A 57,671-nucleotide genomic window follows, 5' to 3' on the forward strand; every position below is an offset into this window, starting at 1 on the left:
GGAAGCAGGAGGGAAAACCCAGGTTGCCCCTGCACAGCTTATGGTTGATTTTGCCAATAAAAAAGTGAGTACAAGCTTACTGGATACTTCCTACCAACCTGGGCTTCACTCGGTTGATATGAACGAAGTGCTTCCTGATTTTATCGCAGAGCGCATGAGATTGGCTTTTCGTGCATTTGGTCAAAAAATGAAGGGGTATTTTACCAATGAGGCTCAGTTAATAGGAGTGGAAAGCAGAACCTCGTCCCCAGTCCGGATTCCTAGGGATCGGGAAAGTTTTGAGCATCCGCAGATCAAACGACTTTACCCCTGTGGGGAAGGAGCCGGTTATGCGGGAGGAATAGTTTCAGCGGCGATGGATGGGGAACGCTGTGCCGAGCGATTGATTGCTGCTTATGCAAAACAGCCAAGGTGATTTCTGTTTTAAGGATGTAGCAACCCTATGGGTATTGTGATCTTTTTCTGAAGGAAACTACTACCCATGACTTTCACCGGGGAAGGGATAGTGCTTAATTCCACATGTGCTAAATCCAATTCTGTTGGATAAACCAAAAAGTCCATGCAGAACCTCAAACGGCTAAGCCGTGGCCAGCTTTTTTCCAAATCCCATTATTCTTTTTATCCTTAAACCGCTTATTACAAATCGATCCACTGCAAGGTAGAAGATCATTCGCTTTTCTTTGATTCATTCGAGGATCAGGGTGGTCCTAGGTCTTTTTTGTTCTTCGTTTTTGCATATCCCATTCAAGAATAGGATCACCCACACCTAGGCTTACCCCCCGCCATGCCATCATATCTGACAATTATTGTCGACTTGCTCCAGGACTGAATTCCATTCCTTACTTTTGACTATGGAATTTGCCATTGTCGATATTGAGACTACCGGAGGAAATGCAAAGTTGGGGGGGATAACAGAAATTGCTGTGGTTATTCACGATGGTCATCAAATCGTCCATGAATTTCAGACCTTAGTCAATCCCGAGCAAGGCATTCCAACTTACATTACCGGATTGACAGGTATAGATAATCAAATGGTGCGTTATGCTCCCCGGTTTGAAGATATCGCCGATGAGCTATGGGAGTTGCTTGAATCCCGCGTATTTGTCGCCCACCAGGTTAATTTTGACTTTGGGTTTGTCTCGGAAGCTTTTTCCAGACTGGGTAAGAAATTGATAAGTCCTAAACTATGTACCGTAAGGCTTGCCCGTAAGATTTTTCCAGGAATGCGATCTTACAGCTTGGGCCGAATCTGTGAACAACGGGGAATTCCTATTTTGGCAAGGCACAGGGCTATGGGAGATGCTAAAGCCACGGCTTTACTTTTTGATCAAATGATTCAAGAAAATGCAATCTGGATTTTCGAGTCCTTAAAAAAGAATACGGGCTTTACGTTTTTGCCGCCCAATTTTCCAATTCATCGGTTCAGGGAATTACCCGAAAAAACAGGAGTGTATTATATGCTTGACCATCGAGGGAAAGTCATTTATGTGGGAAAGGCAAATAACATCAAAGAAAGATTTAAAGGCCATTTTACCGGGCAGGCACTCCCGCACATAAAGAGTCAGCTTAAATCCGAAGTTTATGATCTCCGCTGGGAATTGTCTGGTTCTGAGCTGATGGCTTTGCTTATGGAGGCGGTGGAAATTAAGCGGCTATGGCCCAAATACAATGCGGCAATGAAACTTCCCCGCAGTTTGTGGGGGATTTTTGCTTACCGGGATGGGTTGGGCTATCAGCGGTTTCAGATCGCAAAAGTTACCGCGTCCCTCCAGCCTATAGAAACCTTTTTCAATAGAGAGGAGGCACTGTCATTTTTGAAAGAAGGGCAGCAAAATTATCAACTCTGCCCCAAGCTGTCTGGGATACGAAAAGTTAATTGTTCGGTAGTAAACGATGAAACTTGCCTTGGTGCTTGTGAGCAAAAGGAGCAGGTGGAGAGCTATAATCAACGCGCTGAATTATTTATTCAAAAGATTAAGGAAAGCAAAGGCTTAATTCAACTTGAACTTCCTGGGCGAAGCCCGGGGGAAAAAGCAATTTGTATTTTTGAGCGAGGAATGTTGGTCAAGTACGGCTTTTTACCGCAAAACCAGGACGAGGAGAGTTCGCTTAAACCTGTCAAAGCCTTTGTGGAGAGCTCTTTTATTTTCAAGCAGTTTTTTCATAAGATAAACCCTGAGCAGCTTACCCTGATCCAGAATTCAAAAGCTTCTTTTGGAGATTTGGGTCTATTATTTAACTAAGCATGCGAATTGCATTTGAACAAAATGGAAAAAGCTAATTAAATCGAACTTTTCCAGCTTTTATCCTATTTTAAACAGCAAATTTTTTAAAAGTGAGTAAAAATACTCATTTCTTACTTCCTTGATTGGCGAAAATTACCCATTGTACTCCCTTCTTATTCCCTTTAAGTTTGTATCAAATACAAAAAAAAGTATTCGAAACAATTTAAAATGATAGTGAAATCGATATTTACAACGAAATACTTTTTTTTGACTAGCTATGGATTGACCTAACAATCAATAAACAAACCTTTTAATTAACGTTCAAATTTTCAAACACCATGAAAAAATCTATTTTAATCTTAGGAGCCCTCGCTTTTTCAGCAGGCGTGTCTTTCGGACAGGGGAATACTGCTTCCTCTAGCTCAACAGGTAACGGAAATAGCTCATCCGTTTTGCAAACCGGTCAAAGCAATACCGGATCCACCACCCAAGATGGTAATAACAACGAAGCCCTTCTTCAGCAGGGTGCCTTTGGAGGTGGAAATGTTCAGTCGAACTTCGCGGAGGGAACTATTTCTCAAACAGGGAATAGCAATGATGCTACTGTCAGACAGAGACAGGGATTTGCTGGAGGTACTGCCGTAAGTGTACATTCGGTAGAGCAAATCGGAAATAGTAATGATGCTTTCATTGAGGCTTTCAATGGCGGTAACCTTGGTTCTGTTTTCCAAAACGGGAATGGCAATACCGCTTTCAGCCAGCAATCTGCCTCCGGTCATTCCGTGGATATTGATCAAATCGGAAATGGAAATACTGCTCGAACTTTCCAATTAGGAGGTGGTGATAATACTGCAGCTATCCGTCAGGCTGGTGACAATAACTTTAGTGAAATTCGTCAGTCTGGAATGAACAACAACGGATCTCAGTGGATTGCAGGATCAGGAAATACCGTATATTCGGAGCAAGACGGGATGTCCAATGGTCAACGAACTGAGATTACAGGTAATGGAAATTATTTTACAGTAAATCAATTCGGTGACAATAACTTTTCTTATGTAAATGCCAGAGGAACGGGAGCTGGTGATAATACGCTTACACTCAATAATTCTGAAGTTGACATTCTTCAAGATGGAGACGATAACAAAATCAGTGGTTCTATGGGTGGCAACAATAACGAATTGTCCATCATTCAAGACGGGTCTGGAAACTTGATTTTAGGTTCTGGCGGCAACTGGGATGCACTTGGTTTTAGAATCAGCGGAAATGGCAACGTAGGTTCTGTAATGCAACTATCAAATAACAACACGGCTACCTTCTCTATGGTAGGTAATGGAAATACCACAACCATTACTCAAAACTAAATAAACTCTAACACCTCCTGATCGTTTTTATTGGGAGGTGTTCCTTTTTATTAACCCCAAAAAATGATGTTTAAACTTTCAAAATCCATTTTATTTTCTGCACTAGTATTTAGTAGTTCTTGGGCATTTGGACAGGGGCTATCAGAAGGAAATGATCTGGTAAGTATGGGTCAAATCTCTAGTATTGATCTTGGCTTTACCAATGGAGCCTTCACCAATCAGGAGGGAAACCGAAATCAAGTAAACATTGAACAGACTAAAACCGAAGGATTTAATCTGGGTGAATTTTTCAATGTTTCTTCTAATTTAATTTCAGGATTTCCGGGACGAGGGGATTTTCCTGCTCAGGGAATAGATGACTTCCCTGGGGAAGGAAATGGACTCAGTCCAGAGTTCATCCTGCCAGGATTCCTTTCCTTTTTGCCCTTCAATCTGGCCGCAGTCAATCAGATGGGCAATCGGAATCAGACCCAAATTGGTCAAGAGGGTTCAGGCCTCGTTACCCTGGTCAATCAAATGGGGAATCGGAATATGGCTTCACTTAATTCTTCAGGAATTAATGTAGTACAAGCTTCCAATCAGATGGGGAGACGAAATGAAATCTCCAGTGATATTAGTTACAATGGTTTAGGCGGTACGGTTGCCCTTTACAATCAGGTTGGCCGAGATAATTCAATCGATGTTAAGTTAAATACTTCTTTCGGTTTTGGAATTCAGCCAGTCTTAATTAACCAAGTGGGACAAGATAATGTGGCCAATGTGGATGTGAGTGGATCATTTGGTCCCGGTAATTCGATTGTCATAAATCAAACCGGTGGAATGCCGTTGAATATTACTCAGACTCCTGGTGGGGGAATCGGAGGAGTTATTCCCGGATTAAGGAGATAATCAACCATTCATCATTTCAAGTTGGTAATAATAATATCTATATTTATTTTTGGATTTAAGCTAGCAATTTGCTGAGTTATAAATGAATTCTAGGAATAAATATCGCATTGTTGATGATTTGGTTCACAAGTTGGAAAAGGAATACCTTTCTTGGGTATTTCTTTTTTCTTTGAGCTTCTTATTCATCCCTCAGTGGGCTGAAGCTCAATCTCAGACTACCAGAAAAGATTCCACAGCGCAGGTCAAGAAAACAGAAAAGGAACTCAAAGAATTACTGAATAAAATCGTAAATCAAGAAGTCAGAAAAGTTTCTTCTGATGCTGAACTGGAAATTGATGGATTGATTGTGGATGAAACCAAAACTAAGGTAGGAAGGGATTTTTATGATTATTTTTATCGGGATTGGCAGCCTCCCAAAGATGCCAGTAATTATTCCATTTTTATTATTGAGAAGCCCTTTCGACTCAATACAACCATTATTGAAATTAAAATAAATGAGATCACCGTTTTTGAATCTTTCCTTCAACCTAGAGGAGATTTAGTGGAAGGTTTAGCGGTACAATCTATTGCAAATACCCAATTTTACCTGCAGCAATACGATGAATTGGTGAGAGAATTGGGGGGGGAGGATACCCGAGGCACAGGAATTTATTAACTAACCCATAATGAAAAAAATATTTATAGTGATGTCCATGTTGATTTTTGGCTTGATGTCCTTTGAAGCCAAGAGTCAACAACTGGTTTACAGACCACAAAATCCCGCATTTGGTGGGGATACTTTTAATTATCAATGGTTACTCTCTTCGGCTGAAGCTCAGAATACCACCCGGGATCCAAATGATCTTTCCAATGATCCCTTTGGTTTTCAGCAAGATCCCTTACAAGACTTTTCGGAAACTTTAAACCGCCAGATTCTAAGTCGTTTAGCAAGAGATATCGTCGATCGTCAATTTGGAGAGGATGCAATTGGGGAAGGAAGTTACGATCTGGGTGATTTTCAAATCGAAATAGCTAATTCGGGGTCGGGTCTGAATATTACCATTACCGATGTACTCTCGGGGGCTACGACAAACATTGAAGTGCCGTTTTTCTAAACTAGTTTATGTACTACCGATTGAATCGAGTAGGTAGGATGTTGGGCATTACTTTGCTCTTGATATCATCTGCATGCTCGCCCTATTACTACCAGCCGTTTAATAACCGCGATGCCAGGCTTGGTCCTGAAACTCCCATGAAAAAAGAGCTTCAAGAATTGCCTGAGCCCAAGGAACCCATTTATGTGGCCGTCTATAAATTTCGTGATCAAACCGGGCAATATAAGGAGTCCAATGTAGGAGCAAGTTGGTCCACCGCAGTCACGCAAGGCGCTACTAATATTTTGATTCGTGCCTTGGAAGAGTCGGGTTGGTTTGTTCCCATTGAGCGGGAAAATATTTCCAATTTGTTGAATGAGCGAAAAATTATTCGATCCAGTCGCGAACAGTACGAGGGAAGTAATAATGTATTGCTCCCACCATTACTCTTTGCAGGAGTTTTGCTTGAAGGAGGCATTGTCTCCTATGAGACCAATGTCTATACCGGAGGAGCAGGACTTCGTTACTTTGGGGCAGATGCTTCTTCCCAGTACCGGGAAGACCGGATTAGCATTTACCTTCGAGCAATTTCTACCAATAATGGTAAAATCCTTAAAACGGTTTATACTACCAAATCCATTCTTTCTCAAGAGGTTTCAGCAGGCCTTTTTCGGTACGTCAAATTTAGACGGCTTCTGGAAGCTGAGACGGGTTATACGTACAATGAGCCTCGTGAAATGGCCATCATTGAAGCCATCGAAAAGGCGGTTCACAGCCTAGTGATCGAAGGAGCAATTGATAACTTATGGCAGTTCAAGGCGGAAAGTGATACTACTCGGCTCGCTATTGATTCCTACTTGGCCGAAAAGGAGGAGAATCAACAAATCGATTACATCGGAAGACTTCAAGATTTTAAAGGCCGAACCTCGACTTACCTTTCGTTAATGGGAAATACCCAGACCTATATTGGAGATTATTCCAGTAGTTCCTTTAGACCCGGATTCACCGCTAACTTAGGGATCGGTCTATCCAATTCACTTTTTCTGGAAGGCGGAATTGGAATACAGCAAATTGAAATCAAAGAACTGGTTCGGTCTGTTGATTACTTTGGAGATTTAAACCTCATGTATTTCGCAAATACCAAAGGTAAATTATCGCCCTATGCTTCGGCAGGAGTAGGTAGTTTTTTCGATCCTGAGGACCAAATCGGGCTTTCAGGAAATTCTTGGCTGCCCTATGCCAAGTACGGGGCGGGTCTGGAGTATTTGTTTTCAGACCGCGTGGCTCTGACTTCTAGGGTTTATGTAAATCATATGTTCAATGACCGGTATGATGGAGTAGAGGCTGGAACTTTCAATGATGTGATCTGGGGACTTAACCTGGGCTTTCGATTTTATTTAGGAAAATAAGAATTATGAAGTATAGAAATTTTAATCTGGGTCTTTTGGTCTTTGTGACCTTGTTTCTGAGTTCTTGTGAGGAGGAACTTCTGGATGTGGATCGATTTGGAACCATTACAGGGATTGTGGTGGACGGAACAACCTATGAGCCACTTCCGGGTGTATTGGTCACTACAACACCTGCAAGTAATGCGGTGCTGTCTGATGAAGGAGGAACTTTCCAACTGGATAAAATATCGGCAGGCGATGTGCTCATCAATGCACGAAAAAATGAATATTTAACTGGGTCAATTAGTGTGGCCGTGTATGAGGAAGAAAATACTGCTGTCACCTTCTTTTTATTGGAAGATGAAAATAATGTAGGGGATGTGGTGTTGTTTGATCCGGTTCCGGGTAATGGTGCAGTGGACCAACCCTTGAGTTTTACACTAAGTTGGAATGTGGATCAAGAAAATAGAGGGGTCGAATTGGACTATACCGTTTATCTTTTTGAAAGTGGATCCACCACGCAAACTATTGTCTCTGAAAACCTTCAAAACAGAGAAGCTGTAATTTCAAATTTGAAAACCAATACAACTTACTTCTGGTATGTGGTAGCCAAATTTGACGGTAAAAATGTCGCGAATAGCCCAACTTGGACTTTTAGAACGGGAGGGGGATAAAGCATCAACTAGTTTAAAACTTTTAAAGTGCAATTGAGTTGCAATAAGTAGTTGTTTCATGGAGTATTAAAAGAAAGTTTTTTATGGTAAGAATACTGTTGATTCAATTAGAGGATAGTAAAAGTCCATTATTGAACCTATTGATAAGTACTGGGTTTAATGTGACCAAAGTCTTTGAAGTTGGGGACGCTCTCAAAGGAATTAATTCCAAAAAATTTGATTTGGTATTTTGCGATCACGATTTGGGAAATCATGACGGGTTTTACATTTTTAATACCATTCAGGCTTTCTTGGAAGAACTTTTTATTCCCTTTTTCCTCATTTTGGACAGGTCGGTATTAAAAGAAGAATTGATGCTTGTTCATGAGCTGGGTATTGATAATGTAATTTTCACCCCATTTGATAAGGAATCCATAGTAGCTAAAATAGAACAAACACTGAAGAAAAAAACGGAGGTAAATTTGTTCAGGGTAAAGGATTTTAATTCCTTCTTTAACTATTCGCTTGCGCCAATGATTTGGGTAAGCAAGGACAAAATTCACAGGGTGAACCACGCCACTGGAAAGATTCTGGGGGATTATGCTCAGCAGCTTTTAGACAAAAAAGTGGAGCAGGTTTTCGAATTAAAGGAGGATGATTCTACCCGACTCAGTTATTTTAAATTCAAGCATCAGGTTGTCAACGAGTGCAACCTGAATTCCATTAAGCTTAAGAATGGGATTCCTCAACTATTCGATCTTTACTTCTTTCGAGGAAAATTTACTGGATCTACGGAGTTTTTGATTGAAGTATGCTACTTACCGGCAGAGCTGAAGAATAAAACCAGAAAGAAGGCACATTCCTCTCTTTCCACGGAAGCTGAGTTGAAATTGACTTCTCGGGAACAGGAAGTTTTTCGTCTATCTGCTGATGGCTTACCGCTTAAATTAATTGCAGAGAAATTGGATATATCCCGCAGAACCGTGGAGCGCCATCGCGCCAATATTATGCAGAAAACAAAGTCAAATAGTATAATTGAGGCAATTTCTAAAATCAGAAATTTTGAATATCACCATTCTTAATTTTTCAAACTTTCTCTTTCTTCAGCGGAAAATATGCGGGCAAATTTTTTAAAATATCCGCTGTCATCTGATTCAAATCGTAATCAGGACTCCAGTTCCAATCCATTCTTGCCCGAGAGTCATCTATACTATCTGGCCAAGAATCAGCGATTTGTTGCCTAAAGTCAGGCTGATAATCAATTTCAAAATCGGGATAGTGTGTTTGAATACTTTCGAAAATTTCTTTCGGTGTAAAGCTCATCCCTGCAAGATTGTAGCTTGATCTGACTTGGATCGACTCCTTAGGGGCTTCCATCAGTTCAATGGTGGCTTTAATCGCATCGGGCATATACATCATCGGAAGGCTCGTATCTTCTTTCAGGAAGCAGGTGAATTTTTCTTGGGCCAAAGCCTTATGGTAAATTTCCACTGCATAGTCGGTGGTGCCACCTCCGGGAAGGGATTTGTATCCGATTAAACCCGGATAGCGTAAGCTGCGCACATCCACCCCATACTTTTCAAAATAATATTGGCACCATTGTTCGCCTGCCTGCTTACTAATACCGTAGACAGTATTGGGCTCTTTTACCACAAATTGCGGAGTATTGGTTTTTGGCGTATTGGGTCCAAACACCGCTATAGAAGAAGGCCAGTAAACCTTATTTAAGGTAAATTCCCTTGCCAATTCAAGTACGGACAAGAGGCTATCCATATTAAGTTTCCAGGCAAATAGAGGTTTTTGTTCCCCTGTTGCCGAGAGAACAGCAGCGAGATGATAAATCTGCGTGATTTTTTCATTCTTTACCAAGCTTCTCAAAGCCTCCTGATTCATTACATCCAGTACCTCAAATCGGCAAAAATCAAATTTTGAACGTGCCTGTTCATTCAAGTCAGTAGCGATGACCTGTTCTTGGCCATGAAGTTCTGCAAGTGATTTGGTCAATTCTGACCCGAGCTGTCCGGCGGCTCCGATGATAAGGATTTTTTCCATTTTCAGGTCTTTCAAAAAAGCGCCTAAGCATGCAGGGCTTTTTGTTTATATTTGGGTTTGCTTGCGCAAAAGTAAGAAAAATCAGAGGGTCAAAGCGAATTTTTGACCAATGGATCAAACGAAAATTCAAATTTATAGATAAAATGTACGATCAATTTAAACCCAAATTAGAGCAAGAGTTAAAATCTATTGAAGAAGCGGGACTTTTTAAAAAGGAGCGTGTAATCACTTCGCCTCAATCAGCAGAAATCACCATAGCTGGTGGCCAAAAAGTCCTAAACTTCTGTGCCAATAATTATTTAGGTCTCTCTTCGCATCCCCAAGTGATCCAAGCAGCTAAACACGCGATTGATACCCATGGATTTGGGATGTCTTCGGTTCGCTTTATCTGTGGAACTCAGGATATTCATAAAGAATTGGAGCGTAAAATCTCTGAATTTCTAGGTACAGAGGATACGATTTTATATGCAGCGGCATTTGATGCCAATGGGGGTGTTTTTGAACCTTTATTGGGAGCCGAGGATGCAATAATTTCAGATGCATTGAATCATGCTTCCATTATTGATGGGGTAAGGTTGTGCAAAGCGATGCGGTTTCGTTACGAGCACAATAACATGGATGATTTGGAAAAGCAACTTCAAGAGGCTATCGCTCAAGGAGCCAAACAAAAAATAATCGTAACCGATGGGGTGTTTTCAATGGATGGTACGATTGCTCAGTTGGATAAAATCGTTCAATTGGCAGAAAAGTACGAGGCATTAGTCATGTCTGATGAGTGTCATTCGACTGGATTTATGGGCAAAACCGGGAGGGGAGTTCATGAGCATTGTGGTGTAATGGGAAAACTTGATATTATCACCGGAACCTTGGGTAAAGCCTTAGGTGGTGCATCCGGAGGGTTTACCTCAGGTAGAAAGGAAATTGTCGAATTGCTTCGTCAGCGATCAAGACCTTATTTATTTTCCAATACCTTGGCTCCATCTATCACTGGAGCTTCTATTGCGGTTTTTGATCTGTTGTCTGAGACTACCGAACTGCGGGATAAGCTGGAGGAAAATACCACCTATTTCCGGGAAAAGATGACTGCTGCAGGGTTTGATATCAAACCAGGTACCCATCCGATCGTCCCGGTAATGTTGTATGATGCAGTACTTTCCCAGCAAATGGCTGAGAAACTTTTGGCAAAAGGGATCTATGTGATTGGGTTTTATTACCCGGTGGTCCCCAAAGGTCAGGCTCGAATTCGGGTTCAGATTTCCGCTGCACATGAAAAATCCCATTTAGATCGAGCGATTCAAGCTTTTACCGAAGTAGGAAAAGAACTGGGAGTGATTTAAACTACGAGATGCCCACACCGAAAGCCCTCAAAAATGTAATTTTTCAGGGCTTTTTTCCTTTGGGACAACGATGACGTAGAAATGGCGTAGCCTATTTTTAGAGATAATAGGAAGACTGAATAGTTTTGGAAAAACAATTATTTATGGAAAATTCTATCGGAAAAAAGTTGAAAAACTATAGGGTCAAGGCAGGGTATTCCCAGGAAGAATTGGCTGGGCAGGCAGGTGTAAGTTTGCGAACGGTGCAGCGCTTTGAGAATGGGGAAACTACACCTCGCGGTGATACGATCAAACGCTTGTTTCAGATTTTTGGAAAAAGTCCGGAAGAGGTCTTGGATTGGAGCCATGAAGAAAACAAGGGTTTTTTATACACTCTGGTTCTCTCAGGTTTACTTTTTCTTTTCAGTCCTTTACTGGGTTTGGTCATTCCACTTGTACTTTGGCTTAATCGAAGAAATAAAATTGCCGGAGTAGATTACCTCGGAAAAAAGCTTATTAATTTTCAGTTGACCTTACTGATTCCCTACTATACTTTTCGCTTGATCAGCTATTTACGAATGATTCCATCATTGAACCATGGCGAGGTAAACATTGGATATTTTCAAAACTCGATCAAGGGTTTGCTTTGGGTAACGATGATCGTTTTTGGCTTGGTCATTCTGTTGACCGCAATCAATGCTTATCGACTCTACAAAAACCAACCCGCTGTCTATTTTGGAATTCCATTTATCAAGTAGGAACTAAAAATTCATTCACCCCTGACTTTTACTTGTCATGGCCATCTTCCGCTTTTTCTTCATTTCATAGTCTTCTAGATTTTCAAAGCGGCTATCCACATCGAGGTTGTTCAAATAATCGTTGAGTGTTTCACGGACATCCTGAAAAGACATATTATGCAGCACTTTGCCATTTTTTGCCATGGACAATTGACCCGTTTCTTCCGATACGATCAATACCATAGCGTCGGTGGCTTCTGACATGCCGATCCCTGCACGATGCCTTAGACCAAATTGTGCGGGTACTTCCCGCTCAGTGACCGGTAAGATACATCGAGCTGCTTTGATTCGTCCATTATGGATGATAACCGCTCCATCGTGAAGCGGGCTGTATTTATTGAATATGGAAATCAAAAGCCTTTTGGAAAGGTCCGCATCCAAAATATCCCCGCTTTCGGCGTAAAACTTCAATTCCGTACTTTTTGAAATCACCATCAATGCCCCGGTATTGCTGCCGGCCAATGTTTTGGAGGCATCAATGATCGGGGAGATGTTGAAGGAGCCGTTTTCTTTCTTTCTCCAAAAGAAAAACAAATCTTTCCAAATATTATCATCGGATAGTAGGGAGGACCTTCCGATTAATAGGAGGAATTTTCGAATTTCTGGGGCAAAAATGATAATGGCAGCAATCACACCGACCCCCATAAATTGACCTAAAATCGAGGAAAGCAATTCCATTTGCAATGCCCTGACCAGCAAGTAAATCAGGTATATGGAAAGGAAACCCAAAAATATTTTAATGGCAACACTACCTTTAAGTAACTTGTAGACCTGGTATAAAAGTGCGGCAACCAGCGCAATATCGATCATATTGACGATGGAAATATCCAGGAAGCCGATTTTAAATAAAAGGGTCAAAGGTAAAGTTGTTTATATAGGGTTAGTGTTTCAGTTGCTTCTTTTACGTCGTGTACTCTCAGGATGTTGGCCCCATTGATTAAGGCTACCATATTCAATGCCGTGGTTCCGGTTAATGCTTCACTTGGATCAATTTCCAGTAATTTGTAAATCATGGATTTGCGAGAAAGTCCCGCTAAAATTGGAAATCCTAACAGGCGAAAATAGTCCAAGTTTTTTAAGATTTGATAATTCTGCTCCAGAGTTTTCGCAAATCCAAAACCTGGATCAATAATTACATCTTTGATGCCAAACTTTCTAATAAAATCCAGTTTTTCGGCAAAATAGTTCATTATTTCAGGCATAATATCTGAATATTCCGTCTGAGCCTGCATGTTTTTGGGATTTCCTCGCATGTGCATGGCTATATACGGAACACTGAGCTTTCCTACCACAGAAAACATTTTTGGGTCCAAAGCTCCTGCTGAGATATCATTGACCAAGTGAGCCCCTGCCTCGACTCCTCTGAGGGCAACTTCGGAGCGAAACGTGTCGATTGAAATAAGAACCTCAGGAAATGCTTCACTGATCCATTGAATGGGTCCAAGAGTTCGTTTCAATTCTTCTTCCTCGCTCACCTCTGCTGCGCCAGGTCTACTGCTGTATCCTCCGATATCCAAAATGGAGGCACCTTCCCGGATCATTTGCTCGGATCGACGAAGAAGTTCGTCTTTTGAGGGGATAATCCTGCTATTTTCATAAAAGGAGTCTGGAGTGGTGTTCAAAATCCCCATAATTTGCGGTTTATCCCAAATGATTAGCCTTCCCTTCGATTGAAGTGTATATTTTTGGGGAAATAATTTATCTTCGAAGGAAGATGTAGTGCCTGTGGCCACAATCATTAAACTAAAGTCAATTGGAAACAAAAACCAGTAGCGAATATACGGAAGTTATTAGCCGTTGTAAAGAACTATTTCGCAAGAAAACCATCGATTATGGGACCGCCTGGAGGATATTGAGACTTTCCTCCATTACGGATCAGATTTTTATAAAAGCCCAGCGAATACGGTCTATTCAAGAGAAAGGAAATCAAAAAGTAGGGGATCCCATTGTAGATGAATTTGTGGGAATTGTAAACTATTGTTTGATCGCGCTATTGCAGATTTCATTCCAAAAAGATGAGCGGATGGAAATTCCATTTGAGGAATTGGAGCCCCAATATGATCGCTGGGTCAGTGAAACCAAAGGGCTGCTTGAAAACAAGAATCATGACTATGGAGAAGCTTGGCGAGACATGCGAGTCAGCTCTATGACTGATATTATTTTGATGAAATTATTAAGAGTAAAGCAAATTGAGGATAATGAAGGGCAAACCTTGGTTTCGGAAGGAATCGAGGCGAATTATCAGGATATGATTAATTATTCGGTATTTTGCCTGATCAAATTAGGATTTCATGGCTAAGCACGTAATACTTTGGGTACTTCGACTCCTCGTCGGAGGGTTATTTATTTTCTCAGGATTGATAAAAGTCAATGACCCGGTGGGAACAGCGATTAAGCTAGAGGAATATTTTGATGTATTTTCCAATGATATCGCAGGTTTCTTTTACTATTTCAAACCCTTTGCTTTATACCTTGCTGTTTTTCTGGTGGTTATCGAAGTAGTTTTAGGTGTGATGCTGATTTTGGGAGTCAAGTCAAAACTTACCCTTTGGTCACTGAGTTTGATGATTGTATTTTTTACGTTCTTAACTTTTTTCTCCGCGTATTTTAACAAAGTCACGGATTGTGGGTGCTTTGGAGACGCGATCAAACTCACTCCTTGGGAATCCTTTTACAAGGATATTATCTTACTTATCCTGATTGGAGGAATCTTCGCATTAAGAAAACAGCTTCCTAAAACAGCACCAAAATGGGCCAAAACATCAACGTGGATTGTTTTGATTTTGTGTTTTTTTTCAGCGATTTATGCGATCAGAAATCTTCCATTTATAGATTTTCGAGCGTATAAAGTTGGAGTGAACATTCCTGAAAATATGCAGCCTTCTGAAGCGCTTCGCTATTCCTATGTGATGGAAAACAGTGCCGGCGAGACGGTAACTTTTGATCAATTTCCGAGTGATGAAAGCCTGAAATTCGTAGAAATGGTCCTTCAAAACCCCGATGCCTTACCAAAGATTTCAGATTTTGCCGTTTGGAATGAAGATGGAGATTTTACAGAGGCGGTTTTTTCGGGAAATAAACTTCTAATTCTCATTAGTAGTTACGCTAAAATGTCTGATTCAAATCTGGAGGATATGGATCTTTTAATCCATTCGCTGAGTGAATCCCCCATTGAAGTTGTTTTAGTGGCAGCGGCTTCCGAGGAAGAAATTCAAGCCCTTAAAAAGGCTAGGTCTTGGGATATTTTATCTCTGCAGGCTGATGCAACGGTGGTCAAGACCATGATTCGCTCCAATCCGGGTATTATGCTCCTTAAAGAAGGAACTGTTTTAGCGAAATTTCACCACAACAATACCCCCGATCCCACGGACGTTTTAGATTTTTACCTTCCATGAACCTGCCTTTAAAAGTTGTTCTGGTAGGATTGCCAGGATCGGGAAAAAGTACATTTGGACGACAACTAGCCGTAGCCCTCAATTTCCAATTTTATGATTTGGATACCTTGATTGAAGAGCGGTTTTCGCTTAAAATACCGGAAATTTTTTCCAGGTACGGGGAGGGGAGGTTTCGTGAAATGGAGACCGAAACCTTAGAGGAAGTGCTCGCTTGGGAAAGGCCTTATGTGCTCGCTTCAGGTGGAGGGTGCCCCTGTTTCAATGAGAACATGAGTCGGATTAACGATAAGGCGGTATCGGTTTATTTGGATGTGCCTCTGGAAGATATTTCGGAACGATTGGAAGCTTCAAAAATTCAAAACCGACCACTTTTTCAGGGGATGGGTTCTGGAGAAGTGATTCTGAAGCTTAAAAGTTTACAAGCTGAACGGGAATACTATTACAATATGGCAAAAATAAAGCTCAGCGGATCAGATTTTTCCGCTGAGCTGTTGCTTTCCGAGCTAATCCATTTGCTTAAAAACTAAGCCCGAGCGTAAGTACCCCATTTACAATTGAATTTTCTAATTCAGTCACCGGCCCTACATTGTTTCCTTGGGAATCAATCACCTGATAGGAAGAGTAAAGTCCATTATATTGTTGATTTACTAAGGCAAAATCTACCGTAAAGTTTTTTAATCTGAGGCCAACTCCGCCGCTTAGTTGGGTGGTACTTCGATCAAAATTGGAATCAATATACGGGTCACCAAAATAAGCAAATCCACCTCTGAGCCTAAAGATGTCTAATTTGGCCTCTGCACCCACGCGAAAATTAACCGTGCTGGTATAAAAATTTTGGATAGCCTCATTATCGGGACCTTCATTGAAATCATTTGAATTTAATCGTGCAGCACTGTAGTCAACATAATCCACATCTGCCGAAATAAACCCATTCTTTCCGATAAAAAAGGTGGCTCCCCCTCCTAGTTTTAGCGGAGTCCGAAGACTGTAAGTGCTTAGAAACAAATCCGTAAGTGCCTCCTCTCTTCCCAGGGTCACATCTTCCTGTTCAAAGTAATAATTATTATAATTTGCAACCATTCTAGCCTCATATTCTTCATTTAGGCTGTACCACGTCGGAGATTGGAATGTCAAACCTAAGTTTACATAGTCAATGGGCTTGTATATCAATCCTAGATTAACATTCACTCCAGCGCCATTGATGAATAAGTTCTCCTCGAGACTTGAAGTTCTTAAGGGTTGGTTGATAAACTCCTCATTGTAAATTTTTCTGGACGCAAAACTGATTGATCTAATTCCGAGCGATCCCCCTATAAATAATTTGTGTTCAAAGTTTGCTCCATAACTAAATGAAATTTGACTGGAAGAACCTTCAGTAAGGATGTTTTCATCTTGAAATGGATTATCCAAGACAAAAGAGTCGTAAGTATCGGGATTACTGATGGGATTTCCTTCCTGATCAAAGAATACTGGATTGATTTGATAGGTCAGGTAGGCGAGTCCAGTTAGTCCAAAGGTTTCAATTTGGTTTTCAGGAATCCCAAAAGAGTCTTGGATGTAAAAATCAATGATGGAGTTATTCCCGAGTTCATCAGAGAAATAACCAAATTCATTGTTGAAATTGGCAATCCGCTGAATACTGATTCCAAAGGATCCTCCTTTAAAGGCACCTCTGCTTAAGGGACCTTTGGGATTGGCAAATACCGCTGAAATATTGGGTATTGAAAAGTTTTCAGTATTGTATGATCTAGTTTGACTTAAATATCGGGTGTCTACCCCCCAATCGGAGTATCCAAAAGATAGGCTGGCTTCAGAGCTTCGAAAAAAACCTAAGCCGGCGGGATTTCCTGCAATATTGGATACATCTCCTCCCAGAGACCACTGCGTACCTCCGATGGCCATAATTCTGGCCGAACCGCTAGGATTAGTTTGGCTGAAGCGATACGCGTCCTCAAAATACCCGCTTTGAGAAAAAGCTGGAAAGGAAAACAATAACAAGACAATTAAACTGCTATATCTCATGTAGTTTTTGAATTGGTAATACAGAATTATACGAAGTGGGGAGAGCAACGGCTAATTTATAGCAAAAAAAAGGGGGGAATTAATTCCCCCTTCCTCCTCTGGAACCAGTGGAAACGCCTCCGCCTCCTCTGGATCCTCCAGAACTCATTCCTCCACTCGAGCTTCTGCTGGGTACTCCCACAGATCCACTTCTGCTAGGAAAGCTTGTTCGTGTATTACTTCTATTGTAAGTAGGTGTTGTTGTTCTTCTAGTCGGACTAGTCCTGTTGTAAGACGGGCTCGAAGATCTATTGTAGGAAGGACTTCCTACAGTTCTTCTGTTATTGTAATTATTCATGGAGCGGGCCGGATTATAGGATCTAGAGTTGGTTGTCCCTATTGAAGGTCTTCCAGTGGGCATCGCACTTCGAGTTCTAACCGCTGAGGATCTGTTTAATGCGGCTGAATTTACATTTCTACTCGTGGTAGTTGATACACGTGATCTTCCAGAATTGTAATAATCGTTTTGGCTTCTTCCAAAGTCTCTTGCAGTAGATCTAGTTCTATCTGAAGATACCAAGCTTCTGTTGTTTCCCATAGCCTCTCTTCTTGCCTGAGCTCGGGATGTGCTCGGCAATACACCCGCAGAGCTTCGAGTTAGATTTGCATTGGCTAAACCTGCACCACGAGTAGGCCTTGCACCTCTGACCAATCTTCTGTCGCCAAATTCATTTCCAGGAAGAACAAAGATCGGATTTCCAAATCCATAACCTGGGAATCCTCCCCAAGCATAGGAGGGACCCCAAAACGGATCATAAAATCCTCCCATTCCAAATCGAGAACCCCAGAATGGATCATAAAATCCACCCATGCCAAAGGGTCTCATAAATGGCCTTCCCCAACCAAATCCAAATCCTATAGACATACTGAATCCAGGGCGGAATCCAAAGCCAGGGCGGAATCCAAAACCGGGTCCCCAGAAGGGGTCATAAAATCCACCCATTCCCCAAGGGCTGAATCCAGACATAAGCCCCATGTTAAATCCCATGTTGAAAGCCGAAGCAGAATTGAACGTATTATTTACCCCGCTTCCTGAATAAAAATTATTGTAGACATCAATATCAGGGTCCCCTTGGTTTTGAGAACTGGCACTTTCATCAAAATAAACAATCTCATCATTTCTTTGGGAGGTGTCAGATTGATACCTGGAAAGGTAGTCTGGATTGACATTTCTGCTGCTGAAACTTTCCTCTGGAGCAATATCTGTAGCAGTTAGCGTCTCAAAATTTTCAGGATTGTTATTCTGAACAGCGTATTCTGTAGACAATTTGGCATCAGATGCCATAAAATACATGTTGTCTGATTCACCTGAACTTGCCAATCTGCTGGTGGTACAGGAGATCAAGGTCAGAGAACCTAGAATAACTGAAGTCGATAATAAGGTAATTTTCCTCATGGTTGATTTGAATTGTTACTTTCTTATACGTGGTTAAAGGCCGAGGGTTATATTTTTAACTTATATTTGTCCCACTCAATATAGCAAAAATAAAGACATTTCATATCCAAATCAACAACGATGAGTAAAGGATTACCCAAACGAAGTGAAGATTATTCCCTTTGGTATAATGAATTAGTAAAAAAGGCGGATTTAGCGGAAAATTCAGCAGTGCGCGGATGTATGGTCATCAAACCCTACGGCTATTCGATCTGGGAAAAAATGCAAGCCGAACTGGATCGGATGTTTAAGGAAACTGGACATACCAATGCCTATTTTCCACTATTTATACCCAAATCTTTTTTGAGTAAAGAAGCCTCTCATGTAGAAGGATTTGCCAAAGAATGTGCCGTTGTCACCCACTACAGATTAAAAAATGCAGAAGATGGAAGTGGGGTGATTGTGGATCCTGAGGCAAAGTTGGAGGAGGAACTCATCGTACGACCTACTTCGGAAACCGTAATTTGGAGTACCTATAAAAATTGGATTCAATCTTATCGGGATCTTCCCCTCCTAGTCAATCAATGGGCCAATGTTGTCCGTTGGGAAATGAGAACCCGATTGTTTCTCCGGACGGCGGAGTTTTTATGGCAAGAAGGCCATACAGCACATGCTACAAAGGAAGAAGCCATGGAGGAGACGATCCAAATGATGAATATATACGCTCAGTTTGCTGAGGATTTTATGGCTTTACCCGTAGTAAAGGGTAGAAAATCAGAAAACGAACGATTTGCAGGAGCTGACGAAACCTTCTGTATCGAAGCCATGATGCAGGATGGAAAGGCGCTTCAAGCTGGAACCTCTCACTTTTTAGGTCAAAATTTCGCTAAAGCATTTGATGTGAAATTTGCCAGTAAGGAAGGTGGGTTAGAGTATGTGTGGGGAACTTCTTGGGGGGTCAGTACACGACTGATGGGGGCCTTGATCATGGCCCATTCCGATGATAATGGGTTGGTTTTGCCTCCCAAACTTGCCCCAATCCAAGTGGTAATCGTGCCTATTTACAGAGGAGAGGCCGAACTGGAAGCAATTTCTAGTAAGGCTGTAGAACTAATGGACTCCTTGAGAAAAGTGGGGGTTTCTGTCAAGTTCGATAACAGGGATACGCACAAGCCGGGTTGGAAATTCGCCGAATATGAATTAAAAGGTGTACCCTTGAGAATAGGGATAGGACCTAGGGATTTGGAAAACGGTACCATCGAGTTGGCTAGAAGAGATACCTTGACTAAAGAAACTTTTGAGTTATCCTCTCAACCCATTGAAGAAAAAATCCTGAATTTACTGGACCAAATTCAGAAAAGTATTTATCAGAAGGCCTTCAATTTTAGACAAGAAAAAACCACTGAGGTTAATTCCTGGGATGAATTTAAATCTGTTTTGGATTCCAAAGGAGGATTTGTTGCTGCACATTGGGATGGAACTTCCCAAACCGAGGAGCGGATCAAAGAATTGACCAAGGCTACTATTCGTTGTATCCCTCTGGATCAGAAAGCGGAAGAAGGGGTTTGTATTTTGACAGGAAAACCTTCTTTAGGGCGGGTCTTATTTGCAAAAGCATATTGATGTCCAGTCATCTTTAATTTGATTACAAAAGAAAATAAAAGCCCGGTTTTCCGGGTTTTTTCTTTCCATTCGTTCAGGGTTCATTTCTTTCTTGTATTTTAGAAATCTCATTGTTAATGCAGCCATGACGATTGTAATATTAACCACCCTGTTGGGCATAGGATTAATCCTTTTGCTTTTAGAAATTCTCTTTATTCCTGGGACCACGGTAGTGGGTATATTGGGATTGTTGGTGAGTTTAACAGGAATAGCCTATGCATTTTTGAGTTTTTCCTCAGAAATGGCCTGGTGGATTACCGCAGTTGTTACCTTACTTAATGTAGTCGCGGTGATTTATGGCTTTAGGTCCGGAGTGTGGAATAAGTTTTCACTTAAAACTTCTTTAAAAGGGGGGACATTCGATCAGAGGACCTCAGGAGTGGAAGTAGGAATGACTGGAAAAGCGATTTCAGATATCAAGCCAATTGGAAAAGCGCTTATTCATGATCAGGTGTACGAAGTCAAATCAGACTCCGGATTCATTCCAGTCGATTCTGATTTGACCATTATCAAAGTTGAAACCAATAAAATTATCGTAAAATAATATGGATCCTTCAAGTTCAATGTTTGTTTTGATCGCTGCCTTTGCAGGGATCGTTTTACTGTTTATTTTCCTTTATTTCGTTCCTGTCAACCTGTGGATTACCGCCCAATTTGCCAATGTCCGTGTGGGAATTGGGGAACTTATCGGGATGAGAATCCGAAAAGTACCGCCAAGTGTGATTGTCAACTCGATGATTACCGCTACCAAGGCCGGACTTGATTTGACCACCAATGATCTGGAAACACATTTTTTGGCAGGAGGTAATGTTCCTAATGTGATCCGTGCGCTAATTTCAGCGGACAAAGCCAATATCAATCTGACTTTCAAGCAGGCTACGGCCATCGACCTAGCAGGTAGAGATGTTTTTGAGGCGGTTCAGATTTCGGTTAACCCCAAAGTAATCAATACTCCCAGTGTGGCGGCAGTAGCTGCTGATGGAATTCAACTCATTGCCAAGGCTAGGGTAACTGTGAGAGCAAATATTGCTCAGTTGGTCGGTGGGGCAGGTGAAGATACGATTCTTGCCCGGGTAGGGGAAGGGATTGTAACCTCGATCGGTTCTTCTGCCAATCACAAGATTGTACTTGAAAATCCCGACAGGATTTCCAAGTTAGTCCTCCAACGTGGGCTGGACGCGGGAACTGCTTTTGAAATTCTTTCGATTGATATTGCCGATATCGATGTGGGAACAAACATCGGAGCCAAGCTTCAAATTGATCAAGCTTCTGCAGACTTAAAAGTTGCAGAGGCTAAGGCTGAAGAGCGAAGGGCCATGGCGGTTGCTTTGGAACAGGAAATGAAGGCGAAAAATGTAGAAATGCGTGCCAAAGTAGTAGAGGCAGAAGCCGAAGTGCCAAAAGCATTGGCAGAGGCATTTCGATCTGGAAAATTAGGTGTCATGGATTATTACCGAATGGAAAATATCAAATCGGATACCTCGATGAGAGAATCCATCGCAAACTCGGATACGGATAATAAAGATTCCGGAAAAGGGAAAAACGAAAAGAATTAAGCTTAGACTTCCACTTCGAAAAAGGGACTTTATCGGTTCCTTTTTCTTTTTGCGGTTTCTTCGACGACTAGGATGACCGGTTGGTAGCTTCCCTTTGCCAAAATTTGTCCTGTTGCAGGATCGAGGGATATTTCTTGGTAATCTAAGGGGAGTTTAACATCTCCGGACTCACTGATCACCCCCATTTTGTCATCTTTTTTGACAATGATCAGGTCTGATTTTTCTCGTTGTATAAAATCAAATTCAGCTTCGAGCAAAAGTTCTCCCTTCTCATTGACCAAGCCGGTTTTTCCATTTTTTGAAATGAGAAAATACCCATGATCTGTCCTGGAGATTTGATCAAACCCCTGGTCAAAAAGTGACTTGCCACTTTTATCCAATAAAAACCATTGTTGAGATTTGTTTGCTAGCGCAAAATTCTGGCTAAACCCATTGATTTCTTCCCATTGCGGCTTGGAAAGTACATTTCCTAGCGTATCCATCAAACCCCAAAAACCTCCGATTTTAAAAGCGGCAATAGACTCCGAAAAGGTCGTGACGGCTTGAAATTGGGGCTTGATTTTCCATTCTCCTTGTGGATTTACAAAACCGAATCGGCCATTGAATTTTGCTGGAAATAGGCCTTCATTTCCGGGGTAGAGTTGCTCCAAACTATCGGTAGGCTGAACTAGCCACCCTTGTTTTCCCAATAAACCTAATTTGTGATCCCGAAATCTGACTTGATAAATATCCCGGTCTAATTGACTTACCGTCGTCATGCCTACCGCATCCAACAATATTCCGTCTTCTTCCATCACTCGTCTCAATTTCCCGTGAATGTATTCCAGCAACAAACCATTTTCAAAGGTGATTTTATGAAAGGAATTGTAGCGGACATTTGCTTTTACCGGATCACCTTCGATCAGAAGGTATTGGTCCTGATCAAATCCAAAATAGAAATCTCCTCGGGTATGAACCAGCGAATCTATAATAGGCTCTAGAATTGTTTTTCCCTCCATATTGATTAGCCCAAAGCCCGATTCGGTTTGGGCCAGAAGGTAATCTCCCTCGTTATCTGATAATTGAAGAAAGGATTGATCTGGATTTGAGGCTAATGGAAGAAAGAATTTACCTGATTTTTCAGCAATGATCTGACCGTTGTGTGTGATTTTTGCCTGGTCAAACGCTCCCAAAAAGCTGCTCGTATTTTTTCCTCGGTCATACACCCAATATTCATTGCCTTTCCTGGCCAACAGCAAGTTGAGGTAGGTCTCTATCGCCTCAAATTCCAGCGGTAAGACCTTTTGGCCATATTCATGAAAAGCTCCGATCCCGCCTTCATTTTTTACCAAAATCCAAGGTGCTAAATATTGGTAAAGTTCGTTCCCTTCCAAATTGACACTGGGTTGATATTGGGCGTTAAGCAAAAATAAGCTACTATCGGTTTTTCCGATTTTCACAGTTTCACTAAGTAGAAGAATGGATTGATAACGTAATCTACTTTGGAGCTGAAATTGTTTATTGTAGAGTTCCCAGGTTTGGCTAAAAGAAGGAATGATGGAAAGACAGGATATGAGGACGACCAGACACAGTTTAAGGCGATACATGAAGGAGAAAATATTTTTGGCCTAACTATAAAAATGACCAAAAGACAGGGTGGTTCTTTTGGTCATTAGTTCAGTTTAGTAAAGTTTAACTATCTATTTTGATTTTGTCCAAGTCGAAAAGATCGGAGATGAGGTCAATCATTTCTTCTGCTTCATCTCGCTTGCAGGCAGCTCGAAGTTGTACCACAGGTACTTTTAGAATCTTTTGCATCATACTTTTGGTAATTTTATCGATGATGGCAAATTCCTCCTCTGTAGAATTTTTTAAATATCGACTCAGTTCTTCCTGACGAATCTGTTCAAGGGATTGTTTGAGTTTATTGATGGTTGGAGAAACCATCATTTCTTTTTTCCAATTGTAAAACTCAGTAATGCTTTCCTGTATAATATCTTCCACTTTCGGGACAGCAGCAAGTCTTTTTTCCAGAGCTTCAGAAGCTTTACTGCGGATATTGTCCACATTGTACAGGATCACACCGGGAACATCTTCAACAGTAGTTTCGATGGATCGGGGAACCGAGAGGTCAACCAATAATTTGTAGGATTGAATTTCAAATTGGCTGATGAGCTTTTTAGTAATAAAGGGTTCATCTCGATGGATAGAGCTCACAATTACATCGGCCTCTTTCATTGCCTCCAGGCAATTGTCAAAGGGCACTACTTCAAAACCCATTTCTGCTGCGATTGCCTCCGCTTTGGATAGGGTTCGATTCGTGATTTTAACCTTGGCGTCGGGAAGATAAATCATGTTTTTGGCAACATCTTCTCCGATTTCGCCTACCCCAATTAAGAGGATTCTGGGTTGATAGGTATTTGAGGTAAGGCTATCAATCAACTCAATTGTGGCATAGGATAGGGATGCAGCTCCATCTCGAAATGTGGTTTCTTGCACAATCCGCTTATTGGTGAAAAATATGGTATGCATCAAACGATGCAAAAACGGCCCGGACATATCCAAGTCTGCAGATGCCTGATAGGCTCGTTTTACTTGATTTGAGATTTGGATATCACCAACGACCTGAGCTTCCAAGCCCATGGCCACGCGGAATAAATGGTCAATGGCCGATTTATCCTCATTAAAAATTTCAAAATACTCTAAATAGTTAACCACATCAGCCATGCCTTTTTCTAAGCCGATCAATTTTATGATCTCTGTGCTCAGATCCAAATCATGACTGTAATATACCTCTGTCCTGTTACAAGTGGATAAGATTAATGCATCGTTCATGCTGAAGAACTCCTTGAGCTTCAACAGGATGTCATGTATAGATCGTTCATCCAGAGCAATCAGTTCTCTGATCTGGACAGGGGCGGTTTTATGGGATAAACTTAAAGCTCTAAATTTGGCTTGCATAGGTCCAATTCTTGCAGTGCAAATTTAACAGAGATTGCACTCGGTCGGGTTCATTCTCCTCTTCTATTTTCCAATTTAGAATATATCTAAATAGATTTGAAGAGGTAAATATCGCAGAAATTGAAATTCCAGTCCAATTGTATTGTTTTATTTGGTATTGAAAAATTCTATTTAAAAAAAGCTAAGTAAAGTATTTCAACTCAAGAATGTCTCTTTAGGTTTTTTAAAGCCAGAAACCCAAGCCTTTTCATTCGTGCGTGAGGTTGTTGCTTGGTTTGATTATTTTTCGATATCAAGGTACCCGAATCCATCCATTCAATGGAAAGGATCAAAAGGACTCACAAGGTTTTTAGGTTTTAACATTGAATAGGCCTTCAGCATAATTTTAAAGGTATTATTTCCTAGATTCCAAATCAACCCTTAAAACGCTGTCTAAAAACCTTATTTTATCGATTGGTAGCAGTTTGTAATATCCAATTCTAAGAAAGGGATTGAGCTGCCTGACAGATTTTTTTGGTTTAGGGTTGCTCGGTCAGGTCCGGCGAGTTTAACAACCAGAAAGCCCAATTGGATAGCTAGGTAAAGGCAAGGACTAGTTTATATTGGCGTGATGCAAAGGAAATAATGGTCAGCCTACTTTCAATGAATTCCAAAAATCACTTGTGACTCTGTTGGGAGCCGTATTCCCAGGGCTTGTCGGACGAAACCAGGTAGGGGGAGCTTTCGAAGGCAAGGCAAAAAGGTTAGGCCATTGGAAGAAGTACTGAAAATTACAGACTTTGAAGCGAAACAGGTGAATAAATTAAACGCATATTTGGAATTTTAGTTTATAAATAACCATTCTTCTCTCATATTTGCACCATGAACCCATCTGAGTTAGAAGTCCAATTGCCCAATTTGAATCTTCCTGAAATTAAACCTCAGTTGAAAATGCGAGAAGGGAAACTATTGGTTTTTGATTCACTGCGGAAAAAAGACCTCATCCTAACCCCTGAGGAATGGGTGAGACAACATTGGATTTCTTACCTACTAAATCAGCTTGACTATCCCAAGGGACTTGTTGCGTTGGAAAAGGGGTTAAAGTACAACCAACTCATGAAGCGGACGGACATTTTGGTTTTTAATCAAAAAGGAGCCCCCTATTTGTTGATTGAATGCAAGGCTCCTCAAGTGGCAATCAACCAAAAAACCTTGGAACAAGCCTGCCTCTATCATAAAGAACTTCAGCCCGACTTTCTGATCCTGAGCAATGGTCTTCAGCATATTTCATTGGCTTGGAAAGCAGAAGAGCATCGCTTCGAACAACTTAATTATTTCCCTCAATCGCCGATTTAATCTAATCTTCTATGATTTTAATCAGTCTTTTTTTAACTTTTAGGAATTGAAAAATACCAATCAATAAATCACCTGCATTATGTCAACTCAACCCAAGAACACGCCCTGTGAACTCTGTGCCAGTCGGAAATATTCCATGTTTGCTGATTTGTCGGAACAGCAAGTTTGTACGATTTCGGATCATAAAAATCTTATCTCCCATCGAAAAGGCCAGATTTTATATTACGAAGGCACCAAGCCGCTTGGAATCTTCTGCATCAATGCAGGGGTGGTAAAGGTATATAAAATTGCATCCAACGGGAAAGAGCAAATTGTTCACCTGGCTCAAAAAGGTGATTTTCTCGGATATGCCGCACTTTTAGGGGAAGAGAACTACACCAATTCGGCCATGATCGTTGAAGATGCCAAAATTTGTTTCATTCCCAAAGAAGCATTTCTCAATACACTATTGAGTAATACCCAGTTTTTTAAACGTGTAACCAAACAACTCAGCCATGAATTGGGTGTCATGGAAGAAAAACTAACCGATGCTACCCAGAAGAGTATTCGAGAGCGGTTGGCTTACGTTTTACTCCATTTGGCAAGTACCTATGGAATTGAGGGGGGAGATAACCATAAAATCGATTTGGTGCTTAGTAGGGAGGAAATAGCAAGTATTGTGGGGACAGCGACAGAATCCATAATCCGACTTTTATCGGAATTCAAAAAAGACAATTTGATTGAGCTGGACGGTAAAAAAATAATCATTAAAGATAAAAGAGGCCTGGCTAGACTTTCTGATTTTTATGCTTAATCCAAACTTTGGCAGATAAGTTGATGTTTTAGGACTATGAATCTTTACCTAAGCCATTCACCAGCTATTCACAAAGGGCTTTTTTCACTGGCCCTTTTTTTTATGACTCAAATGGTTTTTTCTCAGTCATTTGCCTATAAAGCCCTCCTGAAAACACTATATGATGCTGATTTTCCAGTAGTAGAACCAGCAGAGATTGGTGATTTAGAGCGATTTCAACTCCTAGATACTCGGGAAAAGGAAGAATACGAGGTGAGCCACATTCAAAGCGCCCGCTGGGTGGGCTTCGATTCGTTTTCTCTTGACCGAGTCAGTGACTTGGATAAAAATGAACCGGTTTTGGTTTATTGTACGGTCGGCGTCCGCTCTCAGGAAATCGGTAAAAAATTAAGGGAGGCGGGTTTTAAAAAAGTCTTCAATTTATATGGAGGGATCATTCATTGGGTAAATGAAGACAATCCAGTTTATCGGAATGAACATAGGACCAATCAAGTTCATACCTTTTCCCGAACATGGGGGATTTGGCTTCAAAAAGGAGAAAAGGTGTATTGAGTGTGATTCCGGCGAAATTAAATCCACAGGTTTTGAAAATGGAGATAGGCTTTGGCAAAGTGGCCAACAGTTATCTTAAAGACTCAAACCGGATTGGTAAATCTGTACCTTTCTGATCTTCGTAAATGATTAAAAAAATGAAAACACTAAAAATCACATTCACCATACTCATAGGGTTAATTTTCTTGGGCTGTACTTCCTCAACTTTGGGGATGGCAGGTACCAATCCCCCAAATCATCAACTCTGGGATCAATTGGTTAAAAAACATGTAAGGCCGGATGGATTGGTAGACTATCCGGGATTTATTAAAGATAAAGTTCAATTGGAAAAATACCTGCAGTTGCTCAGTGAAAATGCACCCGATCGGAAAACATGGACTCGAGAAGAGCAATTGGCCTATTGGATAAATGCCTACAATGCCTTTACTGTGAAATTGATCTCAGATAATTACCCCGTAGAGAGTATTCGGGATTTGGGTCCCAAGCTCAAAATCCCGTTGATCAAGGATGTATGGCATTACAAGTTTTTTAAAATTGGGGGAGAGGAATCCAGTCTGGATGAGATCGAACATGGAATTCTCCGAAAAGAATTTGAGGAGCCCCGGATACATTTTGCAATTAACTGTGCCTCTATTTCTTGCCCACGTCTGCACAATGAAGCGTTTGTGCCTGAAAAAATTAATGAGCAGCTGGACTTTGTTGCCCGCCAATTTATCAATGATCCCCAGCGAAATAAAATCGCAAAAGATCAGATTGAACTATCCTCTATATTTTCTTGGTTCAAAGGAGATTTTACTAAAAAAGGAAGTTTGATCGATTTTTTAAATCAATATAGCAAGGTTAAAATTTCTCCCAATGCGAGTATAAAACACCTGGATTATAACTGGAGTCTAAACGAATAAACTTAACTTGATTAGCTAAAATCAAATTCATGTCAAACTCCAAGCATGTGGTCATTATAGGGAATGGGATATCAGGTATCACCTGTGCCAGGCATCTCCGAAAGCTCAATGACAGCGTTCGAATTACTGTGATTTCAGGAGAAAGCGAGTACTTTTTTTCCCGGACGGCACTGATGTATATCTACATGGGCCACATGAAGTTTGAACATACTCAGCCCTATGAAAATTGGTTTTGGGAAAAGAATAGAATAGAATTAAAGCAAGCCTGGGTGAAGTCAGTTGATTTTTCTTCAAAGTCTTTACGTATTGAGGATGGAAGTCAACTAAGTTATGATGAGCTGGTCATCGCTACTGGATCCAAACCGAACAAGTTTGGTTGGCGGGGACAGGATTTAAAAGGTGTTCAAGGCTTGTATTCCAAGCAGGACTTGGAACTCATGGAGGAAAACACCAAGTCGGGGGTAAATCATGCCGTTATCATTGGAGGTGGGTTGATTGGCATTGAAATGGCCGAAATGCTGGCCTATCGAAATATTTCTGTGACTTTTCTGGTTAGGGAAAGTGGATTTTGGAGAAATGTTTTACCGAAAGAGGAATCTGAATTGGTCGGAAGACATATTCAGGAGCATCATTTTGACTTGAAACTGGAAACTGAACTTGATGAAATCCTAGGTGATACATCGGGGAGAGTACGGGCTGTTCGGACCAAAAGTGGTGAAGAAATCCCCTGTCAGTTTGTGGGATTAACCGCAGGCGTGAGTCCGAATGTGGATTTTTTAAAAGAGAGCGGTTTGGAAATCGGTAGAGGAATAAAAGTGGATTTATATTTCCGGACCAATATCGATCAGGTCTATGCCATCGGGGACTGTGCTGAATTTAACGAAGCTCCTGCTGAAGATAGAAAAACCGTAGAGCAGGTTTGGTACACAGGCCGAATGCATGGGGAAACCCTGGCAAACAACCTGATTCATGAACCTGTTCCATACCGACCTGGGGTATGGTTTAACTCTGCAAAATTTCTTGATATAGAATACCAAACCTATGGTCAAGTTCCCGCAGATTGGGATGGTGATCAGGTTAAAAGTTTCTATTGGGAACATGCAGGAGGAAAAATTTCTTTTCGGATGCTGATGCGCAGGGACGAGTCAATTTTGGGTGTGAATGTGTTTGGATTGAGAATGCGGCACGAATTTTTCGATCAGGCCATCCGAGAAAACTGGTCAGCAGAGCAGGTGATTCGGAAATTGGAAAAAGCGAATTTTGATCCTGAGTTTTTTGCTCCTTACTATAAAGTTATCCAGGAGAAATTTGCCGCTGATTTTGATAAAAATATTCCGAAAGTCAAGCTTTCTTGGGTTCAACAATTATTTGGAGCGAGGGTATGAAAAAATTACAAATAGTAGGTTTGGTTTTGTTTTTAGCTGGGATTAGCGCTTTTACGTTGATTCCCTTTCTGGGTACCTATGAGCTGGATTTTGAAAAGGTACAGCAGCAAACCAAAGAAATCCACCAGGGTAAAATGGGAGATATTCTTCAACCCATGTTTGGAAAAGAATTCCCCTCCAGTTTTTCATTTCTCTCCGAGTTCAACACCCACTTTAACAGCTACAATGACCAGCTTAAGTCGGAGCAAAAATGGGATGAGGTAATTTGGGAGGATTACCGATTTCCATTGGCAAAAGCAGCCTTAAGCAGCCCCGTAAAAAATTCTCCTTGGCTATACTTCGGATTATCCATAGGATTGATGGTTTTGGGTGGATTGTTGTATAATCTACCTAAATATCAAGAAGAACCTGCGGGTATCAAGCATAACGGGATTTTCCATTCGGCCATGAAAAATAGAGGATGGTTGGGTATTTTGACCGGTTCGTATTTAATCCTTTTTTACATTATTTTATATTGGTTTCCAGCCTATTTGGTCAATCTCGTTTGGATGGTTGATCCTTTGAGTCAGGTTCTCTCAGGGAATTCAGCAAGTCAATGGTTTCTTTACGGCTTGATTTATACCTTGGCGATTTTGGTCATGGGAATCCGCATGTTCCGAAAATACAAAGGCAATGCCTATCAGCAGTTGCGAACAGCCTCGGTGATGTTTTTTCAGACGGCGTTTGCCTTTTTAATTCCTGAGATTCTGGTTTTACTCAATCAGCCTTACTTTGATTTTAAAAATATTTGGCCTTTGGATTATGATTTCTTTTATGATTATCAAATTGAAACCTTTTTATCCAGTGGAGGAGTAGGGTTATTTATGCTGATCTGGGGAATTATGCTGATCCTAATTGCAGTTCCTGTATTCACTTATTTTTATGGAAAGCGCTGGTATTGTTCTTGGGTTTGCGGATGCGGGGGATTGGCAGAAACTGTCGGAGATCCCTATCGGCAGTTGTCTGATAAGTCTCTAAAATCTTGGAAAATTGAACGTTACCTTGTTCATGGAGTTTTGGCCTTGGCCGTGGTAATGACCCTGTTGACCATTGCCAATTATTTTTCAGGCTTTTCCCTTTTGGGAAATGTAACCAACCAGCTACATTCGTTTTATGGATTTGCCATCGGTTCTGCTTTTGCAGGCGTAGTGGGTACGGGATTTTATCCGTTCATGGGGAACCGGGTATGGTGTAGATTTGGTTGTCCACTTGCCGCCTACCTGGGAATCGTACAACGTTTCAAATCTCGGTTTCGGATCACCACCAACGGCGGGCAATGCATTTCATGCGGCAATTGTTCCACCTATTGTGAAATGGGCATTGACGTGCGCTGGTATGCACAGCGGGGTCAAAACATTGTAAGATCCTCTTGTGTAGGTTGTGGGGTCTGTTCGGCAGTTTGTCCGCGAGGTGTCCTCAAGCTGGAAAACGGTCCTGAGGAAGGTCGGATCAATGATCTTCCCATTAGTATTGGAAATGACTCGATTAAGTTGAATGCCTGATAGTTTACTTTATGTACTCCTAGTGATTTATTTGCTGGGAATGCTCTTTATTTTCGTTTATAGTCTGGCACAAGTTCAGCTTCTATTCAGCTTTTTGAGAGCCCGAAAATCACCTGAAAATTCGATTAAACTTTCACTTCAGGAATGGCCTTTGGTCACTGTTCAGCTGCCTATTTTTAATGAATTATACGTAGCTGAGCGATTGATTGATGCGGTTGCGAAGCTGAACTATCCGGTCGAAAAACTGGAAATTCAAATCCTGGACGACAGCACAGATCAGACCGTGGATTTAATTCGCAATAAGCTCAAAAATTATCCCGAAATTGATTTTAATTACATTCATCGTAAAGATCGAACAGGTTTTAAAGCAGGAGCCCTGCGGGAGGGTTTAGCCAAGGCCCACGGTGAATTTATAGCAATCTTTGATTCCGATTTTATTCCGGATCCTGATTTTCTACGAAAGACGCTTCCCTTTTTTCATTCCGATCAGGTCGGTATGGTCCAATCTCGCTGGACCCATCTTAATGAAAGTTATTCCCTATTGACCAAATTGCAAGCCTTTGCTTTGGATGCACATTTTCTAATTGAGCAAATTGGCCGAAATCATCAAGGAGCTTTTATCAATTTCAACGGTACCGGAGGGGTTTGGAGAAAATCCTGTATTCTTGATGCGGGAAACTGGCATGATGATACGCTGACCGAGGATTTGGACCTGAGCTATCGGGCACAGAAAAAAGGGTGGAAATTTATATATCGGCCTGAAATCGAATCTCCGGCAGAGCTTCCTCCTATTATGTCTGCCATTAAGTCTCAGCAATTTCGATGGACTAAGGGAGGGGCAGAATGTGCTGTAAAACATGCCAAATCAGTTCTTGGACAAAAGCTTCCGTTACGTGTGAAATTTCATGCCATGGCTCACTTATTCAATAGCAGTATTTTTATTGCTATTTTATTAGTTAGTTTAAGCAGTATTGGAGTTTGGGCTTTGGGCGAAAAAGGCTTTCTTTCCCCCGATTGGCTCCGGATGGCCGCTGTATTTTTGATTGGTTTTGTGTTTATTGCTATGGTGTATTTGGTTTCCTATTGCTATGGGAAGCGTAGGTTTTTGAGGAGTTTGGCCGAGTCGGTAATCTATCTCCCACTTTTTCTGTCGGTATCAATGGGAATGGCCTTGCATAATGCTCAAGCTGTATGGGAAGGGCTTTCTGGGAAAAAATCACCCTTTATTCGGACACCGAAATTTAACTTGCAAAGCGAGAAGCAAATCTTAAAATCTAATCGCTATTTGTCGTTCAAAATGCCTTTCACAACCTGGATAGAAGGTTCTTTTGCGGTGATTTTTTCTTTGATGGTCTATCTAGCGTTTCAAACTGACAATTACCTCTTTTTACCTTTTCATGCCATGTTGGCCTTTGGGTATGGACTTGTTTTTATTTCTTCCTTCAAATCTTACGCGCTTGGGAAATCCTGATTTATGATTCAAAACCCTATCATAGACGTCATCATTCCGGCTTTTAATGAGGAAAAGTCCATCGCTAAAGTAATTGCAGAAATCCCCGATGTGGTTCGGTATATTATCGTAGCCAATAATAATTCCTCTGACCAAACGCATGAGGTGGCTACTCAAGCGGGTGCTATGGTCGTTTTTGAACCGCAAAAGGGCTATGGAAAAGCTTGTCTGACAGCCATGGACTGGATTAAGCAACAAGAAATTCAGCCCGATGTAGTCGTCTTTTTGGATGGTGATTACAGTGATTTTCCAGCCGAAATGTCAGATTTGATTTCTCCGATTAGGGATCAAAAAGCAGATTTGGTTATTGGTTCAAGAGCATTGGGAAATCGAGAGTCTGGATCGATGACATTCCCGCAGGTTTTTGGAAATTGGTTGGCCACGTCCTTGATGAACGCTATCCAAGGAGCCCGATTTTCTGATTTGGGACCCTTTCGGGCAATCCGATGGGAATCTTTGCTCGGGCTAAACATGAAGGACCAAAATTTTGGTTGGACAATAGAAATGCAAATTAAAGCCCATAAGGCGGGTTTGCGTTATTTGGAGGTCCCTGTCAACTACCGAAAGCGAATTGGAGTTTCCAAAGTCAGCGGCACGGTCAAAGGAGTTATCGGAGCGGGATACAAAATAATTTTGACGATCTTTAAGTATTGGTAAGACGTAAACTGGAAAGGATATGAAGGTTAAACTAAGTAGGCGATATCATCCCAAAATCAGTTTCCTTTCGCACTTAGCTGTGTGGATTTGTTTAGTTTTGACCTTATTTTCTTGTGGTCCTCAAGGTCGGGACGGAATCAATGAAGAAGAATTTGCGGGGTATTGGTACAAAGGACTTGCAGAAATCAATGTATTTGATTTGACTCAGGTAAGGTATGGACAGGAGCGCAATGGAAATGCGGTCATGATCTTTGTGACCGAAGATTTTTCGCGTCGCAAGCAAGTTAAACTCGATAATCCAAGCCAGGCCGGATCTGATGCCCGCAAGGTAATGAAACTCAATATGACCCGTGATTTTGTCACAGGTGTTTATCCTTACCACACCATGCTTTCCGTTTTTACCCCGGTTAATGATGAGGTGAATTCCTTTAAGCTTACCGCTTCGGTAACCGAGTGGTGTGGCCAAGCTTTTACCCAGATGAATTGGCGCAACTCTGGTTATCAGGTTCAGCTATTTTCGTATTTTGAATCAGAGGGTGATCAAGAATTGAAAATTGACGCCAAACCCGAGGATGAACTTTTTAACTTGATCCGCCTAAATCCTGATTTGATTCCTACCGGGGATGTTCAATTGATTCCGAGTTTGGTTTATCAGCGGTTTTCGCATATTCCCTTGAAAGCTGAACGTGCGAAGATTTCCATTGAGCAGCGCAGCGATAATATCAGGGAATTAAGGGTTAACTATCCTTCCTTGAAAAGGATTTTGACCGTTCGTTTCAAGCAATTTTTTCCCTATGAAATTCTTTCTTGGGAAGAAGTGCAAACTAAGCCTAATGGAGACAAAGAAATCACCAAAGCGGTGAGGAAGAAACTAGAGCTTCTGGATTATTGGGAGAAAAATGATTCGGTGTTTGAGCCGCTTCGAAAGGACTTGGGCTTTTGAGAACACCGGTAAAAGCCCTTTTGATTTCCAGCGCCTTGATGATGGCGATGGGGATTTATTTTTTAGGCTTTGAAGTCAGTAGAGCTGACTTTTTATGGGTTTTGGGTCTTTATTCTGGCCTTTTTGGGCTGATGGGTTTTTGGTATTTCTACTCGGCTAAGGAAATCGTCAACTGGAAGTTGATTTTCCTGCTTGGAATAGTTCTTCGGCTACTATTACTTCCTTCAATCCCGCTTTGGTCTGAGGATTTTGCTCGGTTTTTATGGGATGGTGAGCTGCTAAATTTAGGATTCAACCCGTATACCCACAGTCCTCGGCAATGGATTCAGCTCCACTCCGAGCAATCTTCAGCTTATTTGGAGATGCTTTATGGTAAAATGAATTCTCCGGATTATTATTCAGTTTACACCCCATTGAATCAGTTCTTTTTTTGGTTTGGGGCAAAGCTGGGTGGAGGTAGTTTGATCTCAGGCCTGTTGGTGATCCGATCGATATTGATTGTTGGGGAAGTTTTGGTTTTTTTTATACTCAAATCCCTGCTGTCCCAATGGGGGATGGATCTTCGAAAATTAATTTTGTACTGGCTCAATCCTTTTCTTTTGTTTGAGGTCGTGGGGAACCTACATTTTGAAGGATTAGTTTTGCTTTTACTGCTTTGTTCCCTCTTGAACTTAGGGAAGAACTATACTGGACTTTCTGGTTTGTTTTGGGGCCTGGCTATAGGATTAAAGTTGGTGCCCTTAATTTTAACTCCGGGCTTTTTGCGACTCGGCTCTGGACAGATTCGGTTTTTTGGATCTGCAGCCATTCTGATCATTTTTTTAATTTTTCCCTTACTGAAAGATCAATCTTGGATCCATTTGTCCCAAAGCGTGGCACTTTACCAAGGTAAATTCGAATTTAATGCCTCTGTTTATTACTTGGCTCGGGAGATTGGCTATTGGATAGAAGGCTATAATACGATTGCTTACCTGACCAAAGGTTTGAGCGTGTTGACTGTTCTGTTGATCCTTACTTTAGTATTCAAAAAGAGACTCAATTCAACCTCTGATTGGGTTGAATTATGGGTAGGCTGCTATTGGATTTACCTCTTGCTGCAGCCGATAGTTCATCCCTGGTATTTAATTCCGGGAATAGGCCTAAGTATATTGACAAAGAAAGTTGGGTTTTTGGTATGGAGTTGGGCTATCATTTTTTCCTATCAAGCTTATGGAAATCAGAATTATTTGGAAGATCCGATCCTGTTGTTTGTGGAATATGGATTGGTTTGTCTGGGGTTGATCTATGATTACCGGCGGCATTATTTTACCTTACCCCTTCAATTCGTAAAAAAATGAAACGAGTTTATCTTCTTTTGATGGGAATACTTTTCGCAACTGTGATGTTGGTTTCCTGTCATCCTGCTCAAGAACGGAAGGCGATTTCACTGTTGGAAAAATCCGTGGCTGCTCATGGCGGTCAATCGGCCTGGGATAAATTAAAGGCCATCCATTTTTCAAAAAAGACAGCATTATTTGCCGCCGATGGTTCTCTTGAGGAAGAATTGGATCAGCGGATTGAGTTTCAGCTCAAGCCCAGGTTTAGCGGGAAAATGTCCTGGAATAGGGATTCGATTGCTCATGTATTGGAATATGACGGGGAAACGATGGGCTATGAGATGGCTGGAAATCCAATTGAAAATCCGGATTTTCTCAGTGCAAAAAAGAAAGAATTTGATGCCGCCTGGTATGTGGTAGGAATGCCTTGGAAACTCCTAGAGGATCCATCAGCAAAGTTAACGTACAAAGGAATTCGGGAGACGCTTCTTGGGAAAGCGGAGGTTTTGGAGGTGGATTACGGTCCAGGCGCAGATCGGTGGTGGTATTATTTTGATCCAGAAAATCATCTGATGATTGGTAATGAAGTGCAACTAAAGGATCATCGAAGTCTGATCGAAAACTTGGATTTTGAGGTGGTCGACGGAATGATTTTTTATGGGGCCCGCCAAAGCTTTCGGGTGGATTCTCTGGGACAAAAATTATATTTACGCGCAAGGTATCAATACCAAGGTTATAAACTTATTCCCTAAATGAAAAAACATCGCTTTCTATTTATTCTCTCCTTACTGGTGTTGGTTCATGCTTGTGATCGACCGTCAGAAGCTCAAAAAATTGTCGATTTGGCTATTGAAGCTCATGGAGGAGAGGCCTATGCAGAATCCAAGATTGAATTTGACTTTCGAGATATTCATTATCGAATCCAAAAGACCAAAGATTCTTTTGAGTACAGTCGGGAGTTTCAGGACTCATTGGGTCAGATCAAAGATGTGCTTAATAATTCAGGATTTGTCCGGACTCGAAATGGAGTAAAAGTGGATACCTTGACTGAAGAGCGAATAGGGGCATTTTCCAGGTCAGTCAATTCAGTGGCCTATTTCGCATTTTTGCCATACGGACTCAATGACCCTGCAGCTCGAAAACAATATCTGGGAGAAACTTCCTTAAATGGGGAAAGGTACCATTTGATTCGCGTGACTTTTGAGCAAGAAGGGGGCGGGGAGGATTTCGACGATGTATTTCTTTATTGGATCGGGGTAGCGGATTACTTTGTCGATTTTATGGCTTACAGCTATCATACCGATGGGGGAGGTGTCAGGTTGCGCGAAGTTTCAAAAGTGCAAGAAATTGGCGGGATTCGCTTCCAGAATTACCTGAATTTCAAACCTGAAAATAATGATACGCCCGTGGACCAAATGCAGGCGCTGTATGAGTCGGGGAAATTAGAATTGCTATCAGAGATAAATTTGGAAAATATCAAGGTGAGTCCTTTAAATCGCTAATTATGAATCCTTTAAAACTGAGATTTGAGAATAGGAAAGGACTGGAGCTTTCTGCGCATTTGTACCAGCCACTAGATAGGGAAGCCAAATTCTACGCCATTTTTGCCCATTGTTTTACCTGTACTAAAAACCTATCTTCAGTAACCCGTATTTGCACGGCCTTATCTCAGGAAGGAGTGGGGGTTTTGAGTTTTGATTTTACGGGGTTGGGTCTGAGCGAAGGGGAATTTCAAGAAAGCACTTTTTCTGCAAATATTTCGGATTTGGTGGACGCAGCAACTTACCTGGATGAAAATTATCAATCTCCCCAATTGATGATCGGACATTCACTTGGTGGAGCAGCCGTACTCTATGCTTCCAGTGAATTAGAATCGGTTTCGGCAATAGCCACCATAGGTGCCCCAGCAGATCCGAGTCACGTCATTCATCTCTTTGAAGGGGAGTTAGACCAGCTCGAGAAAGGCCAAAAGGTAAAAGTAACTATTGGAGGAAGGCCTTTTGAGATCGATCGGCAGTTTGTGGATGATTTGGAGCAAAAACCTTTGGAGACATTTTTAAAAAAAATGAAAAAGTCGCTCCTGATTTTGCATTCTCCCCAAGATCAAATCGTGGAAATCAATCAAGCTCAAGAAATCTATCAACGTGCTTTTCACCCCAAAAGCTTCATTTCACTGGATGGGGCTGATCACCTGCTCAAAAGGGAAAAAGATGCAATCTATGTAGGTCAGGTAATCGCTTCCTGGAGTGCAAGATATGTAAGCCATGAGGAGAAGAAAGAAAACCAAACCAAAGGAAATCCGGTGATGGTCAGGCTCAGTGAAGGGCCGGGGTACACCACAGAAATCAAAACTCCCCACCATCATTTAATAGCCGATGAACCGCTTGAGGTGGGAGGGCAGAATTTGGGTCCAAATCCCTACGATTTTTTGATGGCGTCCTTGGGTAGCTGTACGGCCATGACCTTGAAAATGTACGCAGCTCGAAAAAAATGGGAACTGAAAGAAGTGCGTGTTTATCTTAATCATGAAAAAGTACACCTGATGGACTCTGAAAACGTGGAGGAGCCGAATGCAAAAGTTTCCCAATTTACCCGGATTTTAGAGCTTGAAGGCGACTTGGATCAAGTGCAGCGAAATCGATTATTGGAAATAGCCAACCGCTGTCCTGTACATCGTACGTTGGAGGAAGATATTTTGATCCAAACCTTGCTGGCTAAGTGAAATTACTGTTCAATAAATATCTTTTTAGCAGTTTAATCCTGATCTTTTTCTTTCTTGGAGTATGGGTTCTCGCTCCTGATTCAACCCCTGATTTTCCAGTAATTTCCCAGAAGCTCAAAGGCGTATGTTGGGTTGGGAGTCGACAAGCTCTACAAGGTGGTGAATTGGAATCTTTAGCTACCACTGGGGCAAATTCCATTTCCCAAACACCCTTTGGATGGCAAGCTGATCCGGGTAAACCTGAAATTCGCTGGGCCTTGGAAAATGATCGAATGTGGTGGGGGGAATCTGCAATAGGCTTAAAAACAACGCTGGATTCAGCAAAATCACATCAGATTTCTTCCATGTTAAAACCTCATTTATGGGTACGAGGCGCATGGCCGGGAGAAGTTGAAATGAGTTCTGAGCAGGATTGGCAACAGTGGTTTGGACTTTACCGGAAATTTATTGTAGACTACGCAAGACTTGCCGAGAAATCAGAGATGCCTTTTTTCTGTATCGGGACAGAACTGGAAAAGACCAGTCATCGTACCCAAGATTGGAGAAAAATCATTTCGGCAGTCCGAGAGGTGTATTCCGGTAAAATCACCTATGCCGCAAATTTCACGGAGTATGAACAGATTCAATTTTGGTCAGAACTTGATTTTATTGGGATACAGGGATATTTTCCGTTGAGCGAGAAAAAAAAGCCAACCAAAAGGGAATTGATAAATGCTTGGAAAACCCCTATTTCCAATATAGAGGCAGTGGTGAACCAATTTCAAAAACCGGTGATTTTTACTGAAATCGGTTATTGTAACACCGAAGATGCGGCTAAGGAGCCATGGGTTTGGCCCAATGAGCGACATGCATCCAAGTTGTCCGAGTCTAGTCAAGCCCTTTGTTATGAAGCTTTCTTTGATGCTGTATGGACAAAGGAATGGTTAGCTGGGGTGTATTTTTGGAAATGGTATCCTGAGGGGAAAGGAAGGGATCCTGATTTTAGCCCTCAGGGCCTTCAAGCCGAGAAAGTAATGCGAACCTATTTTTCTCAGCCCTAAAAATCAGTTTCTTCGGTGACTTTTGTCATTTACTTTCTTTAAAAGTAGGGGTAGTTTTATTCTGTAAATCAAACAATTCTTCAACTTTAAAAAGACAGAAGCCATGAAAGCAAATATGGGAAGCACAGATCGAGGCCTGCGATTATTCGTAGCTGCAATACTTGTTGGATTGTTTTTTTCCAGTGTGCTGACTGGAGCCCTGGGTATAGTTGCCCTGGTAGTTGCTACAGTTTTGACTTTGACGACTTTGATTGGCTTCTGTCCACTTTACACCTTACTGGGAATCAATACTCGTTCGCCGCTGGCGAAGAGATAGCTAATGCGTAATAGTTTTGGGAAAAGCCGGGGGCAGTAGCTTCCGGTTTTTTTTAGGGTTTTTTGGCCTGAATAGGCAAAACTTCTTTAAAAATTTTATTTATTAGACTTTTTAAACCCAAAATTTATAAAAATGAAGAATAATGCGAGACGTGAGTTTTTGAAGTCCACCGGATTGGCAGGCTTGGGGATTTTTGGTGCAGGCTCAGTGCTTGGAAGTCAAGCGGATTTTCTCCCGCTCGAGGCCAATTTTGCCAAAAAACGCGTTCAATCGTTTAATATGAGTGGATTTGCCGCTCCTAAACTGGAAACTGTCCGGGTGGGTATTGTAGGATTGGGCATGCGTGGACCCGGAGCTGTAGATCGTCTGAGTAAAATAGAGGGAGTGGAAATCAAAGCGCTGTGTGATTTGATTCCAGAGCGGGCAGAGAAAGCTAAAAAAATGTTGGATGGAACAGTCCATAATCCAACTCTTTATTCTGGGAAAGCATATTCTTACAAAGCAATGTGTGATCGTCCCGATCTTGATTTGATTTATATCGCCAGCCCATGGGAATGGCACGTACCCATGGCGGTATATGCAATGGAGGCGGGAAAACACGCTGCAGTGGAAGTTCCCGCCGCCAGAACTCTGGACGAGTGTTGGGAATTGGTTGAAACCTCCGAGCGAACCCAAAAACACTGCATGCAGCTGGAAAATTGCTGTTATGATTTTTTTGAATTGATGACCTTGAAGATGGCCAGAGAGGGATTTTTCGGTGAAGTCCTCCATGTAGAGGGAGCTTACATTCACGATTTGCTCTGGTTGAATTTTGATAACCAGAAGGGCTATCAGGATATGTGGAGGCTCAAGGAGAATTTCAGAAATGGAAATCTCTATCCCACGCACGGATTGGGGCCGATCTGCCAAATTCTCAATATCAACCGCGGCGACCAGATGGATTATTTGACTTCACTTTCTTCAAATGATTTTCAGATGAAAGCCAAAGCCCAAGAACTCGCTGAGCAGGATTCCTTTTGGGCGTCCTATGCTACAAAAGAGTATCGGGGAAATATGAATACGACCTTGGTAAAAACCAAAAATGGAAAGTCCATTATGATTCAGCACGATGTGACTTCCCCTCGTCCCTATTCCAGACTACATGTGGTCAGTGGGACCGAGGGCTTTGCTCAAAAGTATCCTGAACAAAAAGTTTCCCGGGGACATAGCTGGCTCAAAGAGGAAGAAATGAAGGAATTGGAAAAGAAATATACCCCTGAAATTATCCTTAAAGTAGGAGAGCTGGCCAAACAAGTGGGAGGCCATGGGGGCATGGATTTTATGATGGATTGGCGTTTAATTGATTGCTTGAGAAATGGACTTCCACTCGATCAGGATGTGTATGATGCGGCCCTTTGGAGCTGTATAAGCCCCTTAAGTGAATGGTCGGTAGCCAATCGGTCCAATTCGATTGATGTGCCTGATTTTACGGGAGGAAACTGGAAAACCAATACGCCTGTGCCGATTACCTTAGCAGGAGGGGGAACGACAGCGGTCAGAGTATAATTGACTAAAGGAAGGTTTCTGCCTTCCTTTAGTTCATTTTTTTTTAGTTTTAGTCCAGAGCTTTTCGGACTAATTCCCTCATTTTTTCGGGATCATTTTTAATTGAGCTTAGATCTAAAATTGCCACTTTTGGAAAATCGATCGGATGACTTTCCCTTTGTAGGGAAGTGAACTGCTCATTTGCTAAAGACAAATGTGCTTCGTGCTTCACTGCAACTTGCTTACTGCCCCGAAGAGTTAGAAGTCTCACTGTTGCTTCACCCGTGTACTCGCAAGTCCCTTACGAGGTTTTAATGGCTTATACTGACAGTGTAGATGTACTAAATTTGTAGCTTACATCCAAACCACCAAAGATGGTTTGGTTTTACGCTCCATTCTATAAATCCCTGGCTTAATGGCTGACCATCTTGCTTCACATTATTAGCTACCGGGTTGACCATGCCTCCCCCGATTTGAGGTTTGGAATAACTGAAAACAGCATCTCGCCCAACTAAATGATGAACGGCTTCATCGCTCAATACGAGAAAATTAGCTTGGACCCATTGATCTCCGTGGTAAGTTTTCGAATTGCTGTTGAGGCAATGAGGGGTGAAAAGCCTATCAGCCAAATAGACTTTGGTTTCAGGAGTACAAAGATTGCAGGTACTCCGCTTATCGGCACCATTTCCTCCCAGAAATTAAGCTTCAATGGAGATCGGAAAATCCTGATCCTTCAGCATGGTTTCGGGGTTTTGCGAATGAAGCATGGCTCCACTATTTCTAAAAGCCCAACCTTCACCACCGGGTGCTGGCTCACCGACAAACCGGTATTCCACCTGAAGTAAATAATGGGAAAATGCCTCTTTATAAAAAAATATGACCGTATTACTGATCAAATTGGCGGTATTGATCGTATCGAACTTTCATCAGCCCATCTTCTACCCGAAAGGTGTTGGCAAAATTCTCGTAGAATTCATGCTTGGGAATCTTTATAATCCAGTCTCTCAGGTCTTTGCCGTTAAACAATTGTTTCCACGGTATTTTATTCGAACTAGTGGAAGCTTCATTTTAGCAGGAAATCATGACCAAGGCAATCAGGGAAATGGATAAATTTAGCTTAATGTTTTAAGCCTGATATTATTGGGTCTTTAACCGGATTTTGGCTAAGACGGGATAGTGGTCAGAAAATGGGACATCAATAACCTCATAGGTCAATACCTCAAAATTTGTTTGATCTGCAAAAATGTAATCGATTCGTTTCCCTTCCCCGGTACTGCGGTAAGTGGGTTGATTGGGATTAAATTTTCGGGCAGCATCAATCCAGTTTTCTGGGATAATTTGGTAGGATTCGCTTTCAGGACTAAAATTAAAATCGCCCAACAGAACATGGGGAAGTTTCGATTCTCGGCTAAAATTAATGAGTTCCAGGACCTGAGCGCTTCTGTTCTCTTCAAACTGATGGCACAGGTGGGTACCCCCGACTAGAATTTCTGATCCATTGTTGAGTTTTAATTTTGCCCAAGCTGCAGATCGTGGTTCTCCCCCCGCTGGTGTGGAAAGCAGTTGCCGCTCAAATTCTGCACTTCCTTTAACCAAGAGTGCTTCTCCATATCCGCCTTCCCCATAATCCATGGCTTTGGCAAAGTATCCCGTATACCCGGTTTGGTTTGCTAACTCAGAGACCAAATTGGTTTTTTGGCCAAAGAGCCCCATACTTCTCTGGGTCATACTGTCTATTTCCTGGAGAGCCACTACATCGGGGTTTAATTCCAGGATCAGTTGAGCCACTTCCTTAAGATTGGAGTTCCCCGGCTTGTCTGGACTTTCGCCATGGTAAATATTATAGGTCAAAACTGTGATTTCCGGGTGTTGGGTAAATGCCAAAATAGGAAATAATATACTTCCAAAGACCAGGATGAGCTTCTTCATAGTGCTGAATTTTCAAATTCCATTTAAAAATGTGTGAATTTTAAAACTAGCGAAAATCGATTCATTTTAGGTAAATGCTTATACGAAAGGCTAATTAGGTGTTGTATCACATAAAAATGGGAGGATTTGATCCATAATCTTGGTATATTTTCCCAAAATATCGGATGAAGCGTATTCTTTTTGGCCTATTGGCATTTCTGTTTTTGATGGTTTCGGCAAATTTCGTTTTGGAATATTGGCTGGAATATAAGGTCAAAAACCTTTTAAACTCGGATGCTGACCGAAAATATGATTTGCTTTTTGAGGAAGTAAAAATTGATCTACTCAGTCGAAAAATTGCATTGAATACCATCCGTCTGATTCCACGGGAGCAGCAGCTTGGAATTCGAGTGAATGGATCCGTTCACGAAATTTTGTTTTCTGATGTTCGTTACTGGGATTTATTGCTGAAAAACCAAGTTTCAATCGGGGAGTTATATTTGCGGGAGCCCTCCTTTCGTTTGGTCAGGCAGGACAGCACTTTTGGGGGCAAAGACAATAGCAAGGCTTTTCAGGAGCTTTTTGGGGATTTGATCAAGCGAGGCCGAATCGAAGATTTTAAGCTTTCAAACGGGACCGCGGAACTCTTTTTAGGACAACAGGATAGTCTTTTTCGTTTTGGTCAATTTACTGATTTGAACATTCAAGCAACAGGCTTAAAAACCGATTCCTTGATCCTTACCAATCCAGTTCCCTTTGAAGTGGAGCAAATTACCAGTAGCTTTAAAAATTTTAAACTGTATCTTACCGAAAACCAAACATTTAGTATTGAAAATTTTGAATTTGACTATAGTTCAAAAACACTTTTAATGGAGGGATTATCACTTTCGCACAGTATACCTTTACAGCAAGTTGCACAAAAAGACAGCTTTCAGCGGGATGTGATGACTTTTGATCTAAAGCAATTTAAAGTAGCGGAATTGGACGCCAATAGCAATCTGTACGGTAACTGGACAATTATTGCCGGAGTGGCAATTTTGGACAGCTTAGTTTTCCGGGATCTTCGAGATAAAAATATCCCCAGAAAGCCAAACGATGAAAAGCCGATGTTTGCCGCCATGCTTAAAAAATTGCCTTTGCCTTTAAAAATCAATCAAGTTACCCTTTCTCGAGCCACAATCTTTTATGATGAAATCGGCCAAGGAGAGTCTCAGCCTGCTCGGCTTTCATTTGAAAATCTAACAGCCGAAATCCAAAACCTGGTTTCGATCGATTCGCTTCAAGACGAGGGTTCCATGAAAATGAAGGTTTTCTCTGATTTTTTGGGAAAGGGGAGGCTCGAGGCGGATTTTGTCATTCCTTTTGATCAACCTTATTTCAACTTGGATTTAAAACTAGGTCAGATGGATTTGGTTCATCTGAACGCCATTACCCGTCCGTTGGGCAATATACAAATCGAGAGTGGCCGACTTCATGAGCTTAAGCTACAAATGAGAGCTCAAGAATCAGGCTCTGAAAATAAAGTTTGGTTTGATTATTCGGATTTGAGTCTTCAGGTTCTCAATGGAGCAAGGAACAATCGTAAAAATGGGTTTTTGACTCTGATGGCGGGTTTGGCGATTTCAAAGGAAAATCGAGTTGAACATAAAAATTACCAAAAAGCGCAATTTAATTCGCAAAGAAATCCCTACCGAGGACCCTTTAATTTTATCTGGGAAAATACAAAAACCGGAATGGAGGAAATCGTTCCGTCAAAGGCAGCGAGATTTCTTCAGGGAAAATGAAAAAATAAAAGCGGGCCATTTGACCCGCTGAAGAAGTTAACCAAATAGCTTCCCGAGTTTTGAAAACCCCTCCTTAAATGAACTGGCAGCATCACTTAAGTGATCCTTGACTTCATCCCATTTATCTTCAGAGCTGTCTTCTAATTTCTCCAATTTGGCTTCCAATTCATCCTTTTTAGCTTTCATTTGAGCAACTTTCTCGTCGAATTCCGATTTTAAGCTATCTGAAAGTTCTTCTCTTTTGGATTCCAGTTCTGCAATTTTGCTTTTAGCTTCTGCCAAAGCACTTTTGAATTTGCTTTTAATTTCTTCAGTGTTCATAAGTAAAAATTTTAAGGTTTGTAGATTTATAAACTAATAAAATAACATTAAAAAAGAAAATGATTTCCTTTATTTTTCATGCCTTAAAGTTCAGGTTTTTGCCTAAACAAAAATTAACCTGACCGTCTCCTTTCTCCTGCTACTCTTTGTATATTTGCCGCATTAAATTAATCGCGTTTTCCGATGAACCTCATCCAAAGTTATGATTCGGTTTTGTTTGATTCTCTGCCCGATTCGGTGGTGATTTTGGATGCGGATCTGAGGATACGCCGAATTAATTCAAGGGCCCAACAGTTATTTGAAGTTGAGCAGGAGGAATTGTTTGGGGCTCCATTGTGTCAGCTTTTTCATCAACCCTTAAGCCATCCTCAGCGAGAATTGATCGATAATCTCCGGGAAAATAATACCGATTGGTTGACTACGACCTTGCTCAGATTTCAGGGGGTCACCCATTCTGGGCGTCGCTTTTATGTGAATTTTTCCACCACCAAATTTCCAGAGGAGAATGAGACACTTATTTTGCTACGGGATATCTCGGAGTTTATTCATGATTCCATTCAGTTAGAGTCTGCAAAAAAAAGGCTGGAAGAGGCATTTGTCATCAATCGTATTGGGACTTGGGAGTACCTCATTGAAGAAGATCGGATGGTGCTTTCCAGCGAACTTTTGGAATTACTCGGTTTAGGTCAGGATTTTGAATATTGTAGCTTCAATGACCTGCAGCATTATTTTCATTCTCAAGACCAAGAGTTTATCGCAAAAGCCTATTCCAATTCCATCAAAAACAGAATCCCTTATAATATTATTCACCGGATAAATCCACCCAATAAAGCCATTTCGTACATCCGAACCAGGGGGAAAACCTATTATTCGGAAAATGGAATGGCATATAAAACTTTTGGAACGATTCAGGATGTCACGGATTTGAATCAGAGACGATTGGAGGCAGATCACTATGTTCGGATGTTGGAAAATCAAAAGTCTGATTTGGAAAACAGTCTATACATTGCCACCCATGACCTCAAGGAACCCATCAATAATATTATGGGACTGACCGAGTTGATCAAAATGGAGTTGACAAGCCAGGATATGGATTCCGAGCAGTTGCTCAATTACAGCGATACGATTATTTCCACGGGTAAGCGCCTTCAGAGTATGGTCGAATCGCTGATAAATTTGGGACAAATCGGCAAAAATGAAATGATGACTCAAGTGAACTGCGAAGAAATCGTCCAAGAAGTGATGAGCACCCTTCACTTTCAGATCAACTCAAGTCAGGCTATAATTGAAGTGGGCAAACTTCCAGTCATCCGTGGGTTTAGAATGGAAATTACACTTGTGTTTCAAAATCTACTTTCCAATGCCATTAAATACAAGCACCCAGACCGTGTTCCATCAATAAAAATTTCGGCACATGAGGAAGACCGTTTTTGGTTATTTACCATAGAAGATAACGGCATAGGGGTAGATCCTAGGTACGAGGATAGGGTGCTTGGTTTATTTAAACGTGTGCCTGGAAATGAAGGTGTGGAAGGAACTGGTATTGGATTGACTCAGTGTAAAAAAATCGTGGAGCAGCATCAAGGCGAGCTTTGGTTTGAATCTGAATATGGGCATGGGACCGTATTTTATTTTACTTTAAGGAAAGTGGGGAGCACCTAATTTTACATTAATTGAGCTTTTCCTGTCATCAAATCGGAACTAGGGGGCTGGAAGTTATTTTCAAAAAGAAGTGTATTTTTTTGCTCAAATAAGTAGTTTAGTTAAATGAATGAAAAAACCACCGATCGTATTGATCTGGCAGTACAATTTGTCAACTCCACAGCTGCCCCCATTTTTTTGACGGGAAAGGCAGGTACGGGAAAAACCACATTTTTACGCAATTTAAGTCACCAAACTCACAAAAGATACCTCGTGTTGGCACCTACAGGTATTGCCGCACTTCATGCTAAAGGCGTGACAATTCATTCGCAGTTTTTACTGCCTTTGGGAAGTTTCCTTCCGGTAAATGAACCGGAGGGGAATTTTACCGACCAATACGGTTTTTATACCCAGCATACCCTTGCCCGAAAACATCCGCTCAATCAGCTCCGGAAAAGTGTCCTCCGAGCGGTGGACCTTTTGGTGATCGATGAGGTGAGTATGCTGCGAGCGGATGTGTTGGATGCGATTGACTATCGAATGCGCAGTGTCAAAGGGAATTTCAGTCAACCTTTTGGAGGAGTTCAGTTGCTCTTAATTGGTGATTTGTATCAGCTGCCACCCATCGTCCGAGATCATGAATGGCAGGTTCTCAGTAGATTTTACAATAGCATGCATTTTTTTGAAGCCAAAGCGCTGCAAAATTCTGGATTGGTTTACTTGGAGCTGGATAAGATATTTCGTCAGCAAGATGAGGAATTTATCCAAGTGCTCAATAACCTTCGAAACAACCAAATCACAACTGAAGATATCCGTCTACTTAATCGCCACTTCAAAAGTGTGGATCAAATTAAGGAACAAAAGGATTGCATTACCATTACGACCCATAATTACAAAGCCGACCAGATCAATCAAAAAGAATTGCAGGCATTAGAAAGTGAATCTTTTTTCTTTCCTGCCGAGATTGAAGGGGATTTCCCTGAATCGCTATTCCCTCTTCCAGAAAAGCTGGAGCTAAAGGAAGGAGCTCAAGTGATGTTCATCAAAAATGACACCTCAGGAACTGCTCAATATTTTAATGGAAAGCTAGCTAGGGTTGTTAAACTAAAAAACGGAGAAGTGACCGTTAAAATGGAGGGAGATGATCTTACTTTTCAACTTCGAAGAGAGCTCTGGGAGAATAAAAAGTATGTGGTCAATTCTGAGACCAAAGAATTGGAGGAGGAGGTGATTGGCACCTTTTCTCACTACCCAATCAAGCTGGCTTGGGCGGTGACTGTTCACAAGAGCCAAGGGCTGACTTTTGACAAGGCTATCATTGATGTGGGACAAGCTTTTGCCCCAGGACAAGTGTACGTGGCGTTAAGCAGACTAAGAAGTTTAGATGGATTAACCTTGAGGAGCAGAATCCAATCAGATTTGATTTATTCGGATCATCAAGTGGTTCAATTTTCACAATCTTACCCAGAACAGAAGCTTGAGGAACTGTTGAAAATTCATCAAAGTCACTTTTTACATCAGTTGATCGAACAGACTTTTGACTTCGTTCCCATCCTAAAGGAGATTGAATATTTTCAGAAAAATCAGGAAAGCAGTATGGAGTTTGAAGACCTCGAAATGCAAGCTGCAATTCCCGTAGTCTTTGAAAATCTTCGAGCTGAAACAGAGAATACGGCAAAATTCCGAAGGCAATTGCTGGGGTTGTTGCAGAATAAATCCCCTGAGTTGCTCGGTGAGCGACTTCAAAAAGGAGTGGATTATTACCTATCGATTTTGGAAAAAGTGCTAGGTAAAATACTAAATCAGCGAGCAATGGTGGCTAATTTTTCCCGGACAAAAAAGTATCAAGATGGACTTGAATCTATAGATGAATTAATAGTTATAAAACTATTGGAAATCAATAAAATAAGCTATTTTATTCAAGTGATTTCTAAGGGGGAAGCTCCTGGAATGATAGCTAATCTGGATTCTGAAATCCTAGCCTTGAGAAGGAGTCTAATGGCCAAGGCTAAAGAAAAGGCCATGGAAAAAATCAAAACGATCAAAACCAAAACCGGTCGAAAAAAAGGGGATGGGCCAACGTTAAAACGGCAGAAAGGTGATACCCGAGAATTCACCTTTAACCTTTTTGAAAATGGGAAAACAATTGCTCAAATCGCTGAGGAAAGAGGGCTTGCCGAGTCCACTATCAAAAGTCATTTGGCAGAAGGAATAGCTGCGGGAAGAATCGATTTGGAGGATTGTCTCCCTCAATCTACCATTCAAGAAATCATGGATCAACTCGGCAAGTTCTCCGGAATGAAAGAACTTCGAGCCCATTTTGAGGGAAAGTATGATTATGGCACGATCAAAATGATCATCGCTGGAAACAAAAACATCTAGTCTTATGAAGCGTATTGGTTTCACTTTTCTTTTCGCCCTGGCTTTGCAGCTCGCCTTTTCTCAACAGTTGGCGATTTCTGAAAATCAACGATACCTGATCAACAAGAATGATTCAACCCCCTTTTTTTGGTTGGGAGATACCGCATGGGAGCTTTTTCATAAACTCAATCGGGAGGAGGCCCTTCATTATTTGCAGACAAGAGCTCAGCAGGGATTTACCCTTATTCAGGCAGTGATTTTAGCTGAGCGAGATGGACTCAGGACTCCCAATGCGTATGGGGAATTGCCGTTTGAGGATTTAGATCCGAAGAAGCCTAATGAGGCCTATTTTGAACACGTGGATTTCATTATTGAACAGGCCAATCAACTGGGATTGGTGATGGGCATTTTGCCCACTTGGGGTGACAAAGTGTATTCTGAGCATCCGGGAGCAGGACCTGAAGTTTTTGGGAAGGAGAATGCCCGGTCTTTTGGTGAATATTTGGGAAAAAGGTATCGGGAAGCCAGTTTGGTTTGGATTCTTGGGGGAGATCGGGATATTGCAAATGACGAAGTAAGGGCAGTTTGGGATTCCATGGCAGCAGGAATAACGACGGGTGATACGGGGCGTCATTTGATGACCTATCATCCACGAGGGAGCCGGTCCAGTGGAGATTACTTACATGATGCATCTTGGATGGATTTTAACATGTTCCAAAGCGGTCATGCCCAATTCTATACTCCCGTCTATAATTTTACACAGAAAGATCGAGCACTACAGCCCACCAAGCCCACGGTGGATGGTGAACCCGCCTACGAGGACATTCCGGTCGCTTTTTGGGAATTTATGAAATTTGAACCCGGGGAGTTTTCAGGCATCACCGATCAGGAAGGGATGTTGAAAGATCGATCCCCTTTCACCAAAGGTTTTTTTGATGGTAAAAGCGTGCGTGTACACGCCTATTGGAATATCCTTTCGGGGGCTGCGGGCTATACTTATGGGAATAATGCGGTTTGGCAAATGCATAAAAAAGGGGAGACTTTTGTGATTCCTGCTTTAACGGATTGGAAGGATGCGCTGCTACGCCCCGGAGCTCAGAGTATGAAGTTTGTGCGAAAGCTTTTTGAGATGCGTTCCTTTGCTGAATTAGTACCGGCTCAAGAACTGATCGTTTCTCCCAATCCCGAGGGTAAATACCACATCCGTGCCGCCAAGCAAAAAGACGGTGATTTTGCGATTTTTTACGTGGCTCATCCGCAGGAATTTGAGCTAGATCTTTCCCAGCTTAACGGGGAGCGATTTACTGCCAGTTGGTATGATCCACGAACCGGAAATTCGTTGCAAATGCCAGAGTTTGGACTCCATCAAAAAGTTTGGACAGCTCCAAGTATTTTAGAAGGTGCAGACTGGGTTTTGGTGATTGATGTCAACTGATTGCAAAAAAAAGAGGAAGTCTGGATGACTCCCTCTGGCTACAATAGGCATTGAAATTAAGTATTACCTTTTGGTGTGGTAGTATCGGTCGTGAAACTGGTAGCGCTGTTCGACTGATGAATTTTCGGATTTGGATTCGGTGTCAATCCTTAAAAAGGAAGGATTCGGGTCATCTTTTGTAACCGGTTCCCAAGGAGTTAAATCTTCTCCATTTGGGTTATGGGTTTTGATGAAGTTGGCAAAGTAGGCTTGCATTTGGCTGGAAACCTTGTAGTCATCCGCTTCCCAAGCATAATCCTTGACTAAATGTAGATTTCCCATAGCATATTCGATCTCGCAGGCATGGGGGGCTCCGAGTGCTTTTGGAGCCTCTTGCCCATTCGACTCCATAGTCCCGCCGGCTAATCCAGCAATTAAATTTTTATCACGGAGTGGAGGTCTAAGTTTGGAGTACAAGTAGCGGTAAACGGGTTGATCAGAATTTTTTGAATGCAAGTCAAGCCATTTCCAGGTACTGTAGGAGATAAATCGATCCGATGCCAAGTGGGTAGCAGACCACTCGATTTCTTCTGGACTTTGGTGAGGATGAAGGACTAATACTTCCTCCCAATCCTGAGGATAGGTTTCCTTGACCTTGGCAATAAAAGCTTCTTGCGTAAAGGGTTGCCCCTGCATAAATGCTTGGCCAGGGATTTCTGCCGAATTCCAACCGGCAAGTAAAGGCACCTGGGCCTGTTGGCCAGCTTCAAAAATTTCCGGCAGCGAGTGAGGTAAAAAATGGCCGTCAAGTGTCACGGGAAAACCAAATAATTTGGACTCCAGAAATGCCTCGTAAAGTGCCTGACTACTTAATTTCCTGAGATCTGAAATGGACTTATATCCCGCATTTTTTACAAAATCCACACCGATTTGTTCTGCTTCTGATAGAGGCACCGGAGCCAAGGTGGGGTGAATTCCGGCTCCGCTTTCTCCGATTGCCGCAGCAATGAGATTCTTCGAGAGAGGCGAAGCCATCTGGTAGCTGACAGAAATCGAACCTGCAGACTCGCCTGCGATGGTTACCATTTTTGGATCTCCGCCAAAGGCTTCAATATTTTTTTGAACCCAAGTCAACGCCGCCTGCTGATCGAGGAGTCCGTAATTTCCAGAGCCTTGGTATGCTGTCTCAGCACTTAATTCCGGATGGGCCAGAAAACCAAATAATCCCAAACGGTAATTGACCGTGACCACGACAATTCCTTTTTGAGCCATACTCTCCCCATCATACCGGGGTTCGGAACCGTCACCTGCTGAGAATCCACCACCGTAGAAATAGACCAATACCGGTAAGCCTTTTTGCTTTTCTTTTGCCGGCGACCAAACATTCAAGTAGAGACAGTCTTCGGCGATTCCATCCGACCGAAAACTCATATCCCCAAAAATGGGTGCCTGCATCGCTCTGGGCCCGAATGAAATTGTCTTTTTTATGCCTTTCCAGTTTTCCAAGGGTTGGGGAGCTTTCCAACGAAGATCATCTACGGGAGGCTTTGCATAGGGAATTCCAAAATATTTTTGAATTCTGGTTCGGGTATCATAGTTGCCTTCAATGATTCCATTTTCTATAGTAGTATGGACTGAAAATGTGTCCTCAGATTGAGCATTTGCGGATTTAGGGTACAGGTGCATCAGCGTCATGACTAGGATCAAAGCGGATTTAAATCGCATGGTTTTCATATTAATGTATCACTATGAAACAATAGTAATTGCAAATTGCCTAAAATCCTATTTATTTGAGGAAATTTTAATGCCCAAGTATGTCACTTCCAGATTCTACACAGTACCTCCCTCATATTGCTTATGATTCCGTGATTTTTGGATTTTCTGGCGAAAAGCTGAAAATTTTGCTCATGGAATACCACAATACCGGTTGGTTTGCTCTGCCGGGAGGATTTGTCAAAGTGAATGAACCCTTGGATGAAGCCGTGAATAGGGGCTTGAAGGAGCGTACGGGTTTGGATCAAATTTACTTGGAGCAATTTCACACCTTCGGTTCTTTGGAGCGGGTCAATCCTGAGGCGATGAGAAAAATTCTGGAGGCTCAACACAAAGAGGTACCTTCACGGCATTGGCTTTTTGAGCGATTTATATCTGTGGGGTATTATGCCTTGATCGACTACACGAAAGTGGAAGCAAAACCGGATTCCCTATCTGATTCCATTGATTGGTATGATGTGGGTGAGGTTCCGCAACTCCTGTTTGACCATAATTATATCGTAGAAAAAGCATTGGAGCATCTTCGGACGCATCTGGATCAAAAGTTGTTGTCAGTCAATTTACTACCGGAACGATTTACGATGAAGGAATTGCAACAGGTTTATGAGGCTATTTTAGGAGAAAAGCAAAACCGAGCGAATTTCCAGCGTAAAATGCTTAGTCTTGGGATTTTGGAGCGGCATGAAAAACTGTACTCAGGAGGCTCTCACAAAGCGCCTTTTTTGTATAGTTTTCATACCCGAAGTTGAGAGTTAATCCAAGGGCTCGGTTAAAATACTGAGGATAGTTTTGATCCCATCCTTGTAGTTTCCCAAGCGAATATTTTCATTGGGACTGTGTTGATTGTTATCAGCATTTACCGTAGGAATTGTGACCGCAGGAATCCCCAAAGCATCAACGAAAGGGGAAATCGGTATAGATCCCCCCGAAATTCGGACTTGAACTGGGTCTTTTTCGAATGCTCTTCGGATCGCTTTTCTAAGCCAATCTCCTGCATCTGAGTCTAAAGGAGTACGAAAGGCTTGATAGGAAATGGATTTTTTCAGGGTTAGAATTTTGGGATGGGTTTGTCGCTCTTCTGCTGTCGGCTCACGGTCAATTAGGTAAAATCCCTGAGCTTTGATGTGCTGTTCAATTAATTCAAACAGTCTGACCGGGTCTGATTCGGGAACCAGACGCATATCGATTTCCGCAACAGCAGTGGCTGGAACGATTGTCCGTGCTTCGGCCCCCACCCAGCCGGAGGCCATGCCACGGATATTCAGCGATGGGTATTGGATACTTTCCTGATAGCTATTTCCTACTTGGTCTGTTCTGGCGATCCCTAGTTTTTGCCTGATGCTTGCCTCATTATCGGGCACAGATCTAAGGATTTCCAATTCACTTTCTGTAAGATGAATTCCATCGTAAAATCCGGGAAGGGTTACTTTTCCGTTTTCATCCTTCATTGAAGAAAGTAACTGGGAAAGTATCAAAGCAGGGTTGGGTGCATAATTCCCGTAATGGCCGCTGTGCTGAGGCACTCTTGGCCCGTAGGTAGTCAGGGTCATCTCCGAAATCCCTCTTGCCCCGAAAGTTAGAGTTGGTTCATTGGAAATGTGACGGGGTCCATCCATGATCAGCATGAGGTCTGCTTCTAGTTTTGACTGGTGTTCAATTACTGCTTCAGGCAGTTTTGGAGAGCCTTGTTCTTCTTCGAAATCAAATATGATTTTAATGTTAAAATTTGGATTTAATTCAGCTTGTCTCATCGCATCCCATCCGGTCAAAAACATGGCCACAGGTCCTTTGTCATCAGAACTTGATCGAGCGAAAAACCGCCAATCAGGATTGAATTCGTTTTCAAGGCGGTAGACTGGTATACTATCCCAATTTCCGTCGGCATTTTGTTCCTTGAGGACAGCTTGATAGGGATTGGATTGATTCCATTTGGATTGATCCACCGCTTGCCCATCCATATGAAAGTAAAAGAGAACCGTTTTTTCGGCATTGGACTGCTTTTTTTCTACCAAAAGCAAGGGGACTCCTCCGGTATATAAACGCTCAGATTTCCAACCTCTGTTTTCAAATTGGGATTCGGTCCATCGGATATTGGGTTCGATATGAGCGGAAATCATGGCGTCATTGGGTAGGGAAACGATTTCCTGTAACAAGTCCAAACCCTGCTGCCACTGATTTTCTAGCATCTTGTCGAGTTCAAGAGAGGTTGGCTTTTGACTTTTGGCCTGAAAACCTATCAGGAAAATGAGAAGTAGCGAAAGAAGTTTTTTCATAGAAATGGGTTTTGAGAAAAGTAGGAAAATTACCTCCATTTTCAAACTTTTGGTTTTTGCCAGCTGGCAAATAGTTTCATGTCCATAAGTTCAAACATGTTTTAATCTTGGGCGTTTTGATTTAAACTACTCACCATGAACATGCTTCAAAAATCAGCGATTTTCATCAGCTTAAGTTTGATATTGGTTTTACCCGCCTTTGCCCAAGTTCAGAAATCAAACGCCAATTACACCTTTGATACTCCGAGTCGGGATGGTACCGGCAAATTTTATTTAGGCCGGGAAATTTCTCAAATCATGGGTTTTCAAGGGATGCAATGGCTGGAGCGATCCAGTCGGGAACGGGAAGAAGGCGTGTCTAAAGCGATAGAAAATTTGCCGATAACCCAGCAGAGTGTCGTGGCTGATATTGGTGCAGGTTCGGGATATTACACCTTTCGAATTGCTTCAAAAGTGCCAAATGGAAAAGTTTTTGCCGTGGAAATCCAAGATGAAGCGATCCGTTTTTTGGAGAATAAAAGCGAGGAACTTGGTTTTGATCAAGTGGAAGCAGTAAAGGGCAATTCCTATTCCCCCAATCTTCCGGAAAATTCCGTTGATGTAGCGATCATGGTAGATGTTTACCATGAATTGGCTTATCCTGCCGAAATGCTCCAGGCTCTGGGCAAATCTTTGAAACCGGATGGAAAACTAATCTTGATTGAGTATCGGGGAGAAGACCCTGCCATTCCAATTAAACCTCTCCATAAAATGACTCAGGTTCAAGCTGAGAAGGAATTGAAAGCCAACGGCTTTCGGTTAGTAAAAAATGGCAATTTTTTGCCAATTCAGCATTATTTGGTATTTGAAAAAATGGAGTAAAGAACCTGGAGATTATAGTCAATTAGATGACATTTGTCATCATCCTTTTGATAGAATTGGCGTATTTTTAGTTGAAACCAAAAAATCAAAATCATGGAAATCAAAGGGAAGTATGCCGTGATCACCGGTGGAGCCGGAGGGATTGGCCTTGAGACCGCCAAATTGTATTTTAAGGAAGGTGCAAAGGGAGTTGCTATTGTGGATTTTAGTCCCGAGGGTTTGCAGGAAGCAAAATCCCAATTGATGGGACAAAATGCGCTATTTATTCAAGCCGATGTGTCCAAGTCTGAGGAGGTCAGGCGATTTATCGAAGAATCGGTGGAGGTATTTGGCAGAATAGACATTCTTTTTCTCAATGCAGGAGTAGAGGGAGTAGTTAAGCCAATGGAGGAGTATCCCGAGGAAAAATTTGACCAAGTCATGAATGTGAATGTCAAAGGCGTCTGGCTGGGGATGAAATATGGATTTCCTGCTTTGAAAAAAAGTGGGGGTGGATCGGTGATCATCACTTCTTCTGTGGCCGGATTGGGCGGTACGGCGCAAGTTTCGGCTTATGTGGCCAGCAAGCATGCTACCATCGGTTTGATGCGAACGGGGGCCTTGGAAGGTGCTCCGGATAATATCCGTGTCAATTCCATTCATCCTTCTCCGGTAGATAATCGGATGATGCGTTCACTGGAAGAGGGTTTTGCACCGGGGGCTGGTGATCAAGTCAGAGAAGGCTTTACCAAAATGATTCCATTGGGTAGGTATGCCGAGAATAGGGATATCGCTGAGATGGCCCTGTTTTTAGCCTCAGACCGAAGCAAATTCATTACCGGTGCGACCTTAGTGGTCGATGGGGGATTTACAGCTTAGGTTTCGGTTCACGATTCAATTATTGACTAAAGCTTCTTCTTCTTGAAGTTGCTTTAGTTTTTAAGTCGGACTAGGGGGTAATTGAGTCCATTGACCTCATTTCTAACTACAGTGTATTTTTTTAGACTTTTGAAAAGCTCCGTGAGGTTGCGAAAACCATAAGTTCTAGGATCAAAACTAGGGTCAATTTTACGAAGGGAAGCACCTATTTTGGCGATGTGGATTTCTTCGTCTTCGTCAGAAGAAATTTCAAACGCCCGATCTATAAGTCTAAGATCAAGTTTGGGGTCTGTTTTTTTGATGTGGGCATTGGCTTGAGAGGCTTTGGTTGAATTGCTTTTTTCAAACTTTTTTTCCTCTGACAACTCTTCTTCTCCCAGGTTTTCAGCAAAAGTGAAAATCTCACAGGACTGCACAAAAGCCTGCGGGGTGATTCTTCGTCCGATTCCCATGACAAACATTCCCTCTTCTCGAATTCGCTTGGCCAAACCGGTATAATCCGAATCAGAGGAAACAATGCAAAAGCCATCCACCGAATTGCTGTGCAAAATATCCATTGCATCGATAATCAGAGAGCTGTCTGTGGAGTTTTTACCTGTGGTGTAGGCAAATTTCTGAATCGGATTAAACGAATATTGATTGATTACCTCTTTCCAGCTATTCATCTGCGGAGTTGTCCAATCCCCATAAATTCGGCGAATAGTTGCTTTTCCATATTTGGAAACTTCTTCCAATATCTCTTTGATCAATTTAGCCTGTGCATTGTCACCATCGATCAAGACGGCGATATTAAACTTACTTTCGAGCATTTCGATTTTTCTGATGAGATTTAAAGTTAAAAATTATCTGAGCCAAATGAGTGAGGATAGACTTAAAAAATCAAAATCAGCGGGGCTCTATTTTTTAATCATTTTTAAACTTTGAAAAAGGAAAGAGGCGGTTTCCAACCAGGTTTATGGTCAATTTGAGTGGGGTCGCAGGCTTATTCCAGTGCTATGGATCTTGGGTAGGCACCCTGGATTTCGACTTTGAAGAACTCAATTGGATAAATGGTACAGCTTATACAGCCTCTTTCTAAGGGAATTAATGGGAGTTTATTTTAGGTTTTCGTTGAAGAATTCGATGGTACGATTCCATGCCAAATTCGCTGCCTCCTCATCGTATCGTGGGGTAGTGTTGTTATGAAACCCATGATTTAC

53 protein-coding genes and 1 pseudogene (2 of these 54 cut by a window edge) are annotated in these 57,671 nt (G+C 41.8%); 40 read left to right on the forward strand and 14 right to left on the reverse strand.

Translation table 11 applies throughout. The features are described from left to right. The 9 genes from Q0L00_RS03860 to Q0L00_RS03900 form a co-directional block, all read left to right on the forward strand. Positions 1-415 carry the 3' end of an FAD-dependent oxidoreductase gene (locus Q0L00_RS03860; protein WP_297335543.1) on the forward strand. 1,172 nt of this gene lie to the left of the window's left edge, so only the last 415 of its 1,587 coding nucleotides appear in the window; its start codon lies beyond the left edge, outside the window; its stop codon occupies positions 413-415. Between the two features lie 436 nt (positions 416-851). Continuing rightward, a complete protein-coding gene (locus tag Q0L00_RS03865) occupies positions 852-2,243 on the forward strand; it encodes an exonuclease domain-containing protein (RefSeq protein WP_297335544.1) in 1,392 nt (463 codons plus the stop codon). Between the two features lie 320 nt (positions 2,244-2,563). Beyond that, positions 2,564-3,586 carry a hypothetical protein gene (locus tag Q0L00_RS03870; protein WP_297335545.1) on the forward strand — a complete coding sequence of 341 codons (1,023 nt, stop codon included), beginning with the start codon at positions 2,564-2,566 and terminating at the stop codon, positions 3,584-3,586. A gap of 63 nt (positions 3,587-3,649) precedes the next feature. Continuing rightward, positions 3,650-4,474 carry a hypothetical protein gene (locus Q0L00_RS03875; protein ID WP_297335546.1) on the forward strand — a complete coding sequence of 275 codons (825 nt, stop codon included), beginning with the start codon at positions 3,650-3,652 and terminating at the stop codon, positions 4,472-4,474. A gap of 82 nt (positions 4,475-4,556) precedes the next feature. Continuing rightward, a complete protein-coding gene (locus Q0L00_RS03880) occupies positions 4,557-5,129 on the forward strand; it encodes a CsgE family curli-type amyloid fiber assembly protein (protein WP_297335547.1) in 573 nt (190 codons plus the stop codon). Between the two features lie 10 nt (positions 5,130-5,139). After that, the gene (locus Q0L00_RS03885) at positions 5,140-5,568 is read left to right on the forward strand and encodes a curli production assembly/transport component CsgF (protein ID WP_297335548.1); all 429 of its coding nucleotides are present in this window, start codon (positions 5,140-5,142) and stop codon (positions 5,566-5,568) included. Positions 5,569-5,576: 8 nt separating this feature from the next. After that, the gene (locus Q0L00_RS03890; RefSeq protein WP_297335549.1) at positions 5,577-6,956 is read left to right on the forward strand and encodes a CsgG/HfaB family protein; all 1,380 of its coding nucleotides are present in this window, start codon (positions 5,577-5,579) and stop codon (positions 6,954-6,956) included. 5 nt (positions 6,957-6,961) lie between these two features. Then, positions 6,962-7,609, forward strand: coding sequence for a carboxypeptidase-like regulatory domain-containing protein (locus Q0L00_RS03895; protein WP_297335550.1), 648 nt, complete (start codon positions 6,962-6,964; stop codon positions 7,607-7,609). A gap of 83 nt (positions 7,610-7,692) precedes the next feature. Next, complete coding sequence (locus Q0L00_RS03900) at positions 7,693-8,670, forward strand: LuxR family transcriptional regulator (protein WP_297335551.1); 978 nt, start codon at positions 7,693-7,695, stop codon at positions 8,668-8,670. Between the two features lie 4 nt (positions 8,671-8,674). On the opposite strand, the gene Q0L00_RS03905 is transcribed toward Q0L00_RS03900, so the two are convergent. After that, entirely contained in the window at positions 8,675-9,640 is a 966-nt protein-coding gene (locus tag Q0L00_RS03905; RefSeq protein WP_297335552.1) for an NAD-dependent epimerase/dehydratase family protein, read from the reverse strand. A gap of 143 nt (positions 9,641-9,783) precedes the next feature. On the opposite strand from Q0L00_RS03905, the gene kbl reads away from it, so the two are divergent. Continuing rightward, positions 9,784-10,977, forward strand: a complete 1,194-nt coding sequence (kbl, locus tag Q0L00_RS03910; protein ID WP_297335642.1) for a glycine C-acetyltransferase — start codon at positions 9,784-9,786, stop codon at positions 10,975-10,977. A 143-nt stretch (positions 10,978-11,120) separates the two neighbouring features. Beyond that, positions 11,121-11,714 (forward strand): helix-turn-helix domain-containing protein, encoded by a 594-nt coding sequence (locus tag Q0L00_RS03915; protein ID WP_297335553.1) that lies wholly within the window; start codon positions 11,121-11,123, stop codon positions 11,712-11,714. Between the two features lie 15 nt (positions 11,715-11,729). Here the strand turns inward: Q0L00_RS03915 and cdaA are convergent, their stop codons facing one another. Both cdaA and folP read right to left on the reverse strand, forming a co-directional pair. Next, positions 11,730-12,611 (reverse strand): diadenylate cyclase CdaA, encoded by an 882-nt coding sequence (cdaA, locus tag Q0L00_RS03920; protein ID WP_297335554.1) that lies wholly within the window; start codon positions 12,609-12,611, stop codon positions 11,730-11,732. After that, positions 12,608-13,492, reverse strand: a complete 885-nt coding sequence (folP, locus tag Q0L00_RS03925) for a dihydropteroate synthase (RefSeq protein ID WP_297335555.1) — start codon at positions 13,490-13,492, stop codon at positions 12,608-12,610. Before folP ends, cdaA begins: the two co-directional genes overlap by 4 nt. Positions 13,493-13,506: 14 nt before the next feature. Here folP and Q0L00_RS03930 point away from each other — a divergent pair, with 14 nt between their 5' ends. From Q0L00_RS03930 to Q0L00_RS03940, 3 genes are read left to right on the forward strand one after another with little or no spacing between them, the layout of a single operon-like run. Beyond that, positions 13,507-14,052 carry a DUF1599 domain-containing protein gene (locus Q0L00_RS03930; protein ID WP_297335556.1) on the forward strand — a complete coding sequence of 182 codons (546 nt, stop codon included), beginning with the start codon at positions 13,507-13,509 and terminating at the stop codon, positions 14,050-14,052. Further along, positions 14,045-15,148 (forward strand): BT_3928 family protein, encoded by a 1,104-nt coding sequence (locus Q0L00_RS03935; protein WP_297335557.1) that lies wholly within the window; start codon positions 14,045-14,047, stop codon positions 15,146-15,148. Before Q0L00_RS03930 ends, Q0L00_RS03935 begins: the two co-directional genes overlap by 8 nt. Then, on the forward strand, positions 15,145-15,675 hold the full coding sequence (locus Q0L00_RS03940) for a shikimate kinase (RefSeq protein WP_297335558.1): 531 nt from the start codon (positions 15,145-15,147) through the stop codon (positions 15,673-15,675). The genes Q0L00_RS03935 and Q0L00_RS03940 overlap by 4 nt, the downstream gene beginning before the upstream one ends. Here the strand turns inward: Q0L00_RS03940 and Q0L00_RS03945 are convergent. Beyond that, on the reverse strand, positions 15,665-17,170 hold the full coding sequence (locus tag Q0L00_RS03945; protein ID WP_297335559.1) for a long-chain fatty acid transporter: 1,506 nt from the start codon (positions 17,168-17,170) through the stop codon (positions 15,665-15,667). The two genes, Q0L00_RS03940 and Q0L00_RS03945, sit on opposite strands and share 11 nt — an antisense overlap. A gap of 79 nt (positions 17,171-17,249) precedes the next feature. Continuing rightward, on the reverse strand, positions 17,250-18,605 hold the full coding sequence (locus tag Q0L00_RS03950; RefSeq protein ID WP_297335560.1) for a hypothetical protein: 1,356 nt from the start codon (positions 18,603-18,605) through the stop codon (positions 17,250-17,252). Positions 18,606-18,725: 120 nt separating this feature from the next. On the opposite strand from Q0L00_RS03950, the gene proS reads away from it, so the two are divergent. From proS to floA, 3 genes are all read left to right on the forward strand, one after another. Next, positions 18,726-20,207, forward strand: coding sequence for a proline--tRNA ligase (gene proS / locus Q0L00_RS03955; protein WP_297335561.1), 1,482 nt, complete (start codon positions 18,726-18,728; stop codon positions 20,205-20,207). 124 nt (positions 20,208-20,331) lie between these two features. Beyond that, positions 20,332-20,790 (forward strand): NfeD family protein, encoded by a 459-nt coding sequence (locus Q0L00_RS03960; protein WP_297335562.1) that lies wholly within the window; start codon positions 20,332-20,334, stop codon positions 20,788-20,790. Position 20,791: 1 nt separating this feature from the next. Continuing rightward, entirely contained in the window at positions 20,792-21,802 is a 1,011-nt protein-coding gene (gene floA, locus Q0L00_RS03965) for a flotillin-like protein FloA (protein ID WP_297335563.1), read from the forward strand. 29 nt (positions 21,803-21,831) lie between these two features. On the opposite strand, the gene Q0L00_RS03970 is transcribed toward floA, so the two are convergent. Next, a complete protein-coding gene (locus Q0L00_RS03970) occupies positions 21,832-23,388 on the reverse strand; it encodes a WG repeat-containing protein (protein WP_297335564.1) in 1,557 nt (518 codons plus the stop codon). Between the two features lie 85 nt (positions 23,389-23,473). Then, the gene (hemA, locus tag Q0L00_RS03975; RefSeq protein ID WP_297335565.1) at positions 23,474-24,742 is read right to left on the reverse strand and encodes a glutamyl-tRNA reductase; all 1,269 of its coding nucleotides are present in this window, start codon (positions 24,740-24,742) and stop codon (positions 23,474-23,476) included. Between the two features lie 861 nt (positions 24,743-25,603). On the opposite strand from hemA, the gene Q0L00_RS03980 reads away from it, so the two are divergent. The 16 genes from Q0L00_RS03980 (at position 25,604) to Q0L00_RS04055 (ending at position 41,299) form a co-directional block, all read left to right on the forward strand. Further along, the gene (locus Q0L00_RS03980; RefSeq protein WP_297335566.1) at positions 25,604-26,077 is read left to right on the forward strand and encodes a type I restriction enzyme HsdR N-terminal domain-containing protein; all 474 of its coding nucleotides are present in this window, start codon (positions 25,604-25,606) and stop codon (positions 26,075-26,077) included. Positions 26,078-26,156: 79 nt separating this feature from the next. Beyond that, a complete protein-coding gene (locus tag Q0L00_RS03985; protein ID WP_297335567.1) occupies positions 26,157-26,870 on the forward strand; it encodes a Crp/Fnr family transcriptional regulator in 714 nt (237 codons plus the stop codon). A 36-nt stretch (positions 26,871-26,906) separates the two neighbouring features. After that, positions 26,907-27,422 (forward strand): rhodanese-like domain-containing protein, encoded by a 516-nt coding sequence (locus Q0L00_RS03990; protein WP_297335568.1) that lies wholly within the window; start codon positions 26,907-26,909, stop codon positions 27,420-27,422. A gap of 137 nt (positions 27,423-27,559) precedes the next feature. After that, positions 27,560-28,324, forward strand: coding sequence for a DUF547 domain-containing protein (locus tag Q0L00_RS03995; protein ID WP_297335569.1), 765 nt, complete (start codon positions 27,560-27,562; stop codon positions 28,322-28,324). Between the two features lie 29 nt (positions 28,325-28,353). After that, on the forward strand, positions 28,354-29,709 hold the full coding sequence (locus tag Q0L00_RS04000; RefSeq protein ID WP_297335570.1) for an FAD-dependent oxidoreductase: 1,356 nt from the start codon (positions 28,354-28,356) through the stop codon (positions 29,707-29,709). Further along, complete coding sequence (locus tag Q0L00_RS04005; protein WP_297335571.1) at positions 29,706-31,250, forward strand: 4Fe-4S binding protein; 1,545 nt, start codon at positions 29,706-29,708, stop codon at positions 31,248-31,250. The genes Q0L00_RS04000 and Q0L00_RS04005 overlap by 4 nt, the downstream gene beginning before the upstream one ends. Continuing rightward, entirely contained in the window at positions 31,243-32,721 is a 1,479-nt protein-coding gene (locus Q0L00_RS04010) for a cellulose synthase family protein (RefSeq protein WP_297335572.1), read from the forward strand. Before Q0L00_RS04005 ends, Q0L00_RS04010 begins: the two co-directional genes overlap by 8 nt. Before the next feature lie 3 nt (positions 32,722-32,724). Further along, positions 32,725-33,417, forward strand: coding sequence for a glycosyltransferase family 2 protein (locus Q0L00_RS04015; protein ID WP_297335573.1), 693 nt, complete (start codon positions 32,725-32,727; stop codon positions 33,415-33,417). A gap of 19 nt (positions 33,418-33,436) precedes the next feature. Beyond that, complete coding sequence (locus Q0L00_RS04020; RefSeq protein WP_297335574.1) at positions 33,437-34,360, forward strand: hypothetical protein; 924 nt, start codon at positions 33,437-33,439, stop codon at positions 34,358-34,360. Continuing rightward, a complete protein-coding gene (locus tag Q0L00_RS04025) occupies positions 34,357-35,697 on the forward strand; it encodes a glycosyltransferase 87 family protein (RefSeq protein WP_297335575.1) in 1,341 nt (446 codons plus the stop codon). Before Q0L00_RS04020 ends, Q0L00_RS04025 begins: the two co-directional genes overlap by 4 nt. Next, complete coding sequence (locus Q0L00_RS04030; RefSeq protein WP_297335576.1) at positions 35,694-36,428, forward strand: hypothetical protein; 735 nt, start codon at positions 35,694-35,696, stop codon at positions 36,426-36,428. Before Q0L00_RS04025 ends, Q0L00_RS04030 begins: the two co-directional genes overlap by 4 nt. Beyond that, entirely contained in the window at positions 36,429-37,178 is a 750-nt protein-coding gene (locus Q0L00_RS04035; RefSeq protein ID WP_297335577.1) for a DUF6503 family protein, read from the forward strand. A gap of 2 nt (positions 37,179-37,180) precedes the next feature. Continuing rightward, positions 37,181-38,398 carry a bifunctional alpha/beta hydrolase/OsmC family protein gene (locus Q0L00_RS04040; protein ID WP_297335578.1) on the forward strand — a complete coding sequence of 406 codons (1,218 nt, stop codon included), beginning with the start codon at positions 37,181-37,183 and terminating at the stop codon, positions 38,396-38,398. Next, complete coding sequence (locus Q0L00_RS04045; protein WP_297335579.1) at positions 38,395-39,438, forward strand: hypothetical protein; 1,044 nt, start codon at positions 38,395-38,397, stop codon at positions 39,436-39,438. Before Q0L00_RS04040 ends, Q0L00_RS04045 begins: the two co-directional genes overlap by 4 nt. 115 nt (positions 39,439-39,553) lie before the next feature. Continuing rightward, a complete protein-coding gene (locus Q0L00_RS04050; protein WP_297335580.1) occupies positions 39,554-39,754 on the forward strand; it encodes a DUF2892 domain-containing protein in 201 nt (66 codons plus the stop codon). A gap of 132 nt (positions 39,755-39,886) precedes the next feature. Further along, positions 39,887-41,299: a Gfo/Idh/MocA family oxidoreductase gene (locus Q0L00_RS04055; RefSeq protein ID WP_297335581.1), complete on the forward strand. Its 1,413-nt coding sequence runs from the start codon at positions 39,887-39,889 to the stop codon at positions 41,297-41,299. Between the two features lie 377 nt (positions 41,300-41,676). Here Q0L00_RS04055 and Q0L00_RS04060 read toward each other — a convergent pair. Together Q0L00_RS04060 and Q0L00_RS04065 are read right to left on the reverse strand one after the other, a co-directional pair. Then, a pseudogene (locus Q0L00_RS04060) lies at positions 41,677-42,304 on the reverse strand (DUF1080 domain-containing protein); the annotation flags it as partial. Positions 42,305-42,415: 111 nt separating this feature from the next. Next, a complete protein-coding gene (locus Q0L00_RS04065) occupies positions 42,416-43,207 on the reverse strand; it encodes an endonuclease/exonuclease/phosphatase family protein (RefSeq protein WP_297335582.1) in 792 nt (263 codons plus the stop codon). A gap of 164 nt (positions 43,208-43,371) precedes the next feature. On the opposite strand from Q0L00_RS04065, the gene Q0L00_RS04070 reads away from it, so the two are divergent. Continuing rightward, the gene (locus tag Q0L00_RS04070; RefSeq protein WP_297335583.1) at positions 43,372-44,970 is read left to right on the forward strand and encodes a DUF748 domain-containing protein; all 1,599 of its coding nucleotides are present in this window, start codon (positions 43,372-43,374) and stop codon (positions 44,968-44,970) included. A 36-nt stretch (positions 44,971-45,006) separates the two neighbouring features. Here Q0L00_RS04070 and Q0L00_RS04075 read toward each other — a convergent pair whose 3' ends face one another. Further along, on the reverse strand, positions 45,007-45,291 hold the full coding sequence (locus tag Q0L00_RS04075; protein ID WP_297335584.1) for a hypothetical protein: 285 nt from the start codon (positions 45,289-45,291) through the stop codon (positions 45,007-45,009). A 183-nt stretch (positions 45,292-45,474) separates the two neighbouring features. Between Q0L00_RS04075 and Q0L00_RS04080 the strand changes: the two genes are divergently transcribed. The 3 genes from Q0L00_RS04080 (at position 45,475) to Q0L00_RS04090 (ending at position 50,728) form a co-directional block, all read left to right on the forward strand. Further along, a complete protein-coding gene (locus tag Q0L00_RS04080) occupies positions 45,475-46,953 on the forward strand; it encodes an ATP-binding protein (RefSeq protein ID WP_297335585.1) in 1,479 nt (492 codons plus the stop codon). Positions 46,954-47,058: 105 nt separating this feature from the next. Beyond that, positions 47,059-49,314, forward strand: coding sequence for a helix-turn-helix domain-containing protein (locus Q0L00_RS04085; protein WP_297335586.1), 2,256 nt, complete (start codon positions 47,059-47,061; stop codon positions 49,312-49,314). Between the two features lie 4 nt (positions 49,315-49,318). Further along, on the forward strand, positions 49,319-50,728 hold the full coding sequence (locus Q0L00_RS04090) for a glycoside hydrolase family 140 protein (RefSeq protein WP_297335587.1): 1,410 nt from the start codon (positions 49,319-49,321) through the stop codon (positions 50,726-50,728). A gap of 63 nt (positions 50,729-50,791) precedes the next feature. Here Q0L00_RS04090 and Q0L00_RS04095 read toward each other — a convergent pair whose 3' ends face one another. Next, on the reverse strand, positions 50,792-52,432 hold the full coding sequence (locus Q0L00_RS04095) for a carboxylesterase family protein (RefSeq protein WP_297335588.1): 1,641 nt from the start codon (positions 52,430-52,432) through the stop codon (positions 50,792-50,794). An 89-nt stretch (positions 52,433-52,521) separates the two neighbouring features. On the opposite strand from Q0L00_RS04095, the gene Q0L00_RS04100 reads away from it, so the two are divergent. Further along, entirely contained in the window at positions 52,522-53,229 is a 708-nt protein-coding gene (locus tag Q0L00_RS04100) for an NUDIX domain-containing protein (RefSeq protein ID WP_297335589.1), read from the forward strand. Positions 53,230-53,232: 3 nt separating this feature from the next. Here Q0L00_RS04100 and Q0L00_RS04105 read toward each other — a convergent pair whose 3' ends face one another. Continuing rightward, on the reverse strand, positions 53,233-54,753 hold the full coding sequence (locus tag Q0L00_RS04105) for a M20/M25/M40 family metallo-hydrolase (protein ID WP_297335590.1): 1,521 nt from the start codon (positions 54,751-54,753) through the stop codon (positions 53,233-53,235). A gap of 135 nt (positions 54,754-54,888) precedes the next feature. Between Q0L00_RS04105 and Q0L00_RS04110 the strand changes: the two genes are divergently transcribed. Next, positions 54,889-55,614 (forward strand): class I SAM-dependent methyltransferase, encoded by a 726-nt coding sequence (locus Q0L00_RS04110; protein ID WP_297335591.1) that lies wholly within the window; start codon positions 54,889-54,891, stop codon positions 55,612-55,614. A 93-nt stretch (positions 55,615-55,707) separates the two neighbouring features. Then, complete coding sequence (locus Q0L00_RS04115; RefSeq protein ID WP_297335592.1) at positions 55,708-56,472, forward strand: SDR family NAD(P)-dependent oxidoreductase; 765 nt, start codon at positions 55,708-55,710, stop codon at positions 56,470-56,472. 53 nt (positions 56,473-56,525) lie between these two features. Here the strand turns inward: Q0L00_RS04115 and Q0L00_RS04120 are convergent, their stop codons facing one another. Further along, positions 56,526-57,281, reverse strand: coding sequence for an NYN domain-containing protein (locus Q0L00_RS04120; protein WP_297335593.1), 756 nt, complete (start codon positions 57,279-57,281; stop codon positions 56,526-56,528). 285 nt (positions 57,282-57,566) lie between these two features. Then, positions 57,567-57,671 carry the end of a dienelactone hydrolase family protein gene (locus Q0L00_RS04125; RefSeq protein WP_297335594.1) on the reverse strand. The gene runs 783 nt beyond the window's last position, so 105 of the gene's 888 nt are visible here — the last part of the coding sequence; its start codon lies beyond the right edge, outside the window; it ends in the stop codon at positions 57,567-57,569.

The sequence above is a fragment of the Algoriphagus sp. genome (assembly GCF_024305035.1).
GTDB lineage: Bacteria > Bacteroidota > Bacteroidia > Cytophagales > Cyclobacteriaceae > Algoriphagus.

Excerpts from the sequence above, each read along its gene's own strand:
- Q0L00_RS03865 (WP_297335544.1), top strand. The coding sequence starts at position 852 with ATGGAATTTGCCATTGTCGATATTGAGACTACCGGAGGAAATGCAAAG.
- Q0L00_RS03870 (WP_297335545.1), top strand. The coding sequence starts at position 2,564 with ATGAAAAAATCTATTTTAATCTTAGGAGCCCTCGCTTTTTCAGCAGGC.
- Q0L00_RS03875 (WP_297335546.1), top strand. The coding sequence starts at position 3,650 with ATGATGTTTAAACTTTCAAAATCCATTTTATTTTCTGCACTAGTATTT.
- Q0L00_RS03880 (WP_297335547.1), top strand. The coding sequence starts at position 4,557 with ATGAATTCTAGGAATAAATATCGCATTGTTGATGATTTGGTTCACAAG.
- Q0L00_RS03885 (WP_297335548.1), top strand. The coding sequence starts at position 5,140 with ATGAAAAAAATATTTATAGTGATGTCCATGTTGATTTTTGGCTTGATG.
- Q0L00_RS03890 (WP_297335549.1), top strand. The coding sequence starts at position 5,577 with ATGTACTACCGATTGAATCGAGTAGGTAGGATGTTGGGCATTACTTTG.
- Q0L00_RS03895 (WP_297335550.1), top strand. The coding sequence starts at position 6,962 with ATGAAGTATAGAAATTTTAATCTGGGTCTTTTGGTCTTTGTGACCTTG.
- Q0L00_RS03900 (WP_297335551.1), top strand. The coding sequence starts at position 7,693 with ATGGTAAGAATACTGTTGATTCAATTAGAGGATAGTAAAAGTCCATTA.
- Q0L00_RS03905 (WP_297335552.1), bottom strand. The coding sequence starts at position 9,640 with ATGGAAAAAATCCTTATCATCGGAGCCGCCGGACAGCTCGGGTCAGAA.
- kbl (WP_297335642.1), top strand. The coding sequence starts at position 9,784 with ATGTACGATCAATTTAAACCCAAATTAGAGCAAGAGTTAAAATCTATT.
- Q0L00_RS03915 (WP_297335553.1), top strand. The coding sequence starts at position 11,121 with ATGGAAAATTCTATCGGAAAAAAGTTGAAAAACTATAGGGTCAAGGCA.
- folP (WP_297335555.1), bottom strand. The coding sequence starts at position 13,492 with ATGATTGTGGCCACAGGCACTACATCTTCCTTCGAAGATAAATTATTT.
- Q0L00_RS03935 (WP_297335557.1), top strand. The coding sequence starts at position 14,045 with ATGGCTAAGCACGTAATACTTTGGGTACTTCGACTCCTCGTCGGAGGG.
- Q0L00_RS03940 (WP_297335558.1), top strand. The coding sequence starts at position 15,145 with ATGAACCTGCCTTTAAAAGTTGTTCTGGTAGGATTGCCAGGATCGGGA.
- Q0L00_RS03945 (WP_297335559.1), bottom strand. The coding sequence starts at position 17,170 with ATGAGATATAGCAGTTTAATTGTCTTGTTATTGTTTTCCTTTCCAGCT.
- Q0L00_RS03950 (WP_297335560.1), bottom strand. The coding sequence starts at position 18,605 with ATGAGGAAAATTACCTTATTATCGACTTCAGTTATTCTAGGTTCTCTG.
- proS (WP_297335561.1), top strand. The coding sequence starts at position 18,726 with ATGAGTAAAGGATTACCCAAACGAAGTGAAGATTATTCCCTTTGGTAT.
- Q0L00_RS03960 (WP_297335562.1), top strand. The coding sequence starts at position 20,332 with ATGACGATTGTAATATTAACCACCCTGTTGGGCATAGGATTAATCCTT.
- floA (WP_297335563.1), top strand. The coding sequence starts at position 20,792 with ATGGATCCTTCAAGTTCAATGTTTGTTTTGATCGCTGCCTTTGCAGGG.
- Q0L00_RS03970 (WP_297335564.1), bottom strand. The coding sequence starts at position 23,388 with ATGTATCGCCTTAAACTGTGTCTGGTCGTCCTCATATCCTGTCTTTCC.
- hemA (WP_297335565.1), bottom strand. The coding sequence starts at position 24,742 with ATGCAAGCCAAATTTAGAGCTTTAAGTTTATCCCATAAAACCGCCCCT.
- Q0L00_RS03980 (WP_297335566.1), top strand. The coding sequence starts at position 25,604 with ATGAACCCATCTGAGTTAGAAGTCCAATTGCCCAATTTGAATCTTCCT.
- Q0L00_RS03985 (WP_297335567.1), top strand. The coding sequence starts at position 26,157 with ATGTCAACTCAACCCAAGAACACGCCCTGTGAACTCTGTGCCAGTCGG.
- Q0L00_RS03990 (WP_297335568.1), top strand. The coding sequence starts at position 26,907 with ATGAATCTTTACCTAAGCCATTCACCAGCTATTCACAAAGGGCTTTTT.
- Q0L00_RS03995 (WP_297335569.1), top strand. The coding sequence starts at position 27,560 with ATGAAAACACTAAAAATCACATTCACCATACTCATAGGGTTAATTTTC.
- Q0L00_RS04000 (WP_297335570.1), top strand. The coding sequence starts at position 28,354 with ATGTCAAACTCCAAGCATGTGGTCATTATAGGGAATGGGATATCAGGT.
- Q0L00_RS04005 (WP_297335571.1), top strand. The coding sequence starts at position 29,706 with ATGAAAAAATTACAAATAGTAGGTTTGGTTTTGTTTTTAGCTGGGATT.
- Q0L00_RS04010 (WP_297335572.1), top strand. The coding sequence starts at position 31,243 with ATGCCTGATAGTTTACTTTATGTACTCCTAGTGATTTATTTGCTGGGA.
- Q0L00_RS04015 (WP_297335573.1), top strand. The coding sequence starts at position 32,725 with ATGATTCAAAACCCTATCATAGACGTCATCATTCCGGCTTTTAATGAG.
- Q0L00_RS04020 (WP_297335574.1), top strand. The coding sequence starts at position 33,437 with ATGAAGGTTAAACTAAGTAGGCGATATCATCCCAAAATCAGTTTCCTT.
- Q0L00_RS04030 (WP_297335576.1), top strand. The coding sequence starts at position 35,694 with ATGAAACGAGTTTATCTTCTTTTGATGGGAATACTTTTCGCAACTGTG.
- Q0L00_RS04035 (WP_297335577.1), top strand. The coding sequence starts at position 36,429 with ATGAAAAAACATCGCTTTCTATTTATTCTCTCCTTACTGGTGTTGGTT.
- Q0L00_RS04040 (WP_297335578.1), top strand. The coding sequence starts at position 37,181 with ATGAATCCTTTAAAACTGAGATTTGAGAATAGGAAAGGACTGGAGCTT.
- Q0L00_RS04050 (WP_297335580.1), top strand. The coding sequence starts at position 39,554 with ATGGGAAGCACAGATCGAGGCCTGCGATTATTCGTAGCTGCAATACTT.
- Q0L00_RS04055 (WP_297335581.1), top strand. The coding sequence starts at position 39,887 with ATGAAGAATAATGCGAGACGTGAGTTTTTGAAGTCCACCGGATTGGCA.
- Q0L00_RS04065 (WP_297335582.1), bottom strand. The coding sequence starts at position 43,207 with ATGAAGAAGCTCATCCTGGTCTTTGGAAGTATATTATTTCCTATTTTG.
- Q0L00_RS04070 (WP_297335583.1), top strand. The coding sequence starts at position 43,372 with ATGAAGCGTATTCTTTTTGGCCTATTGGCATTTCTGTTTTTGATGGTT.
- Q0L00_RS04075 (WP_297335584.1), bottom strand. The coding sequence starts at position 45,291 with ATGAACACTGAAGAAATTAAAAGCAAATTCAAAAGTGCTTTGGCAGAA.
- Q0L00_RS04080 (WP_297335585.1), top strand. The coding sequence starts at position 45,475 with ATGAACCTCATCCAAAGTTATGATTCGGTTTTGTTTGATTCTCTGCCC.
- Q0L00_RS04085 (WP_297335586.1), top strand. The coding sequence starts at position 47,059 with ATGAATGAAAAAACCACCGATCGTATTGATCTGGCAGTACAATTTGTC.
- Q0L00_RS04090 (WP_297335587.1), top strand. The coding sequence starts at position 49,319 with ATGAAGCGTATTGGTTTCACTTTTCTTTTCGCCCTGGCTTTGCAGCTC.
- Q0L00_RS04095 (WP_297335588.1), bottom strand. The coding sequence starts at position 52,432 with ATGCGATTTAAATCCGCTTTGATCCTAGTCATGACGCTGATGCACCTG.
- Q0L00_RS04100 (WP_297335589.1), top strand. The coding sequence starts at position 52,522 with ATGTCACTTCCAGATTCTACACAGTACCTCCCTCATATTGCTTATGAT.
- Q0L00_RS04105 (WP_297335590.1), bottom strand. The coding sequence starts at position 54,753 with ATGAAAAAACTTCTTTCGCTACTTCTCATTTTCCTGATAGGTTTTCAG.
- Q0L00_RS04110 (WP_297335591.1), top strand. The coding sequence starts at position 54,889 with ATGAACATGCTTCAAAAATCAGCGATTTTCATCAGCTTAAGTTTGATA.
- Q0L00_RS04115 (WP_297335592.1), top strand. The coding sequence starts at position 55,708 with ATGGAAATCAAAGGGAAGTATGCCGTGATCACCGGTGGAGCCGGAGGG.
- Q0L00_RS04120 (WP_297335593.1), bottom strand. The coding sequence starts at position 57,281 with ATGCTCGAAAGTAAGTTTAATATCGCCGTCTTGATCGATGGTGACAAT.